Source organism: Tabrizicola flagellatus, assembly GCF_008271465.1.
Lineage (GTDB): Bacteria > Pseudomonadota > Alphaproteobacteria > Rhodobacterales > Rhodobacteraceae > Tabrizicola > Tabrizicola flagellata.
In genome coordinates, this window is record NZ_VMDU01000010.1 from 55,580 (window position 1) to 100,562 (window position 44,983).

The following is a 44,983-nucleotide window of genomic DNA, read 5'->3' on the forward strand; positions in this document are numbered from 1 at the left end:
AGCCCTCGATCCAGCGGCGGCAGAACGAGGTGTCCTCGCCGTGCATGACCGCCCCGCCGCGCCCGCGCAGGTGGCTGAAGAAATCGTGGAAATCGGCGCCCGGATAGCCCGGGCCGTTGAAGCCGGGCACGGGCAGGGCCACCCCGGCCGCGACCATCCGTTCCGGCACGGCGCGGCGGATCAGCATGAACCCGGTGCCCGCGCCCGGCACCTTGCGGAAGCCGCCCCGGACCTCGAAGGGCCAGGGCTCGCCCGTCTCGAACACATCGGCGACGTTGTAGCGCAGCGTCTCGGCCAGAAGGTCGGCGGTCGAGGCGCGCTCGGCCACGGGCTTTGCGGCCTCGCGTTCGATGGCGGCGCGGAACTGCTGCCAGCGCATCTGGCGCTGGGGGTAGGCCGCGACGGTGAAATCGGCGTCGAAGGCGAGGAGGTCGAAGAACAGCTGCGGCTGATAGCTCATGTCGCTGTCCAGAAGCAGCGCATGGGTGAACTGCTTGTCGGCCAGGAAGCAGGAGACGAGGTAATTGCGCGAGATCACCAGGTCGGACCATTCGTAGGTCTTGAGCGCGAAGGGGATGCCGCGACGTTGCAGCGCCTGGGTCAGGCCCAGCAGGCTGTGGACGGCGGGGGTGTCGATCTGCCCGCCGGTGGGCATCAGGATCATCAGGGTGGTCATGCGTCGGGCGCTCGCCTTCGGGTGGCCAAGGGTTCGCGGCACGGCCGGGACTTGTCAAGGCGGGCCATGGGCGAGCGATGGGGGGCGCGATGGGGGAGGGAACCCGAAGCCGGCGGCGCCGTTGACCCGGTGACGGGCACCGATGGGGTGCCCCTGACCCATGGAGGCCAAGATGATTGATGGTGCCATCGTGCCGTTCCTGTCGCTGTTCACCCTGCTGGCGGTGGCCGTGCTGGCGCTGATCTCGAAGGAGCGGACCAGGGAGAGGATGCGCGACCCGCATGCGCCGGTCTCGACCCTGGCGAAGGACGGGAAGTATGGCGGCGTGGCGTTCCTCCTGCCGCTGGAGGTGCGCGTGCGGCGGGTGGAGATGCTGCGGCGCCGGGGCGTGCCGCTGGTCTAGCGCAGCGCCTGCCAGCCGTCGCTGCAGCCGAGGCGGGTGAACCGCTGGGTGCAGGTGACGAGGCCGCCGTCGGGCAGGGCGAAGACGAGGCTGAAGCCGAACATCGTGCCCTGTCCGGCGAGCCCGCGCGCTTCGCCCGGCAGCGGCGCGCGGCCGCTGGGCTGGACGGGGATGGTCGCGCCGTCGCGGGCAAGGCCGGTGATCGGGCGGCTGGCGAGGTCGTTCAGGGCCATCGAGGCCCCGACATTGGTCAGGACGAACCACAGGATCGCCAGGGCGATCAGGGCTAAGGGGATCCATCTGCGCATCTTCGGCCTACCGTCTCTCTGCTCCGGTAAAGCCCGGCGCGCGGCCGGGGGCAACGAAAAAGGGCGCCCGCGGGGCGCCCTTTTCCTTGCCGTGAGGACGCGATCAGTTCCGCGCCTTGTCCACCAGCTTGCCCTTGCCGATCCAGGGCATCATGGCGCGGAGCTTTTCGCCCACCTTCTCGATCTGGTGTTCGTCGTTCAGCCGGCGGGTCGCCTTGAAGAAGGGCTGGCCCACGGCGTTTTCCTGCATGAAGTCGCGCACGAACTTGCCGGTCTGGATGTCGTGCAGGACTTCCTTCATCCGCCGTTTGGTTTCCTCACGCGGGAGGATGCGCGGACCCGAGACATATTCGCCGTATTCGGCGGTGTTCGAGATCGAGTAGTTCATGTTCGCGATGCCGCCTTCGTAGATCAGGTCCACGATCAGCTTCACCTCGTGCAGGCATTCGAAATAGGCCATCTCGGGCTCGTAGCCGGCCTCGACCAGGGTTTCGAAGCCCATGCGGATCAGCTCCACGAGGCCGCCGCAGAGCACGGCCTGCTCGCCGAAGAGGTCGGTTTCGCATTCCTGGCGGAAGTTGGTCTCGATGATGCCCGAGCGGCCGCCGCCGATGGCCGAGCAGTAGCTAAGGCCGATTTCCATCGCCTTGCCGGTCGCGTCCTGGTGGACGGCCACGAGGCAGGGCACGCCGCCGCCCTTGACATATTCGCCGCGCACGGTGTGACCGGGGCCCTTCGGCGCCATCATGATGACATCGATACCCTTCTTCGGCTCGATCAGGCCGAAGTGGACATTGAGGCCGTGGGCGAAGGCGATGGCGGCCCCTTCGCGCAGGTTGTCGTGGACATACTGCTTGTAGGTCGCGGCCTGGAGTTCATCCGGCATGGTGAACATGATCAGGTCGCACCACTTGGCGGCCTCGGCGATGCCCATGACCTTCAGGCCCTCGGCCTCGGCCTTCTTTGCGCTGGGCGAGCCTTCGCGCAGGGCGACGACGACGTTCTTCGCGCCGCTGTCGCGCAGGTTCAGCGCATGGGCATGGCCCTGGGACCCATAGCCGAGAATGGCGACCTTCTTGTCCTTGATCAGGTTCACATCGCAGTCGCGGTCGTAGTAAACGCGCATCGGGCGTCCTCCTTGGTGTCGATGGCGCGACAATAGGGATTTCCGTCGCGTGACCCGTGCAATCTTTGACGATTACCGGCAGATGTGCGAAGGATCATTCCTGTAAGCGCCGTTCAACGGAAAATTCATGCAGATAGACGACACCGACCGCCGCATCCTGCGCCACTGGCTTGCCGAGCCGGGGCTGGAGCGTGCAGTGCTGGCCGAGCGTGCGGGCGTGACGCCGGCGACGCTGTGGCGCAGGCTCGACCGGCTGCGGGCGGGCGGGGTGATACGGTCGGAGGGCGCGCGGATCGACTGGCGAGCCCTGGGCTATGCGGTCGAGGTCAGCTTGCGCTTCACGCTGGACAAGACCAACCCGCGCGCCTTCGACGAGTTCATCGCGGCGGCGCGCGAGGTGCCCGAGGTGATCGGGATCGAGACCTTCCTCGGCCGGGTGGACGTGCGGCTGAACGTGATCGCCCGCGACATGGGCCACTGGACCGGCATCTACCGCGACCGGATCCTGACCCTGCCGCATATCGCCGAGGTCGAGGCGCTGATGCTGGTGGCGACGATCAAGGAGACGGGGGGGCTTCCGTTGTGATCGATCTCGACGACACCGACCGGGCGATCCTGCGGGCTCTGGCGGCGGACGGCACGCTGTCGGCCGGCGAGCTGGGGCGGCGGCTCGGCCTGTCGCAGCCGGCGGCCTGGCGGCGGGTGCGGCGGCTTGAGGAGGCGGGGGTCTTGCAGGGGCTGGCGGTCGAGGTGGACCGCGAGGCGCTGGGCTTCGGGGTCACGGTATTCCTCGGTGTGAAGCTGGCCACGAAAGGCCGGGTGAGCCTTGAGGATTTCGAGCGCGCGGTGCAGGCCATTCCCGAGGTGCAGGTGGTGCAGCATGTGCTGGGCCTGTTCGACTATCGCCTGCGGGTCGTGGCCCGCGACATCGCGGATTTCGAGCGCGTGCTGCGGCGGCGGATCATGACGCTGCCGGGGGTGGGCAACGTCGAGGCCAACGTGCTTCTGACCGAGGAACGTCGCCCCGGACCCCTGGGCGTGGCGGAAACGGTCGGGAAAGCGTGATCTTTGGCGGCTAGGGTCGGGGCCGCTCCTCGTCGCATTTCATGCGCTCGTCGCTGGCGAGGAGAAGCCGAAGGCGCACGACGAGCGGAACCCGGGAGAGGCCATGAAGATCGCGAAGCTGGAAACCTTCGATACGCAATACGTCTGCTTCGTGAAGGTCACGGCGGATACCGGCGATGTGGGCTGGGGCCAGTGTTCGACCTATCAGGCCGACATCACTGCGGAAATCTTCCACCGGCAGGTCGCGCCTTATGCTCTCGGCACGGCGGTCGAGGACCTGGAGGACACGCTGCGCCGCATCTTCGAGCGCGAGCACAAGTTCCCGGGCAGCTACCTGCGCCGCGCACAGGCGGGGCTGGACACCGCGGTCTGGGACCTGCGCGGCAAGGCCCTGGGCAAGCCGGTGGTGGAGCTTCTGGGCGGCACGCCCGGCCGGGTGCGGGCCTATGCGTCGTCGATGAAGCGCGACATCACGCCCGAGGCCGAGGCGGAGCGTTTCCTGCGCCTGCGCGAGGCGCATGGCTTCACCGCCTTCAAGTGGCGTGTGGGCGCGGAAGTGGGGCGCGACCAGGACGAATGGCCGGGACGCACCGAGGCGATAATTCCAATTGTTTCCAGGGCACTAGGCGATGATGTTGAGAAACTTGTTGATGGCAATTCCTGCTATTCCCCGGCCCGCGCCATCGAGGTCGGCCGGATGCTGGAAGACCACGGCATCGGCCATTTCGAGGAACCCTGTCCCTATTGGGAGGTGGACCAGACCGCCGAAGTCCGCGCCGCGCTGACCCTCGACGTGGCGGGCGGCGAGCAGGATTGCGAGTTTACCGCCTGGCAGCTGGCGATCGAACACAAGGCGGTGGACATCCTGCAGCCCGACATCATGTATCTGGGCGGGATCTATCGCACGCTGGAGGTCTGCCGGATGGGTCAGGCGGCCGGCCTGCCGATCACCCCCCATGCGGCGAACCTGGGCCTGGTGACGCTTTGCACGATGCACCTTTTGCGCGCGATCCCGAACCCCGGCAAATACCTTGAGTTTTCCATCGAGGGGCTAGACTACTATCCGTGGCAGCAGGGCCTGTTCCTGAACGATCCCTACCGGATCGAGGACGGCCATGCCACGGTGACGGAGGCCCCCGGCTGGGGGGTGGAGATCAACCCCGACTGGCTGGCCCGCGCCCGCCACAAGGTTTCGGAAAGGACCTGAGATGCCCGGATTGCACGCGCACATCGACCCCGAGGGACTGGAGGAGTTTTCGGTCGTCTTCACCGACCGCTCGCTCAATCACATGTCGGCCCGGTTCCAGGGGGTGATGCGCGATGTCTCGGGCCTTCTGAAGGAGGTCTACAAGGGCTCCGCCGTGGCTTTGGTGCCGGGGGGCGGGACCTATGCGATGGAGGCCGTGGCGCGGCAGTTCGGCAAGGGCCGGGTGCTGATCGTCCGCAACGGCTGGTTCAGCTATCGCTGGACACAGATCTTCGAGGCGGGCGGGTTCGCGGCCGAGACGACGGTGGTCATGGCCCGGCAGACCGGCAACGACGCCCGCGCGCCTTACGCCCCGCCGCCGATCGAGGAGGTGGTGGCGAAGATCCACGAGGTCCGCCCCGAGGCGGTCTTCGCCCCGCATGTCGAGACTTCGGCGGGGATCATCCTGCCCGACGACTATATCGCCAAGATGGCGGCGGCGGCGCATGAAGTGGGCGCGCTGATGGTGCTGGACTGCATCGCCTCGGGCTGCGTCTGGGTGGACATGGCCGCGACCGGGGTCGATGTGCTGATCTCGGCGCCGCAGAAGGGGTGGTCGGCCTCTCCCAGCGCGGGCGTGGTGGTGCTGTCGCCGGCGGGAGAGGCGCGGCTGGCAGAGACCACGTCGAACTCCTTCGCGCTGGACCTGAGGAAGTGGCGCGCGATCATGGAGGCCTACGAGAAGGGCGGCCACGCCTATCATGCAACGATGCCGACGGATGCGATTGTCGGCTTCCGCGATGCGATGGTCGAGACGAAGGCGATGGGGTTCGAGGCCGCCAAGGCCGCGCAATGGGCGCTGGGTCGGGCGGTCCGGGCCATGCTGGCCGAGAAGGGGGTTCCGTCCGTGGCCGCCGAAGGCTTCCAGGCTCCGGGGGTGGTGGTGAGCTATACCTCCGACCCGGATATTCAGAACGGCGCGAAGTTCCGGGCCGAAGGCTTGCAGATCGCGGCCGGGGTGCCCTTGCAGGTCGGCGAGGGGCCGGAGTTCAGGACGTTCCGGCTGGGTCTCTTCGGGCTGGACAAGCTGAAGGATGTGGACGCGACGGTCGCGCGGTTGAAGCGGGCGGTCGACGCGGTGCTTTGACGACACACAGGCCGGAAGGGAGCATCCGGCCTGTGCGTTTCAGCAGTCACGCTGACGATCACTGGGCGTTGGACAGGATCGCCTTGACGGCGCCGGCCGGGTTGTCGCCCGCGCCGAGGTTGTCCGAGCTGGCGAACAGCGAGACGATCTGGGCATATTGCGAATTGCTCAGGTTCGACAGGTCGGCATCGGGGATCCAGGCCAGGATCTGTGACTGGATGGCCGAGGAGAGCTGCACCGGAGCCTGCTGGGCAAAGGCGCCCGTGGCGGTCGCGGCAACGAGAGCAGTGACGAGTGCAAAGCTTTTCATTTTGGATTCCTTCCGGTTTTTCGGATCCCGCCCTTCGTCTGGCGGTGAGCGATATGTGGGGTGGCGGGGCCGGAAAGTGAAATCACGGAGCGGTCGCGGCACCTCGCCCATCTGTGATGCGCCGTGCATCTTGCAGGCGCGATGCGCGGAAATCCTGAAGGATCAGCGCCTCGTCAGTGCCTTTTCGCTCACATGTTACCGAAGTTTCATGCGGTTTGACAAAGGTGCGTCTGCTATGTGCAAGAGCGCACAGACGGTCAGAGCGGCTTTGCCGTAGGGGCCTGGTGGCCAACCCCAAGGCCCGCACGCATCAGCATCTGCCGCACGGGGCGTACGGAATACAGCGCATCCAGCGCCTTTGCGCGCAGGTCGCGCAAGGCTGGCGCCCCGACCATCGAGGCGCGGTTCAGAAGGTCGATCCCGGTCACGCGGGCGCGCACCTCGAGGTGGCGCTGGCGGTGGTAGGCCTCGGTGACGGCAGGCTGTCCCGGATCGTCGCGGTGCGACTCGGCCAGAGCCAGCAGCGCGGCCAGGTCGGCGAGGCTCATGTTCAGGCCCTGTGCGCCGATCGGCGGGACGACATGCGCGGCCTCGGCGATGAGCGCGGCGCGGGGGCCGGAGAGCCGGTCGGCGATCTGGCTGATGATCGGCCAGACGGACCGGCGCGAGATCAGGGTCAACGGCCCGAGGACATGGGCAGATCGGGAGGTCATCTCGGCCTCGAACGCCGGGACGGGAAGCGTGGCCAGGCGGGCGATCTCGGGGCCTCTGTCCATCCAGACGACGGCCGAGGCCGGGCGGCCGTCGCGGTCGGGCAGGGGGACGAGCGTGAAGGGGCCGCCGGTGCGGTGCACCTCGGTCGAGACGTTCTGGTGCGGCAGATCATGGGCCACGGCGAAGGCCAGCGCCTTCTGGCCGTAGCGGATGGTTTGCGCTGCGATCCCGAGGGCTTCGCGCACCGGAGACGTTCTGCCGTCTGCGCCGACCACCAGCCGGGCCGAGACCTGCGTGCCATCGGTCAGGGTGACCAGGGCTTCCGCCTCGCGCGGCAGCATGCGGGCGAAACCGACACCGGGGCGGAAGCTGACGTTCGGCAATTCGGCAAGGCGCGCCACCATCTCGCGCCGGAGAAGCCAGTTCGGCAGGTTCCAGCCGAAGGGCGCGTCCGAGATGTCGGCGGCGTCGAAGTCGCGCGTCAGGCGCGCCTCGGGCTCGGGTCCGCCGGCGTCGATGATGCGCATGACTTGCAGCGGCGCGGCATGGGGATCGAGGCGCGACCAGAGCCCGGCGGCCTGCAGCACCGGGATCGAGGGTTGCAGGAAGGCCGTGGTGCGCAGGTCGGCGCCGTCGTCGTCGGCGGCGGTCACCGGGGGGGCGGGATCGACGCAGATCACGCGGAACCCGGCCGAGCCGAAGGCGCAGGCGGCCGTCAGCCCGGCCACGCCGCCGCCGGAAATCAGGATGTCGGTGGTTTCGCGCATCATGGCCCCCTTCGCGTCACCAGCATAGGTCAGCACGCTGCGGGGGGCCAGTGGACAGGTCGTCTCAGGGCCGCGCGAGGATCACGAGGATGACGAACATCACCGGCACGAAGCCGACCGCCGTCAGCACCAGCGCGGGCAGGCCCCAGGTCTTGATCGCCAGGACAAGGGCGGTCAGGGCGATCACGAACAGGTAGAAGAGGCTGTCGGCCTCGCGTTCGATGTCGCGGATCACGCGACCGATGACGGGAAGGCTGCGGGCGATGCGGCCGGGCAGGGATGGGCGGCGGGCGAGGTCGGTGGTGGCAAGGGTCATCGGGCGTCCTGTGCTGTTGTATCCGGCTGCTATTTAGGGCAGCCGCGCGGCGAGGGGATGTGACCGGTTGTCACTCCGCAAGTCGGGCCAGGAAGGCGGCGAGGTCGTCGGTGTGGTGGTGGATGTGGTCCGCGGGCTCGGGTGCCGGCGCGACATGGACGGTCCGCATCCCGAGGCCATGCGGGACGGCGAGGTTGCGGCTGTCGTCCTCGAACATCGCGCCGCGCGCGGGGTCGAGGCCGTCGCGGGCAAAGACGGTGGCGAAGGCCTGCGCATCCGGCTTGGGGTGGAAATCGGCATGCTCGACGCCGTAGATCGCGTCGAACAGGCCGGCGAGGCCACGGGCGGCCAGGACCTTCTCGGCATAGGGCGCGCAGGCGTTGGTATAGATGATCCGGCGGCCGGGAAGGCCGGCAATGGCGCGCGCCAGCCGCGGATCGGGCGCCAGGACCGAGAAGTCGATGTCGTGCACCTCGGTCAGATAGGGGCCGGGGTCCACGTCGTGTTCGCGCATCAGCCCCGCAAGCGTGGTGCCGTAGGTCTGCCAGTAATAGGCGCGCAGGTGGTCGGCCCGCGCGCGATCGACCTTCAGCGCCCGCATCACCCAGTCGGTCATGCGGACCTCGATCTGGTCGAAAAGCCGCATCTCGGGTGGATAGAGGGTGTTGTCGAGGTCGAAGACCCAGGTGGTGACGTGGGCGAAATCCTGTTTCGGCATGGGTCGGGATGTAGTCCGGGGCTGCGGTATTGGGAAGGGTTGATCGCAGGGGCGCGCGGGGCTTATGGTCCGGGCCGCGCAAGGGGGGACGGAACTGGTGCAGAAAGACGCGTACACGCTGATCATGGAAGCGATCGAGGCCGGGGTCTACAAGCCCGGCGACCGGCTGGTCGAAAGCGAGCTGGCCGAGCGGCTGGGGGTCAGCCGCACGCCGGTGCGCGAGGCGCTGCAGCGGCTGGAGACCCAGGCGATGCTGACGCGCGACGGGCGGAGCCTGATCGTGGCGAGCCTCGACCACAACCAGCTGGCGGAGCTCTACGCGGTCCGCACCGAGCTGGAAGGTCTGGCCGCGCGGCTGGCGGCGCGCCATGCCACGCCCGAGGAGGTGCGGGTGCTGAAGAGCATGGTCGCCGAGGACCGCGCGCTGCTGGGCGGGGACCCCAAGGCGCTGAGCCGGGCCAACAAGCGGTTTCACAAGCAGATCCATCTGGCCAGCCACAACCGCTTTCTGGTGCAGCAGCTGGACCTCGTGCATCGCTCGATGGCGCTGATGGCGAACACCTCCTTTGCCGCCGAGGGCCGCGACGAGGTCGCGCTGGCCGAACATGCGGAAATCGTCGCCGCGATCGAGGCGGGCGACGGCGAGGCGGCCTACCAGGCGCTGAAGTCGCATATCAGCCAGGCCTTCGAGACCCGGCTGAGGGTGGACGCAGGCGAACTGCGCATGCGCTGAGGCAGGGGACGGCTGGTCGGGCAACCGGGTTGCTGCCGCGGACCGGGTCAGTCCTTGTCGCCCGTGGCATGATCGAAGAGGCCGTGCGTGGTCTTGTCCCAGTAGAACGGGCGGGTGGCCAGTTCCAGAAGGCCCTTGTAGGCGGCAAGCGAGGCCAGCGGGTAATAGACCTTCAGGGTCAGGACCCAGAGCAGGCTGAGGCCATGCCTTGTCCGGCTGAGCCCGAGCGCGCCGACGAAGATGTTGGTCGCCTCGGACAGGAAGAAGTTCCCGGCGATGGCCCAGATCGCTGCCGTGGGCAGGACAGCCGACAGCGGGTGTGGAACGCCGAAGGACAGGAGCAGGAAGGACCACAGGAGCGGTGCCAGCAGGAACTGCGCGATGGTGCCGAGAAACAGCACCTGGAAGCCGAGGAAACCCCGTGGCCCAAGCTGCCGCCAGAGCTGCCGGGGCGCCCGCATGTGCACGACCCAGGTCATCATGTAGCCCTTGATCCAGCGCGAGCGCTGCTTGATCCAGGGCAGGGGGCGGCAGTTCGCCTCCTCGAAGGTGACGGTGTCGATCAGTTCGGTCCGGTAGCCATGGCGCGCAAGGCGGATGCCGAGATCGGCATCCTCGGTCACGTTGTGGGCATCCCAGGCCCCCAGACTGTCCAGCACGTCGCGGCGGAAGAATAATGTGGTGCCGCCGAGCGGCACGACGAGCCCCAGCCGTGCCAGCCCCGGCAGCACCAGGCGGAACCAGCCGGCATATTCGATGGTGAAGCAGCGCGACAGCCAGTTGGTGCGGGGATTGTAGTAGTCGAGCACGCCTTGCAGGCAGGCGACCTCGGGCCCCGACCGCTGGAACCGGGCGACGACCTTGCGCAGCTGGTCGGGCTCGGGCGCGTCCTCGGCGTCATAGACCCCGATGATGGCCCCGCGCGCATGGTCGAGCGCATGGTTGAGCGCGCGCGGCTTGGTCTTGACCTGGCCGTCCGGCACCACGACCACCCGCATCCAGGGCGGCAGCTCGGCCTGCGCCAGCGCGTCGAGGGTCACGGTATCCTCGGCCTCGACCGCGAGGATGACATCCAGCAGCTCGGCCGGGTAGTCGAGCCGGGCGAGGCGGCGGACGAGGCGCGGCGCGATGTCGCCTTCGCGGTAGAGCGCCACGATGATCGACACGACGGGCGGGATCGCATCGCTGGCGGGATCGGGTGCCGCACCGGCGGGGCGCAGCGCGGCCAGGGTGGCGGCAATCTTCAGGGCGGTCAGGCAGGCCAGCGACACGACCGCGAAGGTCAGGGCGGAAAGGCCGGTGGCGAGGGGCGCGAAGACCAGCCCGGCGAGGATCAGACCCAGGCAGGCCATTGCCAGCGGTGCCTGGTGCAGCCGTGGCCAGGAGCGGCAGCTTTCGGCCTCGGCGACCCGGTTTTCCGCGGCCCGCGCCAGCCGGTCCCCGCGCCGGGCATGGATCGCGTCGAGGATCGACCTGCCCGACGCCATGCCGGCGGCGACAGGGCCGAGCCGCGCCTCGAGCATCGGGCGGAGGCGGTCGAACTCGGCCGGCCGCGAGGTGGCGACGATGGTCACGTCGCCGACCCGCTGCCAGGGAACAAGCCCGTGGCGCAGGCAGTCCTGCACGCCGACCGCGTCGATCAGGCGGGGATCGGGCAGCGCGCTGTCCAGATCGACGAGCCGGATGCCGTGATTGCGGGCATCGACGCCGAGAAGATCGCGTTCGACCACCAGCCCGCGCGCGCGCAGCACGTCGGGCAAGCGCCCGGCCTCGCGCCCCTGATGCGACAGGACGGACAGCATGTCATCGGGTGCGACCACGCCTTCGCGCAAGAGCGATGCACCGACGGCAAACCGACGCGGTCCCCGGACCGGGGCGCAGGAACGATCTTCGATTTTACGTCGGGCACGCCATACCGGGTTCCCAGCTTGTGGAGCCCAGTCTGCGTGCGTCTGGTTAACGGGCCGTTAATCCTGCCGGTTCCGTCTCAGGCGGCGCGGCGGGACTGCATGGCGGCGGCAAAGCGTTCGAACAGGTAGAAGCTGTCCTGGGGCCCGGGTGAGGCTTCGGGATGGTACTGCACCGAGTAGACAGGCTTGCCAACCACCGCGATGCCGCAGTTCGTGCCGTCGAAGAGCGAGACGTGGGTTTCGGACACGCCCTTCGGCAGGGTGTCTGCGTCGACGGTGAAGCCGTGGTTCATCGAGGTGATCTCGACCTTGCCGGTGGTCAGGTCCTTGACCGGATGGTTCGCGCCGTGGTGGCCGTGGTTCATCTTGCGCGTCCTGGCCCCGAGCGCCAGCGCCAGCATCTGGTGGCCGAGGCAGATGCCGAAGAGCGGCAGGTCGCGCGCGAGGACGCCCTGGATCATCGGCACGGCATAGGCACCGGTCGCGGCCGGATCGCCGGGGCCGTTCGAGAGGAACACGCCCTCGGGGTTCAGCGCCAGCACCTCCTCGGCGGTGGCGGTGGCGGGCAGGACGGTGACGTCGCAGCCGACCGAGGCCAGGCAGCGCAGGATGTTGCGCTTGGCGCCGTAGTCGATGGCGACAACCTTGAAGCCCGGGCCTTCGCGGCGGGTATAGCCCTCGGGCCAGGCCCAGCGTTTCTCATCCCAGCGATAGCTTTGCGCGCAGGTCACGTCCTTCGCGAGGTCGAGCCCGACGAGGCCCTTCCACGCGCGGGCCCTGGCGACCAGCTTCTCGATGTCGAACTTGCCTTCGGGGTCATGCGCCAGCGTCACATGCGGCGCGCCCTGCTGCCGGATCGCCCGCGTCAACCGTCGCGTGTCCACCCCGCCGATGCCGATGCGGCCGATCTTAGTGAGCCACTGGGTCAAATCCCCGGTCGCGCGCCAGTTCGACGGCTCGGTCGGGTCCCATTTCACCACCATGCCGGCGGCGGCGGGGGTTCCGGTCTCATCATCTTCGGGCGTGACGCCGACATTGCCGACATGGGGGAAGGTGAAGGTCACGACCTGACCGGCATAGGAGGGGTCGGTCATGATCTCCTGATAGCCGGTCATGGCGGTGTTGAACACGAGTTCCGCGACCGTCTCGCCGGTGGCGCCGAAGCCCTTGCCGTAGAAGATCGTCCCATCGGCCAGGGCGAGGCAGGCGGTAGCATCGCGCGGGGCGGGCATGGGCGACTCTCCTGTGGGCGAAATTGCGCGGAAACTAAGGGGTAGGCGGGGCAGGGTCAAGGGCGGATACGAAAAGGATTGTTAAGTAATATCAATAGTTTGGCAAATAAGGCCGAGGTTGCGATCGGGGCTGCTTCGAGGTATTGTCGGCAACTTGGGGAAACTATCGGAAAGAGCTGCCATGCTGTTGCGCGACCGTCTGCAGACGGCCCTCAAGGAGGCCATGAAGGCCAAGGATGCCGACCGCCTCTCGACGCTGCGCCTGATCAACGCCGCAATAAAGGACCGCGAGATCGCCCTGCGGGGCGAAGGCGACGCGGGCGAGGTGGGCGAGGCCGAGATCCTGCAGATCATGGGCAAGATGGTGAAGCAGCGTCAGGAATCGGCCCGGGCCTACGAGGAAGGCGGGCGGCTGGAGCTGGCCGAGAAGGAACTGGCGGAAATCGCGGTGATCCAGGAATTCCTGCCGCGCCAGATGGACGAGGCCGAGATCGCCGCGGCGGTGGATGCGGCGGTGGCCGAGACGGGCGCCGCGAGCATCCGCGACGTGGGCAAGGTGATGGCGGCGCTGAAAGCCCGTTACACCGGACAAATGGATTTCGGCGCGGTGGGCGCGCTGGTCAAGGCGCGGCTGGGGTAGGAGACCTGCGTCGGGCTTGAACCGACTCGGCCGCTCTGGCTGACTTTCGGGCGTGGCGATGGTGCCACGCCCTTTTCATTCCGGATCGCATTTACAGGAGAACTTCGATGACCACGGCGCTTTTCTATGTCTCGCTCGCGCTGAGCGTTCTGGCCTTTCTGGTCTTTGCAAGGATCGTCTGGACCACCCCCCGTCTGGCTGAGCCGGGGCAGGGACCCCGGATCGAGGGCGCACAACTGCCCGACCCCGGTGCCGCCGCCGAGGCCTTTGCCAAGGCGGGTCCCGCGGCCACGGCGGCGGCCCTGTCGATCTTCTTCATGTTCGTGGCCCTTCTGGTCAGCGGGGTCGTCGAGCTTTCGGTCGATACGAAGCCCGAGGCCGCGACCGAAGCCGCCGGTTAGCCCCTCATCCCCGCGCGTCCGGGGCAGAGCGCAGGCGGTGCAGGCGCGTGTCAAGTTCGTCCTTCAGCGCGATGCGTTCCTCCTCGGAGAGGAAGGGGCCGAGTTCCACCTCGCGCCCCTCGCCCTTGAGCGTCAGGTAGTTCGGCACCGGGCCGCCGGTCTTGTGCAGCGTCACCCGCAGCCAGTAGGGGTTGGCCTCCCAGTCCTGGCGGCGGCCCCTTGGTCCGTGGCGGGTCAGCGTGACCTGGCCGGGGGCGAGGACCAGGTCCTCGACGATGTCGCGGTCGCGGCCGTTCTTTCGCAGCGCGAACCAGATCGCCCAGATCGCTGCCAGCAGAAATGGCAGCAGCGCCCAGAGCACCGGGCTGCCGATGATGCCGATCAGCGGCACGGCGATCAGGGCGGAGGTCGCGCCCATGAACCAGACGAAGCCGCGCTGGGTCAGGGATCGGTGCGGCCATAGGTGCAGGCGCTGTTCCGGGCCATCGGCGGGGAGCCATTCGTAGGGCATGGGCGGATCGAGGGACGTCAGGGAGTGATGCGTTTCAGGAAGTCGGTGAATGCGGCGCGGTAGGCGGCCGGATCCCCGGCATATGAGCCGAGGTGGCCGGACTCTGTCCAGAGGCTGACGGTCGGGGCCGACCGCGCGGCGGCGAGTGCCTGGCTCGGTCCGACCGGCACGATGCGGTCGCCCGTCCCATGGGCGATGAACATCGGGCCGGCAAACGCCTGGAAGGTCGCGCCGACCTCGGCCTGGGCTAGGGGCAGGTGGGACTGAAAGGGCAGGATCTGCCGGGCCGTCCAGGCGATGACGCTGCGCAGGGGCTTGTCCCCCTGTGCCGCGAGATGGTCGACAACCGCCGCGAAACTGAGCGCCGGGCTGTCCAGCGCCACGGCGCGCACCCGTCCGGCCAGCGGGCTTTGCCCGAGGAACTGCCCCAGGATCGCGCCCCCCATGGAGTCGGCGACGACCAACAGGCCGGGCGAGCTCTCGTCGGGGGCCATCTGCGCCACTGCGGCCTGAAGGTCGGGCCATTCGCTGAGCCCGAACCCGTAGCTTCCGTCGGGCGAGGCCGGTGCGTCGATGTCATTGCGGTAGGTCATCAGAAGCACCGACCAGCCCGCCTCGTGCAGAAGGGAGAGGATGCGATAGCCGTCCTCGCGCGCGCCGGCGATGCCGTGGACATAGATTGCGCGGCCGGTCTCGGGACCGGCGGCGGGGACAAGCCAGGCCTCGGCGGTGCCGAGGGGCGTCTCGAGGTCCACGGTGCTGAAGGGCAGGGACAGCGCCTGCATCGGGTCGCCACGGTATCCCAGCGCCTGCGGGTCGCCGGGAGGCTCCGCCGTGGCCAGGACGGCCGCGACGGGGCCGACCTTCAGCAGGCCCGCGGCGGCATGGGCCAGGAAGTAGCCGGTGATGCCCACATAGCCGAGAAGCGCCACAAGCCCGAGCACCACCAGAAAGACGACGATTCGCATCGGAAGGCCCCTTCAGGAAAGGAAAGGGCCCCGGGTGCGCCTGCAGCCCGGGGCCCCCTGATCAGGTCAGGCGCCTAGTGCGCGTGGCTCTTGTCCCAGTCGGACTGCTTGGGCAGCTGCTCGAAGGTGTGTTCGGGCGGCGGCGAGGGCAGGGTCCATTCCAGGGTGTCGGCGTATTCGTTCCAGTAGTTCTTCTCGGTCACGCGCTGGCCGAAGCGCAGCGTGTAGAACACGACACCGATGAAGAACACGAAGGAGGCGAAGGAGATGAAGGCACCGACCGAAGAGAACCAGTTCCAGTAGGCGAAGGCTTCCGGATAGTCGATGTAGCGGCGCGGCATGCCCTGGCGGCCCAGGAAGTGCTGCGGGAAGAAGGTCAGGTTCGAGCCGATGAACATCATCCAGAAGTGCAGCTTGCCCGCCCATTCCGGATACTGCCGGCCCGACATCTTGCCGATCCAGTAGTAGATGCCGGCGAAGATGCCGAACACCGCACCCAGCGACATCACATAGTGGAAATGCGCGACCACATAGTAGGTGTCGTGGTAGGCGCGGTCCACGGGGGCCTGGGACAGGACAATCCCGGTCACGCCACCGACGGTGAACAGGAACAGGAAGCCGAAAGCCCAGAGCATCGGGGTCTTGAACTCCACCGACCCGCCCCAGATCGTCGCGATCCAGGAGAAGATCTTCACCCCTGTCGGAACCGCGATGACCATGGTCGCCAGCATGAAGTAGGACTGCTGGGTCAGCGACATGCCTGCGGTGTACATGTGGTGCGCCCAGACGACGAAGCCGAGGACGCCGATCGCCACCATCGCGTAGACCATAGGAAGGTAGCCGAAGATCGGCTTGCGGGCGAAGGTCGCGATGACCTGGGAGATGATCCCGAAGGCGGGAATGATGATGATGTAGACTTCCGGGTGGCCGAAGAACCACAGGATGTGCTGGTAGAGCACCGGGTCACCGCCGCCCGAGGGCGTGAAGAAGGTGGTGCCGAAGTTGCGGTCCGTGAGCAGCATGGTGATGGCCCCGGCCAGCACGGGCAGGGACAGGAGGATCAGCCACGAGGTCACGAAGATCGACCAGCCGAAGAGCGGCACCTTGTGCAGGGTCATGCCCGGCGCGCGCATGTTCAGGAAGGTGGTGATCATGTTGATCGCGCCCAAGATCGACGAGGCGCCCGACAGGTGGACGGCGAAGATCGCCAGGTCCATCGCATAGCCGCCTTCGGCCGTCGTCGTCAGCGGCGGGTAGAGCACCCAGCCCACGCCCGAGCCGGGCCCGAGGTCGCCGCCACCGCCCGGCGAGAGCATCGAGGCCACGCCCAGCGAGGTCCCGGCGACGTAGAGCCAGAACGACAGGTTGTTCATCCGCGGGAAGGCCATGTCCGGCGCGCCGATCTGCAACGGCATGAAATAGTTGCCGAAGCCGCCGAACAGCGCGGGAATCACGACGAAGAACATCATCAGGACGCCGTGATAGGTGATCATCACGTTCCACAGATGTCCGTTCGGGGTGCAGGTGGCCGCGGAATCGGCGACGAAGCGCGCGCCTTCCTGGCACATGTACTGCACGCCGGGCTCCATCAGCTCCATCCGCATGTAGACGGTGAAGATGACCGAGATCAGGCCGACCAGACCCGACGTGAAGAGATACAGGATCCCGATGTCCTTGTGGTTGGTCGACATGAACCAGCGGGTGAAGAACCCGGGTCTGTGGTGTTCGTGGCCATGGATGGCTGCGTCTGCCATTGGCGTCCTCCGCTTGCGTCGTTCCGTTTTCCCGTTGGCGACCCGCACGCAGGTAGCCCGGTTCCCTTATGCTTCAGTCTTTAGCGGTGCGCGGGACAGGTCGCAATGCACGACTTTGCCGCAGGCGGCAGAAATTGCGAGGGAAATGCAAAGGGCGCGGCCCGTGACCGGTGCCGCGCCCGAATGGGCTGCCGAAGGGCTGCGGAATTACTGGGCGACCGAGGCGAGGTAGGCCGCCACGTCCTCGCCGCCCGCGGCCAGCTTGAACGACATCTTGGATTTCGCCGCAGGATCGCCAAGCGCGGTCTTCAGGTATTCGGCGGGATTCGCGGTGTAGGCCGCGAGGCTTGCCTCGTCCCAAACGGCGCCGGTCGCGCCGAGCGCGGCGAGCGACTCGCCATACTTGAAGTCCGGGTCCGAGGCGATGCCCCGGCCGATGACGCCATAGAGATTCGGCCCCGTGCGGCCGCCCTTCTGGATCTCGGTCCCATCCGGCGCGACGATCGAATGGCAGGCCTTGCACTTCTTGAATTCCGCCTCGCCTGCGGCAGGGTCGCCAGCGAAGGCAGGTGCCGCAAGCGAAGCGACGGTCAAGCCAAGCAGGATGAATTTCTTCATGGTGTCCTCATGTGTCCCGGAGCGCCCTTGCCTGGCGCCTCCACGGCCGGAACATGGGGCCTGCTGCGCGTGATATGCAATAGCATCTTGGTGCTATGCGACATCCTGTGCGGCGCAACGGCCCTGAAAACGGCGTGGAAAGGTGGCCATAAGAGCTGCGTCGAGATCGGCCATCGTCACGGGAAGGCCCAGGTCCACAAGGCTGGTCACGCCATGGTCGCGGATGCCGCAGGGGACGATGCCGTCGAAATGCGACAGGTCGGGTTCCACGTTTACCGAGATGCCGTGAAAGCTGACCCAGCGGCGCAGCTTGATCCCGATGGCGGCGATCTTGTCCTCGCGCGGGCTGCCGTCCGGGTTCGGCGCCTTGTCGGGCCGGGTGACCCAGACCCCGACGCGACCGGGGCGGATTTCGCCCTTCACGTTGAACTCGGCCAGGGTGTCGATGACCCAGCGTTCCAGCTCGCGCACGAAGCAGCGCACGTCCTGCCCGCGCGCCTTCACGTCGAGCATGGTGTAGATCACGCGCTGGCCCGGGCCGTGGTAGGTATATTGCCCGCCGCGACCAACGGGATAGACCGGGAAGCGGTCCGGTGCGATCAGGTCGGCCGGCCTGGCCGAGGTGCCGGCGGTGTATAGCGGCGGATGCTCGAGCAGCCAGATCGCCTCGCCGGCGGTCCCGGCGTTCATCGCGGCGACATGGGCCTCCATCGCGGCGAGGGTCTCGGGGTAGGGGGCCAGGCCGGGGATGTGGGTCCAGTCGACCATCTGAGGCCTCCGTTCGCTCGATCGTGGAAGAAATCCCGACTTCTCATATGCCGAACCCGTGGTCGGCTGATAGTCGGAATGTATTTCATTTGAGGTGATGTGATGAAGGCCCGGACGTTCGCAACCGCCGCACTCGTGACCTCGGTTGCCCTTTCCCCGATCTCGCCCGTATCGACCCCCGCCCGTGCCGATGGCAAGGATTTCATTGCCGGCGCCATCATCGGCGGCCTGATCGGCGGGGCGGTCGCCAACGAGAACAACAAGAAGAAGCGGGTGGCGACCACCACGCGGACCAAGACGAAGTCCACGAAGTCCTCGATCAGCGCCGCCCGGCGCGAGGAGAACCGCGAGGTGCAGACCGCGCTGAACCATTTCGGCTACAACGTCGGCACGCCGGATGGCGCGATCGGGCCGAAGTCGCGCGCGGCGATCAGCAGTTAGCAGGCCTTTCTCGGATACGCGCCGACCGGCCAGCTGACCGAGCATGAGCGCACCATCCTTGTCACCTCCTATCACCGCGCAGTCGCGGGCGGGCCGATGATCGCCTCGACCGTGGCGGGCAGCCCCTATGGCCTGAAGGCGGTTCTGGTCGCCCAGCGCGACGAGATGGCCGGCATCGCGCCAACGGGCGGCATGGCCGCGAACGGGGTGCCCGCGCCGGGGTCGGTGGCCGCGGCCGCGGCGGCGGCTCTGCCCACGCTTGCCCCTGTCGAGCCGGTGGCCCTGGCCCCGGTCGTGGAACCGGAGGTCGAGGAAGCCGCCGCCGAGCCGGGTCTGCCCTCGTTCATGAGCGAGGCCGGGGCCAAGGGCCCGCTGGCGTCGGAGTGCAACCGGATCGGCCTGACGACCACGGCCAATGGCGGGATGGTCACCGCCGAGACGATGCAGGACGCCAGCTTTGCGCTTGGTGAGCAGTTCTGCCTGGCGCGCAGCTTCGTCATCTCGAAAAGCGACGAGCTGACCGCGCAGATCGCCGGGTACACGCCCGACCAGATCGCCGGGCAATGCGCCGCCTTCGGGCCGGCGCTCAAGGACCACGTCGCGGCGCTGTCGCTGAAACCGGCGGCGGCCGTCCTGGAGGGGGTGGAGGGCTTTGTCCTGAAATCGGGCATGTCTCCGGCGCAGTTGTCGGGGACGGCGAAAGTCTGCCTCGGGGTCGGCTATGCGCGGGATGACCTGGGCGTCGCCATCGGTTCGGCCCTTCTGCTGGCTGCGATGGGCGAGCGGGGCTATGCCGAGTTCCTGGGCCACCACCTGAGCCAGGGCTTCGGTGCCACCGAGCGGCCTGACCTGGCGATGGACTGGTACCAGATGTCGCTGGATGCGATGGAGCAGGGCCAGATGGTCGTGGCCCCAGGCATGGCCGGGCGCGACGCGGTGATCCGCAAGGCCTCGTACACGATCAACGGCCGGGCCCACGAGCTGGAGTCCGAGCCGGTGATCCAGGAGGCCGCCCTGCCGGTCTTCGATCTGGTGCCCGAGGCGGCCGCGCCCGGGGACGCTGCGGCCCCGACGGATGTCGCGGGTGTCGCGCCGGTCGCCCCGGTCGAGGAGGCTGCCGCCGCCCAGCTGGTTGCCGTGCCTGCCGCGCCGCAGGGTTCGATCATGAACACTGGGGCGCAGGCGGCGATCATGGCGGCGCGGCTGCCGTTCATGCTGTTTTCCAGCAACTGATCCGTAGCCGGACTGCGGGATGAAAATGCCCCTTTTCATCCCGCGCGCCAGTCGCTAGATAGCGGGCGTCCGGAACGGGCCCACATGCGGATGTGGCGGAATTGGTAGACGCGCAGCGTTGAGGTCGCTGTTCCTTAACCGGAGTGAAAGTTCGAGTCTTTTCATCCGCACCAGGGTCCGCCGGACGAAGCCAGGGGCGTGGGGGATAACCCCGCGCCCTTTGCCTTTCCGGCCTTGTCGATCCACAGGCGGGCCGACTTTTCTTGCATGGCTCGCAGGCAAATTGACTGCTCGAGCGCCAGAATCTGAGCGTTCTTCCTTCTGCGGCGCAAACGGGCCCGATCACGTCGCCAAAGTGCCTTTCGGCGTCGAAAATGTGCGTTGCATTGGGGAAAAGCTTTCGCTTAAGTCGAATCCACTCAGAGGGCGGAAAGCCCCGGAACCATCAGGGAGACACGGGTGACGCAAGAGCCCCGCACCGACGCTTTCGTCGCTTTCGAGCACGTTCAGAAGAGCTATGACGGCGTCACGCTGGTCGTGAAGGACCTGAACCTGACGATCGGCAAGGGCGAGTTCCTGACCATGCTGGGGCCGTCGGGGTCGGGCAAGACGACCTGCCTGATGATGCTGGCCGGGTTCGAGACGGCGACACATGGCGAGATCCGGCTGGACGGGCGCCCGATCAACCAGGTCCCGCCGCACAAGCGCGGGATCGGGATGGTGTTCCAGAACTATGCGCTGTTCCCGCACATGACGGTGGCCGAAAACCTGGCCTTTCCGCTGGAAGTCCGGGGCATGGGCAAGGACGAGCGCGAGGTGAAGATCAAGCGCGCACTGGACATGGTGCAGATGGGCGCGTTTGCCAATCGCCGCCCCGCGCAGCTGTCGGGCGGCCAGCAGCAGCGGATCGCGCTGGCGCGGGCGCTGGTCTTCGACCCCAAGCTCGTGCTGATGGACGAACCCCTGGGCGCGCTGGACAAGCAGCTGCGCGAACACATGCAGTTCGAGATCAAGCACCTGCATGAGAACCTCGGGATCACGGTGGTCTACGTCACCCATGACCAGGGCGAGGCGCTGACCATGTCGGACCGCGTGGCCGTGTTCAACGACGGCCGGATCCAGCAGCTTGCCCCGCCCGCCGACCTCTACGAGCGCCCGGAAAACAGCTTCGTGGCCCAGTTCATCGGCGAGAACAACAAGCTGCCCGGCACGATCGAGGAGCTGTCGGGCGACAAGGCGCTGGTGCGGCTGGCGACCGGAGAACTGATCGACGCGACCCCGGTCAACGTGCGCGAGAAGGGGCAGAAGACCCTGGTCTCGATCCGGCCCGAGCGGGTGGAGTTCAAGCCCGAGATGATGCCGCCCGGCGCCCATACGCTGGATGCCGAGGTGGTCGAGGTGATCTACATGGGCGACATCCTGCGCGTCGTGCTGAAGGTCGCGGGGTCGGACGACTTCGTGATGAAGATGCGCAACACGCTGGGGCAGACCAGGCTGACCTCCGGCCAGAAGATCAAGGTGGGCTGGCATCCCCAGGATGCCCGCGCGCTGGACCCTTGATGAAGACGGCCGGCGACCCCGGCCCGTGACCAGTAAACCAGAACAGGGAGCAAGACATGAAGAAGACCCTCATCCTTTCGACCGCGCTGATCAGCCTGGGCTTTGCCGCCCATGCTGACGTGACGGTCATGTCCTGGGGCGGCGCCTATGGCGCGGCCCAGACCGAAGCCCATGTGAAGCCGTGGTCGGCCAAGACGGGCAACGCCGCCGTCATGGTGGACAGCGACAACCCCGCGCCGGCGATCAAGGCCATGGTGGAAGCCGGCAACGTCACCGTCGATGTCGCCTCGGTCGAATACGCTGATGCGATCCGCCTGTGCGACGAAGGCATCCTCGAGCCGATCGACGCCTCGAAGCTGCCGGCGGGCGCGGACGGAACCCCGGCCACCGATGACTTCCTGCCCGGCGCCATTACCGAGTGCGGCGTCTCGACCGACATCTGGTCGAACGTCTTCGCCTACGACACGACCAAGTTCCCCGAAGGCCCGAAGACCGCTGCCGACTTCTTCGATCTGGAGAAGTTCCCCGGCAAGCGCGGCCTGCGCAAGGGCGCCAAGGCGGTGCTGGAATTCGCGCTGATTGCCGATGGCGTGCCGGTCTCCGAGGTCTACAGCGTGCTCTCCACCCCGGAGGGCGTGGACCGCGCCTTCGCCAAGCTCGACACGATCAAGAGCCAGGTCGTCTGGTGGGAGGCCGGCGCACAGCCGCCGCAGCTTCTGGCCGACGGTGAGGTCGCCATGACCACCGCCTACAACGGCCGGATCTTCAACGCGGTGATCGAGGAAGGCAAACCCTTCCAGATCGTCTGGGACGGCCAGATCTACGAGAACGAGATGTATGTCGTTCCGAAGGGCGCGCCGAACAAGGATCTGGCGATGGACTTCATCGCCTATGCGACCTCGACCGAGGGCCTGCGCGCCCAGGCGCAGAACATCTCCTACGGTCCGGCCCGCAAGTCGGCGATGAAGGAAGAGCTGATCTTCAAGGACGGCAAAACGGTCATGGCGCCCCATCTGCCCACCGCGCCCGAGAACATGACCAATGCGCTGGAAACCTCGTCCGAGTTCTGGGTCGATCATGATGCCGAACTGAACGAGCGCTTCCAGGCCTGGCTGAGCCAGTAATGACGACCTGGCCGGGCGCAGGGACTGCGCCCGGCCTATCCGGCGAGGCAGGTATGGCCGAAGCGATCCCCGAACAACTCACGACCGCCGACGGACGGCCCCTGAAGGCTGCGCTCCAGGCCGCGCAGGCGCGCGCAAAGCGCCGTGCCCTGCTTCTGGTGCTGCCGCTTCTCCTGTTCGTTCTGCTCACCTTCCTGGTACCGATCGCCTACATGCTGAAACGGTCCTTCGAACATGACGGCTTCGCCTCGGCGGCTCCGGCACTGGTCGAATGGTTCCGGGCCAACCCCGGTTTCGACCCGGCCAACCCGCCGGAGGAAGCCTATGCCGCGCTGGTGAAGGACCTGGCGCGGATGCAGACGGAAAAGACCACTGGCATGGCCGGAACCCGGATCAACTATTCGGTGCCCGGCACGATCAGCCTGTTCAAGAAGGGCGCGCGCGAGGCTGCGACCCTGACCCCGCCCTACAAGGAGGCGCTGATCGCGGTGGATGCCGACTGGGCCAAGCCGGCCCTCTGGCGCGGCATGGAGTCCGCAAGCCATGTCTACACGACCGAATTCTACAAGGTCGCCTCCGACATGAAGCTGACCGACGACGGCTGGAGCCGCGCGCCCGAGCGCGACCGGATCTATCTCTACCTCTTCGGCAAGACCTTCCTGATCTCGGCGATCATCACCGTCCTGTGCCTGCTGCTGGCCTTTCCGGTCGCCCATCTTCTGGCGACCCTGCCGATGGCGAAGTCATCGCTCCTGATGATCCTTGTCCTGTTGCCGTTCTGGACCTCGCTGCTGGTGCGGACAACCTCCTGGATCGTGCTGTTGCAGGAGCAGGGGGTGGTCAACAGTCTCCTGGTCGGCAGCGGGCTGATCGATACCGACGGCCGGTTGCAGATGATGTACAACATGACCGGCACCATCGTCGCGATGACGCATGTGCTCTTGCCGTTCATGATCCTGCCGCTCTATTCCGTGATGCGGGTGATCCCGCCGAGCTATGCCCGTGCGGCGCGGTCGCTCGGGGCGACGAGCTGGACCACCTTCCGCCGCATCTATCTGCCGCAGACCCTGCCCGGGATCGCGGCCGGGTCGCTGCTGGTCTTCATCCTTGCGGTCGGCTACTACATCACCCCGGCGCTGGTCGGCGGCGCGGACGGGCAGCTGATCTCGAACCTGATCAGCTTCCACATGAGCAAGTCGAACTGGTCGCTGGCCGCCGCCATCGCCGCGATGCTCCTGGCGTCGATCCTGTTGCTCTACTGGCTCTACGACCGGCTGATCGGCATCGACCGCCTGAAGTTCGGCTGAGGACACCGCCATGGCCCTTCCCACCTATGCCACGCCGCTGGAACGCATCTGGTACTACGCCTTCCGGGTGATCTGCGCGCTGATCTTCCTCTTCCTGATCGCGCCGATCCTGGTGGTGATTCCGCTCTCGTTCAACGTCGAGCCCTATTTCACCTTCACCGAGAAGATGCTGACGCTGGACCCCGAAGGCTACAGCCTGCGCTGGTACGACGCGCTCTTGACCTTCGGCCATCCCAATGCCGAGGCGCCGCGCGACGCGCAGTGGTGGTCCACCGTCTGGGAACGCGCGACCTGGGTGCAGGCGGCGAAGAATTCCTTCTGGGTCGGGATCTGGGCCACGATCCTCGCGACGACGCTGGGCACGATCGCGGCGCTGGGGCTGTCGCGGCCCGAGATGCCCTACCGGCGGCTGATCATGGCGCTGCTCATCAGCCCGATGATCGTGCCGATCATCATCATCGCGGTGGGGATGAGCTTCTTCTTCGCCAAGGCCTGCGTGGCGCCGGACAGCGCCATGGGGCTGCTGTTCGGCTGGGCCCTGTCCGAGAAGGGGTGCCTGGCGAACTCGCATCTCGGGGTGATCATGGCCCATGCGGTGCTGGGGATCCCTTTCGTCATCATCACGGTGACGGCGACGCTGTCGGGCTTCGACCAGTCGCTGATCCGGGCGGCACAGTCGCTGGGGGCGAATCCGCGCACGACCTTCTTCAAGGTCATCATGCCGCTGATCCTGCCGGGCGTGATCTCGGGGGCGCTGTTCGCCTTCGTCACCTCGTTCGACGAGGTGGTGGCGGTTCTGTTCATCGCGGGGCCCGATCAGCAGACGATTCCGCGGCAGATGTTCAACGGGATCCGCGAGGCGATCTCGCCGGCGATCCTGGCGGTGGCGACGATCCTGGTGGTGATCTCGGTGGCACTTCTGACCACGGTCGAACTGTTGCGGCGGCGGTCGGACCGGCTGCGCGGGGTGACGGGGCGCTGAGGGGGGTTCGTCGTGCGCCTGCGGCTTCTCCTCGCGGGTGGTCAGCGAGGAGTGACGCAGTCATCGACGAGCGGTCAGGGCAGGAGGTGCAGCCAGCCCCAGGCGGTCAGGATCGAGGCGGCGGTTGCCACCAGCACGCTTGAGGCGTTGACCCTTTTGCCCACCCCATACATGTGGGCGAACATGTAGGCGTTGACCCCGGGGGCCATGGCGGCGGTCACCACGGCCGAGCGGAGCGCGTCGGTCCCGAGGTGGAAGACCTGCGTGCCAAGCGCCCAGGTCACTGCCGGGTGCAGGATCAGCGAGGCGAGCGTCACCATGAGGACCGGGCCGATGTCGCCCTCGATCCGGTAGCGCACGAGGACGCCGCCGAGGCCGAAGAGTGCCACCGGGATGGCCGAGCGCGCGATCATGTCGATGCCGGACCAGAATACCTCGGGCAGGGGGTTGCCGGCCAGGTTGACCGCAAAGCCGAGCAGGATGCCGATCACCAGCGACTGCGACAGGATTGCCCGGCCGATCTGGCGCAGCAGGGCCGCGCCCGAGAGCCCGCGCCCCCGCGTCCGCGCCCATTCCATCAGCGCGATGCCGAAGCCGTAGAGCATGGGGGCGTGCAGCGAGATGATCGCGTAGTTGCCTTCAAGTGCCGCCGTGCCGTAGGCGCGTTCGGTGATGGCAAGGCCGAGGAGCAGGGAATTGGAGAACAGGCCGGCGAAGCCGATGGACACGGCATCGGGCATGGCGCGGTGGAAGATCAGCATGGCGCCGGCGAAGCAGGCGAAGAAGCCGGCGAAGGCCCCGGCGTAGAAGCTGACCATCAGGCCGGGGTCGTAGGCGGCGGAGAGGTCGAGATGGGCGATCGAGCGGAAGAGGAGGCAGGGCACGGCGAAGTTCTGCGCAAAGCGCATCAGCCCGTCGATGGCAGTTTCCGCGAGCAAGCCGGCGCGGACCGCGGCATAGCCGAAGCCGATCACCAGGAAGACGGGGAGGATGACATCGAGGAGTGCGCTCATGGCCGCTGTCGGACCGGGGGTTTCACACCCCCGGACCCCCGTGGAGTATTTGGGTAAAGGGCAAGCCCCAGGGTCAGGGCTGGTTGTCGTAGGTGAGGGTCATCCCGTCGAAGGCGGGGGCGATGTGGGGGGGAAGCTCGGCCCGAAGCGTGTCGTAGTCGAGGTCAATGTGCATGTTGGTGATCACGGCGCGGGCGGGGCGGGCGCGGGCGATCCAGGAGAGCGTCAGATCGAGATGTGCGTGCGTCGGGTGCGGCTTGCGGCGCAGCGCATCGACGATCCAGCAGTCGAGGCCGTCGAGGATGGGCCAGCTGTCCTCGGGGATGGCGACGGCGTCGGGGAGGTAGGCGAGGGGGCCGATGCGGAAGCCGAGCGCGTCCATGCTGCCGTGGTCGGCGCGGAAGGGGATCAGGGTGACGGGGCCCCCGGCGCCCGGCACGCTGACGGGGCCGGCGATCGTGTGGAGGTCGAGGATCGGCGGATAGGGCGAGCCCTCGGGCTGGACGAAGGCATAGCCGAAGCGCGAGAGCAGCGCCTCTTGCGTCGGGCCGTCGGCCCAGACCGGCAGGCGCTGGCGCTGGTTGAACACGACCTGGCGCAGGTCGTCGATGCCGTGCATGTGGTCGGCGTGGGAATGGGTATAGACCACCCCGTCCAGCGCGCCCACGCCGGCATCCAGAAGCTGGTCGCGCATGTCGGGCGAGGTGTCGATCAGCACGCGCGTCGCGCCTTCGCCCGTTTCGCGGGTGACGAGGAGCGAGCAGCGGCGGCGGCGGTTCTTCGGGTTCGAGGGATCGCAGTCGCCCCAGATGCCGCCGAGGCGGGGCACGCCGCCCGAGGAGCCGCAGCCGAGCACGGTGAAGGTGAGTTTCGCCATCACGCCGCCCTTGCGCTGCGGGCCGCGCGGGGGAAGAGCCGGTCGAAGTTCGCCGTGGTGATCGCCGCGAATTCGGCAAGGCCGAGGCCGAAGACTGGTGCCAGGGCGCGGGCGGTATGGGCGACATAGGCCGGCTCGTTCCGCTTGCCGCGGAAGGGGGGCGGGGCGAGATAGGGGCTGTCGGTTTCGAGGATCAGCCGGTCGAGCGGCGCGCGGGCGAAGATGTCGCGCAGCTCCTGGCTTTTCGGGAAGGCGGCGATGCCGGAGATCGAGAGGGTGAAGCCCATCTCGAGCGCGGCCTCGGCCAGGCGCGGGCCGGAAGAGAAACAGTGCATCACGCAAGCATAGGGTTTGCGCGCCATGCCTTCGGCGAGGATCCGTTCCATGTCCTCGTCCGCGTCGCGGGCGTGGATGATGAGCGGCAGGCCGGTTTCCTGCGCGGCCTCGATGTGCAGGCGCAGGCTGACCTGCTGAATCGCCTTCGTCTCGGCCGTGTAGTGGTAGTCGAGCCCGGTTTCGCCGATCCCGACGAAGCGGGGATGGCGGGCGAGGGCGACCAGCGCCTCGACCGTGGCCAGGGGTTCCTCATGCGCGCTCATCGGGTGGGTGCCGGCGGCGTAGAAGACGCCGGGATGCGCCTCCGCCAGGGCACGAACGGTGGGTTCGTTCCTGAGCCGCGTGCAGATCGTCACCACCCGGTTCACCCCGGCAGCGCGGGCGCGGGCGAGGATGGCCTCGGTTTCGCCGATCAGGTCGGGGAAATCCAGGTGGCAGTGGCTGTCCACCAGATCGGGCAGGTCGGTCTCGGTTGGGGGCATCCGGCTTACCTCTGGGCGAGGCTTCCCGCCGTCTCGTCGAGCTTGAGAAGCATATCCATCAGAAGCGCGGCAGGGTCAAGATTGACCGCCTTGCCGCGCCGGGCACGGGCGGCAAGGCTTTGCGCAAGATCCGCCCAGGCGCGGGCCGAGAGCGGATCGGGGGCGAGGCGGGCGAGAAGCTGTGCCTCGCCGGGTGCGGCCTCGGGCGGGGTGAGGCCGGTCACGCCACGGCGGGCGAGACGGGCGAGGAAGAGGTCGATCAGGGTGACGAGAAGGTCGAAGGTTTCCGTCGCCCCCCGCGCCGCGGCAAGGTCGGCGAGCGCCAGAGCCTGCGGGCGGTCGAGACGGGGCAGGGTGGAGAAAAGGCGGACCAGCGCGGCGTAGAGCTTCAGCCCGTCGAGGTTGGTGAGCCGGAACGCCTCGCCCACCGAGCCGCCGGAGAGCTCCGCGAGCGCGGTGCGGTCCTCGGGCGCGATCTCGCCGCCGGCCTGGGTGAGGGCGTCGGCGAGGTCGGACGGTGCGAGGGGTGCGAGACGCAATTCGCGGCAGCGCGAGCGGATCGTCGGCAGAAGACGGGCGGGCTGGTGCGCGACGAGGAGGAAGGTGACGTTGGCGGGGGGTTCCTCGAGCAGCTTCAGCAGCGCGTTGGCGGCGGAGGGGTTCATCTCGTCGAGGCTGTCGATGATCGCGGTGCGCTGCCCGCCATCGGCGGCGGAGAGGGCGAAAAAGCTTTTCATCTTGCGCACCTCCTCGACCGAGATGACCTGGGAGAGGGCGGTTTCCTTCTCGTTCGGGCCGCGGCGCAGGAGGAAATGCCGCGGCTCGGCGCCTTGCAGGAGGCGGCGGGCGACGGGGTGATCGGCGGGGATGTCCAGCGTCTCGGGCGGGGGCGGGGCGAACATGCCGCCATCGTCGGGCGGGGTGGCGAGAAGGAAGCGGGCCAGACGCCAGGCGAGCGTCGCCTTGCCCACGCCCTTCGGTCCGGTCAGCATCCAGGCATGGTGCAGCCGGCCCGAGCGCCAGGCGCGCAGGAATTCGGCCTCGGCGGCGGACTGGCCACGCAGCACCGGCGTCTCGCGCGGGTGGGGGGCGCCTTCCAGGCGGTCGGGTTCGGGAAGCGGGTCTTTCGGATCGGCCATGGCCGGCAGATTGCACGGGGCGGGGGGCGGGGGGAAGGGCCTCAGTTGCAGGTTATGAGGCGGGTGAAGCCCTGGGCGAGGTCGGCCAGATCCTCGGGCGGCAGCGCGGCCGCGTCGGTGGCTTCCACGGGTTCGACGCCGTTCTGGTAGAGGAAGAGCTTGGCGATCTCGCCCCTGATGGCGAAGTTGATGTTCTGCGGGATGTCGCCCGTGGCTTCGGCCACCATCTGCGCGTCGAGCTTGGCGACGACGACGCCCACCACCTGGCCCGCGGCGTTGACGACGGGCCCGCCGGAGTTGCCCGGCTGGACCGGGGCCGAGATCTGCATGCGCACCCCGTCGCCGGCGATGCCCTTGAGGCTCGTGACCGAGCCGCGCGTGACGTTCACCCCGCCGAGAAGGTCGGGCAGCGGGTAGCCGACCACCGTCACGTCGGAATTGAGCCGCGCGGGCCTGGCGGCGAATTGCGCGGGTGCGTCCCCGGGCGGTGAACTGGTGCGCAGGAGGGCGAGGTCGAAGCCTTCGTCGGTTGCGGTCACCGTGGCCGGCTGGCCGCCGACCGTCAGTGTCCGGCAGCCCCGGACGACATGGTTGTTGGTCAGATAGTCGCCCCGGTCCGAAACGAGGAAGCCGGTCCCGAAGCCCTGCGCCCCGCCGGTCGAGGGTGTGCCGTCGGACACCGCCGGAGCCGGAACCGCAGGGGCGGCGGGCGAAGGCGCGGGGGCCTCGTCCTCGGCCATGGCGGCCAGGGTCTCGATGCCTTGGGACAGGACGCCGGGGGAAATGCCGATCTGCGGCGCATAGCCGGGCTCGATGCTGCCGGTCACGGCGGCCAGAAGCCCCGCGTCGCGGTCGGCGGCCGAGAGCATGATCGTGGACCAGGCGCCGCGGCGGTAGTCCGAGCGGGTGTAGAGCGTGACCCCGGCCTGGGTCCGGCCCGAGGTGATCCACAGGTTCGGGCGGCGGACCTGATAGACGTTCATCACCGATTCCTCGGCGGTATAGCGGTGCAGCCGTTCGGTCTGGGCGCCGGCGCCGATGGTCAGGGAATAGCCCAGGCTGGTGCCGTCAAGCTCAAGGTTGACGAAACTGTCGGAGGGCGCACCGTCCCGGAAGCCTATGGTCGGCACCAGGAAGGACATGTCGAGCCCGGAATTGTACTGGCGCACCCAGCCGTGGCGTTCGATGGTCTCGTAGGTTTCCAGCGCCAGGAACAGCACGTCGGCATTGGTGACAAAGGCGGTCCGGCCGTTGCGGATTTCGTAGGCCTCCAGCGCGCGCTGGCTGCCGGCGCCCCAGGCTCCGTCGATCAACCCGTTGTAGGCATTGGCGAAGGCAAGGCCTGCCTGGAGGAACCGCTTCTCGTCGGCGGTAAGCACGCGGGCATCGAATTCAAGCTGCATCTCGTCGGCACGGAAGGCCCTCGCCTCGGGGGCGGCGAAAAGAAGCAGGGTGGCAAAGGCCAGTGAAAAGCGCAGCACGACAGACCCCGGGATCAATCGGCCCCATGAGACGGGGGCGGCGCGATTCCGTCAAGCGGGTTGCCGGGCGGCTCGCCCCCGTCTCAGCCGCCGAGCGCCTTGCCCCAGATCGCCGCCAGCCGCGCCTGCGCCGCGCGGTAGTCGGCGAAGTCCTTCGCATGCGCCTTGATGCCGAACTTCGCGGCCATCAGCGTGGCCGCGATCTCCTCGGGCGAGGCATCGAGACCCGCAAGGCTCAGCCGCCCGGCCGCGACCCCCCGGGCGATCCAGTCGGCGACATGGCCGATGATCCGGGCATGGGCCTCCTGCACTTCGGGTTGGGCGAAGGGCTGGTCGGCCGAAAGGATCTCGTCGGCGTGAGGCGAGTTCAGCATCGCCTCGACCGCCGTGCCATCCACCGCCTGCATCGCGGCCAGCAACCGTTCGGCCGGGGGGCCGTCCTCGGCCAGAACGCGGGCGACTGCCTGTTCCGAACGGCGGAAATGCATGCGGATCAGCTGGTTGAAGATGTCTTCCTTGTTGGCGTAGTGCAGGTAAAGCGCCGGCCGCGACATGCCCGCGCCCTCGGCGATGTCGGCCATCGAGGTGCGCCGAAGACCATAGCGTGCAAAGGCGACGAAGGCCGATTGCAGGATGGCGGCCTCTTTCGGGTCGATGCTGGGATCGTCGCAGAACTGCATGCCTCCGGTATCGCAGAGCGCTGTCCCGGCGTCAAATCACGGATTGACACACTGACAAAATGAGTCAAACATGTCAGAAATCGGAGGCCGGACATGAGCATTACCCTGCAGATCAACGGAAAGCCACATGAGGTGGACCTGCCCGGCGAGGTGCCCCTGCTCTGGGCGCTGCGCGACGGGCTGGGGATGACGGGAACCAAGTTCGGCTGCGGCGTCGCGGCCTGCGGGGCCTGCACGGTGCTGGTCGATGGCGAGGCGGTCAGGTCCTGCCAGCTGCCGATCGGCGAGGTGACGGGGGCGATCACCACGATCGAGGGGCTGGGCCAGCCGGGCAACCTGGCGCCGATCCAGGCGGCCTGGGTCAGGCACCAGGTCGCGCAATGCGGCTATTGCCAGTCGGGCCAGATCATGCAGGCGGCGGCTTTGCTGGCGGCGAACCCCGAGCCGACGGATCAGGACATCGACGCGGCGATGCAGGGCAACCTTTGCCGCTGCGGCACCTATCCCCGGATCCGGGCCGCGATCCATGAGGCCGCAGCGATGATGAAGGCGGGCTGACCATGGCGAGCTGGAAGACGATCACCCGCCGGTCCTTCCTTGTCCTCGGGGCCGCCGTGGCCGGGGGGGCTGCCTTCGGCGCCTGGAAGATCGCCGAGGTTCCGGCCAATCCCCTGGTGCCCGGCCCGGATTCGGTGCCGCTGAACCCCTGGGTCATCATCAACGCCGATGGCGTGACGGTGATCGCGCCCCGGGCCGAGATGGGGCAGGGGATCTCGACCACCCTTGCCGCGCTGGTGGCCGAGGAGCTGGACGTGGACTGGCAGCAGGTCCGGGTGTTGCACGGCCCGCCGGCGCAGGCCTATTTCAATGCGGGCTTCGTGGACCGGATGTCGAACGAGCCGGATTTCATCGTCTCGCAGCGCCCGAAGTCGCACAATGCGATCCTTGCGGCGGTGCCGAAGATCCTGTCGCTGCAGATGACCGGCGGCTCGACCGGCGCGATCGGCGGTTTCGTGCAGATGCGGCTGGCCGGGGCCGGCGCGCGCGAGGCGCTGAAGGCGGCGGCGGCGAAGCGGCTGGGGGTGGCACCCGACACGTTGAAGACCGAAGGCGGCAAGGTGATCGGGGAAAAGACCTTCACCTATGCCGAGCTTGCCGCAGAGGCGGCGGACCTGGTGCCGGGCGATGTCACGCTGCGTGACCCCTCGACCTGGCGTTATGTCGGCAAGGCGATGCCGCGGCTTGACATGGTGGCCAAGTCCACCGGGACCGAGGTTTTCGGCATCGACACCTGGCTGCCGGGAATGAAGTTCGCCACGGTGCGGATGAACCCGCGGCGGGGCGGGGCGATGAAGGGCTTCGATCCGGCTCCGGCGCTGGCGATGCCGGGGGTGGCGCAGGTGATCGGGCTGGGTAGCGGCATTGCGGTCGTTGCCGACAATACCTGGACCGCGATGCAGGCTGCCGAGGCGGTCAAGATCGACTGGGCCGAGGCCGATTATCCGGCCGACACCGAGGCGATGATGACGCGGATCGAGGCGGCCTTCGCCACCAGGCCGGATTCGCGGATGCGCGACGACGGCGATGTCGAGGCGGAACTGGCGAAGGGCCCCGTGTCTGGTGCTGTGATCGAGGCCGAATACCGCGTCCCCTTCCTGGCCCATGCGGCGATGGAGCCCCTGAACGCCACCGCCTGGCTGAAGGAGGACGGCTCGCTGGAGGTCTGGTGCGGCTGCCAGGCCCCGATCATGACGCGCGACGCCTGCGCGGCGGCGCTGCGGATCGACGCGGAAAAGGTCACGCTGCACGTCCCGGTCATGGGAGGCGGCTTCGGCGGGCGGACAGACCCTGTGCCGGCGGTGCTGGCCGCGCGCGTGGCCGCCGCGATGCCCGGCACCCCGGTGAAGGTGACCTGGAGCCGGGAAGAGGACCTGACGCAGGATTACTACCGTCCCGCCGCCATCGCCCGCCTGTCGGGCCGGATCGAGGGCGGCAAGGCGACGGCCCTTTGGGGACGCACCGCCACGCCCTCGGTCACGCGCAACGCGCTGGCGCGGCTGGTGGGCTTCGCGCCTCCGGGTCCCGATCGCGGCTCGGTCGAAGGCGGGTTCGACCAGCCCTACGGCCTGCCGAACTACCGCTATGACGGCCATGTCGCCGATCTGACGGTGCAGCTGGGCTTCTGGCGGTCGGTCGGCAATTCGATGAACGCCTTCTTCCTGGAAAGCTTCATCGACGAGATGGCCCATGCCGCCGGAGCCGATCCGCTGGCCTTCCGGCTGGACCTGATGCGGGACACCCATGCCCCTTCGGCGCAACTTCTGGAGAATGTGCGCGAGATGTCCGGCTGGGACGGGCTGAAGCGGCCCGGCTACGGGCGCGGGGTGGCCTTCTGCTATTCCTTCGGCACGCCCGTCGCCGAGGTGCTCGAGGTGCAACAGACCGATGCCGGGATCCGCCTGACGCGCGCCTGGATCGCCTGCGATCCGGGGCTTGCCATGGATCCCGGCATCGTCGAGGCGCAGATGACCGGGGCGATGGTCTATGGACTGTCGGCGGCCGTGCACGGGGCGATCACCTTTGCCGACCAGCAGGTGGTCGAACGCAACTTCCCCGATTACGACGCGCTGCGCATGCCGACGACCCCGGCCTTCGAGGTGGCGATCCTGCAGAACAACGGCAGCTTCGGCCATATCGGCGGGGTGGGGGAACCGGGGACGCCCCCTGCCGCCCCGGCCCTTGCCAATGCCCTGTATGACCTGACCGGCATCCGCGCCCGCGAATTGCCGTTGAACCGGCAGTTCAGCTTCGCGGGCTGAGGCGCGGGCGCCTCAGAACTCCAGCGTCGAGATGTCGAGGCCGCGCTTCCGGGCGCTTTCGATCACCACGGCGCGGAGTTTCTGGTTGCGGTTCAGAAGCCGGCGGAAGCGGATTTCGTCCAGCACCAGAAGCGTGGTGTGGCTGATCGCCGTCGCCTGGGTGCGGCGGGTCTGGCGGCTGAGCAGGGACAGCTGGCCGAACATCTCGCCCCGGCCGAGGCGGAACTTCTGGCCCGCCGTCTCGAATTCCACCGCGCCCGAGGCGATGAAATAGACCTCGCGCGGGGTGTCGCCCTTGCGCAGCAGCACCTCGCCCGGCTGGACGTAGCGGGTGCGCAGCGCCTTGGCGAGTTGCCGGCGGTTGCTTTCGTTCATCGTGTCGAACAGCGGGAACTGGCGGACGAGCTCGGTCTTCTGCACCGCGAGGTCGAGCGGCGGCCGCACGTCGAAGGCGCGCCGCTTGGCGGCAAGCTCCTGCTTCAGGGTGATGTGCAGCTCGCTGCCGATGAGGCCGTCGGCATAAAGCGCGTCGTATTCGCGTTCCTCCAGACGCAGCGAGGTGCGGCGCAGGAAGCGGCGCTCGGTCTCCTCGGCGTAGCCCGGGTATTGCAGGCGCAGCCCTTCCAGCGCGGTTGCCGTCTCATCCTCGCGCCGCCGGACCAGTTCGTGCAGCAGGTCCGCGACCCGCTTGCCATGGATACGGCGGATCTTGCTGTCGATATAGCCATGCAGGTCGCGCAGGATCAGGCGCAGGTTCAGCAGGATCTCGAACCGGTCGGCGGTCAGCCGGGCCAGCAACCCCGACAGGCGCAGCCGGTTGTGCAACAGGATGGCCAGGCGGTAGCCCCGGCCCCGGGCCAGGCTGAGACGGCCCGAGGCGCGGTATTCCTCGCGCCCTCCCGCCCGGGTGCGTTCGATCAGCCGGTCGGCGTCCGACAGCATCTGTTCGGCCAGCCGGGCCGAGATCAGCTGTTCGCGGAAGGACTCCAGGATCATGTCGCGCTCGCGTCCGGCCAGCGCCACGAGACCCAGCGTGATCCGGTCGCGGTCGGGAATGTCGTCTGCCGCCTCGGCGCGCCGGATCGCCTCGTCGAGCCTTTCCGCAAATCGCTTCGCCTCGGATCGGACGATGTCATGCGACAGGTTGTGGCTGCGGGCCGTCTCGGCAACTTCCTCGCGCACGGTCTGCAACGCCACGGCGATCACCTGACTGGACAGCGCCCGATCGAGCGGCGCCAGCTTGTCCAGGCCAAGGAGCGAGATCACCCAGCGCAGGGTCGTTCCCTGCACCAGAAGCGTGAAGAGCGTGAAGCCGGTGGCGAGGATGCCCACCTCGCGCTTGACGTCGGCGGGGACGCGGAAATTCTCGGACACCGCCAGCGCCAGCGCCAGCGTCACCGCCCCGCGCAGGCCTCCCCAGAGGATTGCCACGCGGTAGGGCCGGTTGATCCTGGGCGACAGGCGCAATGCAGTCAGGGCCGGCAGGATGACGTAAAGGACGAACAACCGCGACAGGATCGCGGCCGCGATGACGATACCGATCAGCAAGAGATCGTAGAGCCGGAAATCGGCAAGGAGACGCGGCACCAGAAGTGCTGCGAGAAGGAAGATCAGCGCCCCCGCCCAATGGGCCAGCACGTCCCAGACCTCGCGCAGGTTGGTCCAGTTGGTCGGCGACATCCGGCCGGGGCCGAGGTAGTTCAGCGTCATGCCCGCCATCACCACCGCGATCACGCCCGACACCCCGAGAAGCTGGTCGGCCACCAGATAGGCGAAATAGGGCAGGGCCACGCTGAGCGAGACCTGCGCAAGCGGAAAGCGCGCGAGCCAGGTCAGGATGCCAAGGCAGAGCCGGGCCAGCAGCCAGCCGATGCCGAGACCGCCCAGGATCAGCGTCGGAAAGCCGATCAGCGCATCGCGCAGCGTCGGGTTCGGCACGCCCAGCATGACGAAGGTCAGGAAGAAGCCGAACAGCGCGATGGCGGCGGCGTCGTTGAGGAGACTCTCGCCCTCGACGATGCGGGTCAGCCGCTGCGGCGCGGCGATGTTGCGGAAGATCGAGACCACGGCCGAGGGGTCGGTCGTGGCCACGATCGAGCCCAAAAGCAGGCAGGCCACCAGGGGCAAGGCGGTGAAGGGTTGCAGCGCAAGTCCGATGGCGAAGGTTGCCACGATCACGGCCACCACGGCCATGACGAGGATCGGCACCCAGTCCTCGGCCATGCGCCGGAGGTTCAGCCCCAGCGAGACCTGGAACAGCAGCGTCGGCAGGAGGACGTAGAGAAACACGTTCGCCCGGATACTGAACTCCAGACCATCAACCGCCGGCACCAGATCGGCGACGGCGGGTTCGTGCCGCATCAGATAGGCCGCGCCGAGGCCGATCAGGACGCCGATGATGGCCAGGACCACCGTGTAGGGCAGGCGCGACCAGTCGGCCAGCGGCTCGCTGAGGCTGATGACGATGAAGAGTGCGGCAACGATGCCGACAAGGCTGATGACGTCCATGCGATCGGTCTAGCGCAGTCCGCAGGCGGGATCAGCCGTTTCCGTGCACTATCAGAAAATTATCTGCGAAAGCTCGCACAGGCCCGGGTGCATCCGGGACGGGCGCCGCACCGGTCATGTGCGACGCCCTGACGGCCCGTAGGCCTAGCGGTAGGGATAGCCGGCCTTCTCCATGGTCTCGGCGTATTTCTTGAAAGCCTCCACCACCTTGGCCGAGCGCGGCGAGGAGGCGGCCACCTCGTCCCAGAAGCCTTCGGCATCCTTGACGACCTGGGCCCATTCCTCGGCCGGAAGCGAGGTCAGTTCCATCTTCTCGCCCTCGACGCGCAGCTTGGCCTCGCCGCCCCAGTACCAGACCGCCCGGTAGTAATGCGACTGGTCGATGGTGATCTTGAACAGTTCCTGCAGATGCGGCGGAACCTTCTGCCAACTGGCGGTATTGGCGAAGTAGCTGCCGAACCAGGCGCCGGTGACCGAGTTCGTCAGCGCATACTTGCACACGTCCGCCCAGCCGACCTCGTAGGCCTCGGTGAAGCCGCACCAGGCCACCCCGTCGATCTCGCCGGTCTGCATCGCGACTTCCACGTTGTCCCAGGGGATCGTCACCGGGATCAGGCCGTATTTGGCAAGGAACCGCCCGGCGGTCGGCACACCGAACACGCGCAGCCCGTTCATGTCGGCCAGCGACCGGATCGGCTTGTTCACGGTGAAGATGTGCAGCGGATCCCAGGCGCCGCAGGACAGCCAGGTCACGCCTTCGACTTCCGAATAGGCCTCTTCCCAGATTTCCTTCAGTCCATAATAGCGGAACAGGGCGGGCACATCGAGGCTGTAACGGGTGGCGAAGGGGAAGTAGCCGCCGAAGACCGAGATGTCGACCGGCGAGGCCATGGTCGCCTCGTCCGACTGGACGGCATCGAGCGTTCCGTTCTGCAGCGCGCGGAACAGGTCGGCGGTCGGGACGAGCTGGTCGGCGTAGTAGAGTTCGATCTCCATCTCGCCATTGGCGGCGGCGTTGAACGCATCGATCTGCGGCTTGATCACATGCGCGCCAAGGGGGGCGCCGGAGTAGGTCTGCAGGCGCCACTTGATCGGCCCGGTCTGGGCGATCACGGCAGGGGCGGCCAGCGTCGCCCCGGCAGCAGCCCCCGCCCCCAGAACGGACTGGCGCAGGAAATTCCGGCGCGAGGCGAGGATCGCCTCGGACGGGCTTTGCGGTTTCTTCTCGGTCATCGTCGTCTCCTTGTTGTCTTGGGCTCTTCTGGCCCGGTTGGTCATTCAGCCCCGCACGTTGATCTGCTCGGGTAGCCAGAGCGCGATCTGCGGGAAAATCATCAACAGCACGATGGTCAGCGCCATCATCGCCGCGAAGGGCCAGATGGAGCGGTAGATGTCCGGGAGCGTGATCTCGCGGGGCGCCAGCGAGCGCATCAGGAACAGGTTGTAGCCGAAGGGCGGCGTGATGTAGGCGATCTGGCAGGTGATGGTGTAGAGGACGCCGTACCAGATCAGCTGGTTGTCGAAGCCGAGGTCCAGGCTCGCCACCAGAGGGATGTAAAGCGGCGCCACGATCACCAGCATCGCGGTGTCGTCGAGGAACATGCCCAGGAGCAGGAAGCTCAGCTGCATCATGATGATGATGGCCCAGGGCCCGAGGTGCCACTGGCCGATGAACAGGTTCTCGATCGCCTTGACCGCGCCGAGGCCGTCGAAGACCGCGCCGAAGGCCAGCGCGGCGAGGATCAGCCAGAGGAACATGCAGGAGACCGCCAGCGTCTTCATCGAGGTCTCGCGGATCAGCCGCCAGGTAAAGCGGCCCTTGACCAGCGCGGCCAGCGTGGCTGCGGTTGCGCCCACGGCCGAGCTTTCGACCAGGCTCGTGTAGCCGCTGACGAAGAGGCCGGTCATGAAGAAGAAGATCAGGAAGGGGATGATCCCGGCCCGCGCCAACGCGAGCTTCTGGCCGAAGGACATGTTCAGGTCCTCGGCCGGGACCGGGGGCGCGAGCTTCGGGTTCAGCTTGGCGCGGATCATGATGTAGGCGATGAACATCCCGGCCATGAGAAGGCCCGGCAACAGGCCTGCGAACCACAGCTTCGACACCGGCTGGCGTGCGATCATGCCATAAAGGACCAGCACGACCGAGGGCGGGATCAGGATGCCAAGGGAGGAGCCGCCCTGCACCACGCCCGAGATCAGCACCTTGTCGTAGCCCCGCCGGAGCATTTCCGGCAGGGCGATGGTGGCGCCGATGGCCATGCCGGCGACCGACAGCCCGTTCATCGCCGAGATGATGACCATCACCAGGATCGTGCCGACGGCCAGGCCCCCGGGCAGGCGGCCGAACCAGACATGCATCATCTTGTAGAGGTCTTCGGCGATCCCGCTCTCGGCCAGGATGTAGCCCATGTAGATGAACATGGGCAGCGTCAGCATGGCGTACCAGTTGAACAGCTTGAACACCTGGTTGTAGGGCAGTTCGATGGCGCCGTTGCCGTAGAGGAGCAGCGAGGCGCCGGCCGCGACGAAACCGATGGCGGCAAAGACCCGCTGGCCCGTGACCAGCAGCAGCGCCATGGTGGCGAACATCAGAAGGGCGATCAGTTCGTAGGACATGTCAGACCGGCTTTCCGCGCAGCGTGGCGATGTGCTTGAACACCAGCGCGAAGGCCTGGAGCAGCATGAGGACGAGGCAGACGGTCAGAAGCGCCTTGATCGGGATGACCGAGGGGTTCCACATCGAGAACCGCCGTTCGTTGGTCTGGATGGCGTATTGCAGCGACGAGATCGAACCGACCAGCATCACGCCCAGGTAGAAGATCATGCACCAGACGGTGATCAGGTCCAGCTTCGCCTTCCCCCGGTCCGACAGGTTTGCGTACCACAGGTCCATCCGCACATGTTCGTTGTTCTTCAGCGTGATCGGCCCGCCCATGAAATAGTAGGCCGCCAGCGTGAACTGGGTCAGCTCGATCGCCCAGTGGACGGGGATGTTCAGCACGTTGCGCGTGACCGCGTCCAGAAGCAGCGTCGCCCCCATGAAGAAGATCAGCGATGCGGCCAGGTAGCCGACATAGTCCGAGACCTTGTCGACGATCCGCACATAGGCCCGGATCAGATGCGGCATGTCGCACCCACCATTTCGATCAGATCCACACTTCCACTCCCTTGTCCTGCAGCGCCTCTCTGTGCGCCTTGTCCAACCGACCGTCGCTGATCACGAGATCGACCTCTTCCATGCCGCAGACGGCAAAGGCCGCGTGGCGGCCGAATTTCGTGGCATCGGCAAGCAGCGTGACCGTCCGGGCGTGGCGGATCATGGCCCGGGCGACCTGGGATTCGTCAAGACTTGCATCCATCGCCCCCACCGCAGGATCGACCGCCGCCACCGTCAGCACAGCCCGGTCGGCGCGGAACTGGGCGATCTGCTCGATCGTCGTGCCGCCGATGGTCTGGGCGTTGTCGGCCCCGTAGCGGCCGCCCAGCAGATGGATCGCCGCATCCGACCCCGCCTGCGCCAGTCGCTCGGCCAGGCGACAGGAATTGGTGATCACCGTCAGCCCCGGCACCGCCGCCAGCGCCGGCGCAGCCGCCAGCGTGGTCGAGCCGGTGTCGATGAACAGCGTCTCGCCGGGCGCAACCGCATCCGCGAGCCTGCGGCCGATCAGCGCCTTCTCGGCCGCCGAGGCGATCTCGCGCTCGCCATGGCTGGGCTCGACCACCAGCATCGGCCGTCGCGCCCCGCCATGCACCTTCCGAATCCGGCCGCGCTCGGCCAGAAGGCCCAGGTCGCGCCGGATCGTTTCGGCCGAAACGTCGAAGCGAGCTGCCAGCATCTCGACCGAGACTTCCCCTTCGCGCCGGATGATCGCCTCGATCTGAGGCTGTCGTTCGTTCGGCTTCATGACCTTCCCCAAAAGCCAGCCGACCAAGCCCGACCGCTCAGGTCAACAGGTTTCTTGACCGGACGGTGAAAAATCTGCACTGCCGTCTGGGGCAGCTTGACAGGAATGACCGAACAGTCAATTCCTGTTGAAATGCACAGCCGACTTCTGGGGAACTCCGTGAGCGCCTCCCATCCCGGATACGATGTGGCGGTGATCGGCGCCGGGGTGGTCGGCTGTGCGCTTGCCCGCGCCTTCACGCTGGCGGGTGCCCGGGTCGTGGTGCTGGAGAAGGCAGTCGAGGTCCTGGACGGCGCCTCGAAGGGCAACAGCGCGATCCTGCATACGGGCTTCGACGCGCCCGAGGGCAGCCTGGAACTGGCCTGCATCCGCGAGGGTTATGCGCTTTACCACGAGATCCGCGAAAGGTTGGGCCTGCCCTTGGTGCGGGCGGGCGCAATGGTGCTGGCCTGGACCGAGGAAGAGGTCGCGGGCCTGCCGGCGCTGATGGATCAGGCGCTGGCGAATGGGGTGACGGACATCCACCCGGTCACGGCGGCCGAGGCGCGGGCGCTGGAGCCGGCGCTGTCGGACCGGGTGCTTGCCGGTTTCCGCGTGCCGGGCGAACATCTGATCGACCCCTGGTCGGCGGCGCATGGCTATCTTTTGCAAGCCCTGGCCAATGGCGCGGTGCTGATGCGGCAGGCGGAGGTGCTGACCGGCCGCCGGTCGGGCGATGTCTGGCATCTGGCGACCACGGCGGGGCAGGTGACGGCGGGGCTGGTCATCAACGCCGCCGGGCTTTTCGGCGACGAGGTGGACCGTCGCGTCACCGGGGAAAGCTGGTTCACCATCAAGCCGCGCAAGGGCCAGTTCGTCGTCTACGACAAGACCGCCGCCGCGCTGGCCGGGCACATCCTATTGCCGGTGCCGACGAAGATCACCAAGGGCATCGTCGTCTGCCGCACCGCCTTTGGCAACCTCCTCGTCGGCCCGACCGCCGAAGAGCAGGACGACCGCGAGCATGCCAGCCTCGACCGCGAGACGCTGAAGGCGCTGATGCGGCGGGGCGAAGAGATCCTGCCGGCGCTGGCCGGGCACGAGGTGACGGCGGTCTACGCCGGGCTGCGCCCGGCGACCGAGGAAAAGCACTACCGCATTCGCGACGACCTGGCGCCGGGCTATATCTGCGTGGGGGGCATCCGCTCCACCGGCCTGTCGGCGGCGCTGGGGATCGCCGCGCATGTCGTGCGGCTGGCCGCGCGGGATTTCCCGCCGCTGGCCGATCCGGTCTGGCCGGCGATGCCCAACATCTCGGTCGCGGCTCCGCGCGACTGGGAATGTCCCGGCCACGGCGGCGTGGTCTGCCATTGCGAACTGGTGACGCGGCGCGAGATCGAGGCGGCGCTGACCGGCCCCCTGGCGGCGGCGAGCCTCGCGGGGCTGAAACGGCGGACGCGGGTGACGATGGGGCGCTGCCAGGGCTTCTACTGCACCGCCGAACTCGCCCGGCTGACCGAGGGGCGGCTCGTGCAACCGATGCTGGGGACGGACCATGGCTGAGGCCGAGATCCTGGTCGTCGGCGGCGGGCCGGCGGGTCTGGCGGCGGCGATCGAGCTTGCCCGCGCCGGTCGCCGGGTCATGGTCCTGGAGCGCGCGGCCGAGGCGGGCGGCATCCCGCGCCATTGCGGCCACTATCCCTTCGGCATGCGCGAGTTCCACCGCCTGCTGCGCGGCCCGGACTATGCCGCGCGACTGCGGGCCACGGCGCTGTCGGCCGGGGTGACGATCCGCGAGCGCACCACGGTCACGGCGCTGCGGCCGGGCGGGACGGTCGAGATCACCGACGACACCGGCCCCGCCACCCTGTCGGCCCGCGCCGTCCTGCTGGCGACCGGCGTCCGCGAGACCAGCCGCGCCGCCCGGCTGATCGGCGGCGACAAGCCGGGCGGGGTGATCCCGACCGGGGCCTTGCAGGGGCTGGTCCATCTGAACCGCCAGCGCCCCTTCCGCCGCCCGGTGATCCTGGGGACGGAACTGGTGGCCATCTCGGCGCTGCTGACCTGCCGCCATGCGGGGATCCGGCCGCTGGCCATTATCGAACCCGGCGACCGCCCCACGGTCCGCGCCCCGGCGCATTGGCTGGCGCGGCTGATGGGGGTGCCGATCCTGTTGCGCAGCGACATCGCCGCGATCCATGGCCGTGCCCGGGTCGAGGGCGTGACGCTTGCCACCCCGATGGGCCCGCGCGACCTTGACGCCGACGGGGTCATCGTGACCGGGGGCTTCCGGCCCGACGCCGCGCTGTTGCGCGGCAGTCATCTCGAGGTCGATCCGGCCTCGGGCGGGCCGGTCATCGACCGCTGGGGCCGGCTGTCGGACCCCGCCTGGTTCGCCGCCGGGAACCTCCTGCGCGGGGTGGAGACGGCCGGCTGGTGCTGGTCCGAGGGTCGGCGGACGGCGCAGGCGATCCTTGCCGCGCTGGAGGGCCGGCTTCCGCCACCCGCCGGCGCGCGGATCGCGCTGGACCATCCCGCATTGCGCCTTGCGGTGCCGCAGGTGATCGGGGCAGGGGGCGAGGCCGCCGCGCACGACCGCTTGCAGATCCGGCTGGCCACGCCGGCGAAGGGACGGCTCTGCCTGCGGCGCGACGGGGCGACGCTGGCCTCGGCCCGGCTCGACAGCCTGCCCGAGCGCCGCCTGTCGCTGCCCTTGCCCGCCGATCCGGGACCGGGCAGCCTGACGCTGACCATCGAGGAGCGGACATGAGGATCGCCGCCATCGACCAGGGCACGACCAGCACCCGGGTTCTGGCCCTGGACTCGGACGGCGCGCTGCGCCCGGTCCTGTCGCTCCCGCATGGGCAAGGCTACCCGGCCCCCGGCCATGTCGAACAGGATGCCGAGGAGCTTCTGGCCAACATCTGCCGCTGCCTCGATGCGGCGGCGCCCGAGGTGGTGGGGCTGGCCAACCAGGGCGAAAGCTGCCTGGCCTGGGACGCCCGCGACGGCCGACCGGTCAGCCCGGTGATCTCGTGGCAGGACGACCGCACCGCCCCTGTGACGGCGGGGCTGGAGCGGGACGGGGCGGGCCCCCTCGTCATGGCGCGGGCGGGGCTGCCGCTCGATCCCTATTTCTCCGCTTCAAAGCTGGGCTGGATCCTGCGCCATGTGCCGGCGGCAGCCGACCTGGCGCGGCAGGGCCACCTGCGGCTGGGCACCACCGACGCCTTCTTCCGCGACCGGCTGACGGGGCGGTTCCAGACCGACATCGCCACCGCCTCGCGGACCTCGCTGATGAACCTCGAAACCGGGGCCTGGGATGCCGACCTCTGCGCGCTTTTCGGGGTTCCGATGGACTGTCTGCCCGAGATCGGCCCGACCTCGGGCGATCTGGGGACGCTTCCCGGCGGGGCGCGGCTGGCGGCTTCCATCGTGGACCAGCAGGCCGCGCTTTACGGCCACGGCTGCCGCAGTCCCGGCGCGGCCAAGGTGACCTTCGGCACCGGGGCCTTCGTGCAATGCCTGACCGGGACACTGGTCCGCCCCGAACGCCCCGGCCCCCTGCCCACCGTCGCCTGGCAGCGGGCGGGACAGCCCGTCGCCTATGCGCTGGACGGCGGGGTCTATGCCGCGGCCTCGGCAGTGAACTGGGCGCGCGAGCTGGGGCTTTTCGACGACTATGCCGGGATTTCCGCCTTCGCCGCTCCGCCGGCCATCGACCGCGGCTTGGTCTTCGTCCCGGCACTGGCCGGGCTGGGCTGCCCGCACTGGCAACGCGCCACGCGGGGGGCCTGGCTGGGACTTGGGCTTGGACATGGCAAGGCCGATCTGATGCAGGCGCTCCTCGAAGGCGTGGCGCTGCGCACCGCCGAGGTGCTGGACGCGATGCGCGCGCTGCATCCGCTGGCCGGTCCCGTCTCGGTCGATGGCGGGCTGTCGCGGAACGACTATTTCGTGGCCTTCCTGTCCGAGGTCGCCGGCCAGGACCTGATCCTGCCCGACGAGACCGAGCAGACCGCCGCGGGTCTGGCGCGGATGGCGGCCGAGGCCTGCGGGGTGGCGGTCGCGCCGGCACCGCCCGGCCGTCTGGTCCGGGCGCGGCCCGATGGGCGGACGGAGCGGCTGGCGCGCTTTGCCAGGGTGCGGCAGGGGCTGACGGACCTGTCCGGCGTCATGGGCCAGGGGGGCGCTTGCGACCCGGCCTGAGGGAAAGGCCGCCTGCGCCGGCCCTGGCGGCCCGGCCTCTGCACGGCGGGATCCGCCGCCCCGCCCGAGAACTGCTGCTGCCCGGTGATCAGGTTGCCGTTGCGCAGCACGAAGGGCTTGAACATCGCGCTCAGCACGAAGTTGGTGTCGGCAATCTTCCGCGCCTCTTCCGCGATCCGGAGAGGCTGGATCTTCTGGCCGACCCTGGCATCGGCAACGGCCGCTTCCGAGTTGGCAAAGCCGGTCCAGGTCTTGCCCTTGACCAGGAGGTCGTCGTTCGACAGCCGCGTCTTCAGGAGGATGCATGTGCCGTGGCAGACGATTGCCACCACCCTGCCGGCCTCATAGTCGCGGGCGACGCAGCATGCGGCGCCGCATCGTCGATCATCGTCGCCATGGGCGACTTTGCGCCCGCCATAAAGATCACGTCATGGGCCGTTGGGTCCATTTCGGCGAGGGGCCTGGTGCCCTTCGGCACGCCGCGTGCGTCGCCGAGGTCTTTAGGGTCAGGATTCATTAATCGGCTTGCGGCTGGTATGTCTGCGTGATTCAAGCTCCCGAACTGACGGGGGGTGAAGATGAGCATTCGTCGCGCAGGCTGCCGTTGAAGCTTTCGATGTAGCCGTTCTGCTGGGGC

Annotated in this window: 44 protein-coding genes, 1 tRNA gene and 1 pseudogene (1 of these 46 only partly in view); 20 read left to right on the top strand and 26 right to left on the bottom strand. The window is 68.1% G+C overall.

Annotation, left to right across the window (positions count from 1 at the left end):
* Window positions 1–676, bottom strand: the 5' portion of a protein-coding gene (locus FL625_RS13195; RefSeq protein WP_149589148.1) for a hypothetical protein. 110 nt of this gene lie to the left of the window's left edge; only the first 676 of its 786 coding nucleotides appear in the window; it begins with the start codon at window positions 674–676; its stop codon lies off the left edge, out of view.
* A 172-nt stretch (window positions 677–848) separates the two neighbouring features.
* On the opposite strand from FL625_RS13195, the gene FL625_RS13200 reads away from it, so the two are divergent.
* The gene (locus tag FL625_RS13200; protein WP_149589149.1) at window positions 849–1,079 is read left to right on the top strand and encodes a hypothetical protein; all 231 of its coding nucleotides are present in this window, start codon (window positions 849–851) and stop codon (window positions 1,077–1,079) included.
* On the opposite strand, the gene FL625_RS13205 is transcribed toward FL625_RS13200, so the two are convergent.
* A complete protein-coding gene (locus tag FL625_RS13205; protein WP_149589150.1) occupies window positions 1,076–1,387 on the bottom strand; it encodes a hypothetical protein in 312 nt (103 codons plus the stop codon). The two genes, FL625_RS13200 and FL625_RS13205, sit on opposite strands and share 4 nt — an antisense overlap.
* A 103-nt stretch (window positions 1,388–1,490) precedes the next feature.
* Window positions 1,491–2,513, bottom strand: coding sequence for a ketol-acid reductoisomerase (ilvC, locus tag FL625_RS13210; protein ID WP_149589151.1), 1,023 nt, complete (start codon window positions 2,511–2,513; stop codon window positions 1,491–1,493).
* A gap of 127 nt (window positions 2,514–2,640) precedes the next feature.
* On the opposite strand from ilvC, the gene FL625_RS13215 reads away from it, so the two are divergent.
* The 4 genes from FL625_RS13215 (at window position 2,641) to FL625_RS13230 (ending at window position 5,911) form a co-directional block, all read left to right on the top strand.
* Window positions 2,641–3,099 (top strand): Lrp/AsnC family transcriptional regulator, encoded by a 459-nt coding sequence (locus FL625_RS13215; protein ID WP_149589152.1) that lies wholly within the window; start codon window positions 2,641–2,643, stop codon window positions 3,097–3,099.
* Window positions 3,096–3,578 (top strand): Lrp/AsnC family transcriptional regulator, encoded by a 483-nt coding sequence (locus tag FL625_RS13220; RefSeq protein WP_149589153.1) that lies wholly within the window; start codon window positions 3,096–3,098, stop codon window positions 3,576–3,578. The genes FL625_RS13215 and FL625_RS13220 overlap by 4 nt, the downstream gene beginning before the upstream one ends.
* Before the next feature lie 103 nt (window positions 3,579–3,681).
* Window positions 3,682–4,785, top strand: coding sequence for a mandelate racemase/muconate lactonizing enzyme family protein (locus FL625_RS13225; protein ID WP_149589154.1), 1,104 nt, complete (start codon window positions 3,682–3,684; stop codon window positions 4,783–4,785).
* Window position 4,786: 1 nt separating this feature from the next.
* A complete protein-coding gene (locus FL625_RS13230; protein WP_149589155.1) occupies window positions 4,787–5,911 on the top strand; it encodes an aminotransferase class V-fold PLP-dependent enzyme in 1,125 nt (374 codons plus the stop codon).
* 58 nt (window positions 5,912–5,969) lie between these two features.
* Here the strand turns inward: FL625_RS13230 and FL625_RS13235 are convergent, their stop codons facing one another.
* The 4 genes from FL625_RS13235 to FL625_RS13250 all read right to left on the bottom strand — a co-directional run bounded on the left by FL625_RS13235 (window position 5,970) and on the right by FL625_RS13250 (window position 8,736).
* The gene (locus FL625_RS13235; protein ID WP_149589156.1) at window positions 5,970–6,221 is read right to left on the bottom strand and encodes a hypothetical protein; all 252 of its coding nucleotides are present in this window, start codon (window positions 6,219–6,221) and stop codon (window positions 5,970–5,972) included.
* A 257-nt stretch (window positions 6,222–6,478) separates the two neighbouring features.
* Complete coding sequence (locus tag FL625_RS13240) at window positions 6,479–7,705, bottom strand: UbiH/UbiF family hydroxylase (RefSeq protein WP_149589157.1); 1,227 nt, start codon at window positions 7,703–7,705, stop codon at window positions 6,479–6,481.
* Between the two features lie 61 nt (window positions 7,706–7,766).
* Window positions 7,767–8,018, bottom strand: a complete 252-nt coding sequence (locus tag FL625_RS13245) for a hypothetical protein (protein WP_149589158.1) — start codon at window positions 8,016–8,018, stop codon at window positions 7,767–7,769.
* Window positions 8,019–8,088: 70 nt separating this feature from the next.
* Window positions 8,089–8,736: a pyrimidine 5'-nucleotidase gene (locus FL625_RS13250; RefSeq protein WP_149589159.1), complete on the bottom strand. Its 648-nt coding sequence runs from the start codon at window positions 8,734–8,736 to the stop codon at window positions 8,089–8,091.
* 97 nt (window positions 8,737–8,833) lie between these two features.
* Between FL625_RS13250 and FL625_RS13255 the strand changes: the two genes are divergently transcribed.
* Complete coding sequence (locus FL625_RS13255) at window positions 8,834–9,469, top strand: GntR family transcriptional regulator (RefSeq protein ID WP_149589160.1); 636 nt, start codon at window positions 8,834–8,836, stop codon at window positions 9,467–9,469.
* Window positions 9,470–9,516: 47 nt separating this feature from the next.
* Here the strand turns inward: FL625_RS13255 and FL625_RS13260 are convergent, their stop codons facing one another.
* Window positions 9,517–11,289 (bottom strand): glycosyltransferase, encoded by a 1,773-nt coding sequence (locus FL625_RS13260; protein WP_235019413.1) that lies wholly within the window; start codon window positions 11,287–11,289, stop codon window positions 9,517–9,519.
* Window positions 11,290–11,456: 167 nt separating this feature from the next.
* A complete protein-coding gene (gene carA / locus FL625_RS13265) occupies window positions 11,457–12,611 on the bottom strand; it encodes a glutamine-hydrolyzing carbamoyl-phosphate synthase small subunit (RefSeq protein WP_149589161.1) in 1,155 nt (384 codons plus the stop codon).
* 181 nt (window positions 12,612–12,792) lie between these two features.
* Here carA and FL625_RS13270 point away from each other — a divergent pair, with 181 nt between their 5' ends.
* Both FL625_RS13270 and FL625_RS13275 read left to right on the top strand, forming a co-directional pair.
* A complete protein-coding gene (locus FL625_RS13270; protein WP_149589162.1) occupies window positions 12,793–13,251 on the top strand; it encodes a GatB/YqeY domain-containing protein in 459 nt (152 codons plus the stop codon).
* Window positions 13,252–13,358: 107 nt separating this feature from the next.
* Window positions 13,359–13,652: a hypothetical protein gene (locus FL625_RS13275; protein WP_149589163.1), complete on the top strand. Its 294-nt coding sequence runs from the start codon at window positions 13,359–13,361 to the stop codon at window positions 13,650–13,652.
* Between the two features lie 4 nt (window positions 13,653–13,656).
* On the opposite strand, the gene FL625_RS13280 is transcribed toward FL625_RS13275, so the two are convergent.
* The 5 genes from FL625_RS13280 to lipB all read right to left on the bottom strand — a co-directional run bounded on the left by FL625_RS13280 (window position 13,657) and on the right by lipB (window position 18,271).
* A complete protein-coding gene (locus tag FL625_RS13280) occupies window positions 13,657–14,163 on the bottom strand; it encodes a DUF2244 domain-containing protein (RefSeq protein ID WP_149589164.1) in 507 nt (168 codons plus the stop codon).
* 17 nt (window positions 14,164–14,180) lie between these two features.
* Window positions 14,181–15,131, bottom strand: a complete 951-nt coding sequence (locus FL625_RS13285) for an alpha/beta hydrolase (protein ID WP_149589165.1) — start codon at window positions 15,129–15,131, stop codon at window positions 14,181–14,183.
* A 74-nt stretch (window positions 15,132–15,205) separates the two neighbouring features.
* Window positions 15,206–16,885 carry a cytochrome c oxidase subunit I gene (gene ctaD / locus FL625_RS13290; protein WP_149589166.1) on the bottom strand — a complete coding sequence of 560 codons (1,680 nt, stop codon included), beginning with the start codon at window positions 16,883–16,885 and terminating at the stop codon, window positions 15,206–15,208.
* Window positions 16,886–17,092: 207 nt separating this feature from the next.
* Window positions 17,093–17,503 (bottom strand): c-type cytochrome, encoded by a 411-nt coding sequence (locus tag FL625_RS13295; protein WP_149589167.1) that lies wholly within the window; start codon window positions 17,501–17,503, stop codon window positions 17,093–17,095.
* 93 nt (window positions 17,504–17,596) lie between these two features.
* A complete protein-coding gene (gene lipB / locus FL625_RS13300) occupies window positions 17,597–18,271 on the bottom strand; it encodes a lipoyl(octanoyl) transferase LipB (RefSeq protein WP_149589168.1) in 675 nt (224 codons plus the stop codon).
* A gap of 102 nt (window positions 18,272–18,373) precedes the next feature.
* Between lipB and FL625_RS18400 the strand changes: the two genes are divergently transcribed.
* The 7 genes from FL625_RS18400 (at window position 18,374) to FL625_RS13330 (ending at window position 24,918) form a co-directional block, all read left to right on the top strand.
* Window positions 18,374–18,712 (top strand): peptidoglycan-binding domain-containing protein, encoded by a 339-nt coding sequence (locus tag FL625_RS18400; RefSeq protein WP_235019414.1) that lies wholly within the window; start codon window positions 18,374–18,376, stop codon window positions 18,710–18,712.
* A 96-nt stretch (window positions 18,713–18,808) separates the two neighbouring features.
* A complete protein-coding gene (locus tag FL625_RS13305) occupies window positions 18,809–19,945 on the top strand; it encodes a peptidoglycan-binding protein (RefSeq protein WP_235019415.1) in 1,137 nt (378 codons plus the stop codon).
* An 86-nt stretch (window positions 19,946–20,031) separates the two neighbouring features.
* A tRNA-Leu gene (locus tag FL625_RS13310) sits at window positions 20,032–20,118 on the top strand.
* A 286-nt stretch (window positions 20,119–20,404) separates the two neighbouring features.
* On the top strand, window positions 20,405–21,505 hold the full coding sequence (locus FL625_RS13315; protein WP_149589169.1) for an ABC transporter ATP-binding protein: 1,101 nt from the start codon (window positions 20,405–20,407) through the stop codon (window positions 21,503–21,505).
* A gap of 56 nt (window positions 21,506–21,561) precedes the next feature.
* On the top strand, window positions 21,562–22,629 hold the full coding sequence (locus FL625_RS13320; RefSeq protein ID WP_149589170.1) for an ABC transporter substrate-binding protein: 1,068 nt from the start codon (window positions 21,562–21,564) through the stop codon (window positions 22,627–22,629).
* 53 nt (window positions 22,630–22,682) lie between these two features.
* Complete coding sequence (locus FL625_RS13325; protein WP_149589171.1) at window positions 22,683–23,936, top strand: ABC transporter permease; 1,254 nt, start codon at window positions 22,683–22,685, stop codon at window positions 23,934–23,936.
* 10 nt (window positions 23,937–23,946) lie between these two features.
* Entirely contained in the window at window positions 23,947–24,918 is a 972-nt protein-coding gene (locus tag FL625_RS13330; RefSeq protein WP_149589172.1) for an ABC transporter permease, read from the top strand.
* A gap of 74 nt (window positions 24,919–24,992) precedes the next feature.
* On the opposite strand, the gene FL625_RS13335 is transcribed toward FL625_RS13330, so the two are convergent.
* The 6 genes from FL625_RS13335 to FL625_RS13360 form a co-directional block, all read right to left on the bottom strand.
* Window positions 24,993–25,931 (bottom strand): AEC family transporter, encoded by a 939-nt coding sequence (locus FL625_RS13335; protein ID WP_149589173.1) that lies wholly within the window; start codon window positions 25,929–25,931, stop codon window positions 24,993–24,995.
* A gap of 73 nt (window positions 25,932–26,004) precedes the next feature.
* Window positions 26,005–26,808 (bottom strand): MBL fold metallo-hydrolase, encoded by an 804-nt coding sequence (locus FL625_RS13340; RefSeq protein WP_149589174.1) that lies wholly within the window; start codon window positions 26,806–26,808, stop codon window positions 26,005–26,007.
* The gene (locus FL625_RS13345) at window positions 26,808–27,626 is read right to left on the bottom strand and encodes a TatD family hydrolase (RefSeq protein WP_149589175.1); all 819 of its coding nucleotides are present in this window, start codon (window positions 27,624–27,626) and stop codon (window positions 26,808–26,810) included. The genes FL625_RS13340 and FL625_RS13345 overlap by 1 nt, the downstream gene beginning before the upstream one ends.
* A gap of 5 nt (window positions 27,627–27,631) precedes the next feature.
* Window positions 27,632–28,765, bottom strand: coding sequence for a DNA polymerase III subunit delta' (locus FL625_RS13350; RefSeq protein WP_149589176.1), 1,134 nt, complete (start codon window positions 28,763–28,765; stop codon window positions 27,632–27,634).
* A gap of 41 nt (window positions 28,766–28,806) precedes the next feature.
* Window positions 28,807–30,246: a S1 family peptidase gene (locus FL625_RS13355; protein ID WP_149589177.1), complete on the bottom strand. Its 1,440-nt coding sequence runs from the start codon at window positions 30,244–30,246 to the stop codon at window positions 28,807–28,809.
* 83 nt (window positions 30,247–30,329) lie between these two features.
* Window positions 30,330–30,926, bottom strand: a complete 597-nt coding sequence (locus FL625_RS13360) for a TetR family transcriptional regulator (protein ID WP_149589178.1) — start codon at window positions 30,924–30,926, stop codon at window positions 30,330–30,332.
* A gap of 93 nt (window positions 30,927–31,019) precedes the next feature.
* Here FL625_RS13360 and FL625_RS13365 point away from each other — a divergent pair, with 93 nt between their 5' ends.
* Both FL625_RS13365 and FL625_RS13370 read left to right on the top strand, forming a co-directional pair.
* Window positions 31,020–31,484: a (2Fe-2S)-binding protein gene (locus FL625_RS13365; protein WP_149589179.1), complete on the top strand. Its 465-nt coding sequence runs from the start codon at window positions 31,020–31,022 to the stop codon at window positions 31,482–31,484.
* A 2-nt stretch (window positions 31,485–31,486) separates the two neighbouring features.
* Window positions 31,487–33,745 carry a xanthine dehydrogenase family protein molybdopterin-binding subunit gene (locus FL625_RS13370; protein WP_149589180.1) on the top strand — a complete coding sequence of 753 codons (2,259 nt, stop codon included), beginning with the start codon at window positions 31,487–31,489 and terminating at the stop codon, window positions 33,743–33,745.
* A 12-nt stretch (window positions 33,746–33,757) separates the two neighbouring features.
* Here the strand turns inward: FL625_RS13370 and FL625_RS13375 are convergent, their stop codons facing one another.
* The 5 genes from FL625_RS13375 to FL625_RS13395 form a co-directional block, all read right to left on the bottom strand.
* On the bottom strand, window positions 33,758–36,253 hold the full coding sequence (locus tag FL625_RS13375; RefSeq protein ID WP_149589181.1) for a cation:proton antiporter: 2,496 nt from the start codon (window positions 36,251–36,253) through the stop codon (window positions 33,758–33,760).
* 144 nt (window positions 36,254–36,397) lie between these two features.
* Complete coding sequence (dctP, locus tag FL625_RS13380; protein WP_149589182.1) at window positions 36,398–37,486, bottom strand: TRAP transporter substrate-binding protein DctP; 1,089 nt, start codon at window positions 37,484–37,486, stop codon at window positions 36,398–36,400.
* Window positions 37,487–37,531: 45 nt separating this feature from the next.
* A complete protein-coding gene (locus FL625_RS13385; protein WP_149589183.1) occupies window positions 37,532–38,869 on the bottom strand; it encodes a TRAP transporter large permease in 1,338 nt (445 codons plus the stop codon).
* A 1-nt stretch (window position 38,870) separates the two neighbouring features.
* Window positions 38,871–39,380 (bottom strand): TRAP transporter small permease subunit, encoded by a 510-nt coding sequence (locus FL625_RS13390; RefSeq protein WP_149589184.1) that lies wholly within the window; start codon window positions 39,378–39,380, stop codon window positions 38,871–38,873.
* 19 nt (window positions 39,381–39,399) lie between these two features.
* Window positions 39,400–40,158, bottom strand: a complete 759-nt coding sequence (locus FL625_RS13395) for a DeoR/GlpR family DNA-binding transcription regulator (RefSeq protein ID WP_149589185.1) — start codon at window positions 40,156–40,158, stop codon at window positions 39,400–39,402.
* A 159-nt stretch (window positions 40,159–40,317) separates the two neighbouring features.
* Between FL625_RS13395 and FL625_RS13400 the strand changes: the two genes are divergently transcribed.
* Genes FL625_RS13400 through FL625_RS13410 form a run of 3 tightly spaced genes read left to right on the top strand, consistent with a single transcriptional unit; the run spans window position 40,318 to window position 44,346 of the window.
* Entirely contained in the window at window positions 40,318–41,700 is a 1,383-nt protein-coding gene (locus tag FL625_RS13400) for an NAD(P)/FAD-dependent oxidoreductase (protein WP_235019416.1), read from the top strand.
* A complete protein-coding gene (locus FL625_RS13405) occupies window positions 41,693–42,907 on the top strand; it encodes an NAD(P)/FAD-dependent oxidoreductase (RefSeq protein WP_149589187.1) in 1,215 nt (404 codons plus the stop codon). Before FL625_RS13400 ends, FL625_RS13405 begins: the two co-directional genes overlap by 8 nt.
* Window positions 42,904–44,346, top strand: a complete 1,443-nt coding sequence (locus FL625_RS13410) for an FGGY family carbohydrate kinase (RefSeq protein WP_149589188.1) — start codon at window positions 42,904–42,906, stop codon at window positions 44,344–44,346. The genes FL625_RS13405 and FL625_RS13410 overlap by 4 nt, the downstream gene beginning before the upstream one ends.
* Window positions 44,347–44,887: 541 nt before the next feature.
* Here the strand turns inward: FL625_RS13410 and FL625_RS18595 are convergent.
* Window positions 44,888–44,983 (bottom strand): annotated as a pseudogene (locus FL625_RS18595) (integrase core domain-containing protein); the annotation flags it as partial.

Bases quoted from the DNA above. Each gene is read 5' to 3' on its own strand.
- FL625_RS13360 (WP_149589178.1), bottom strand. From the start codon at position 30,926: ATGCAGTTCTGCGACGATCCCAGCATCGACCCGAAAGAGGCCGCCATC.
- FL625_RS13410 (WP_149589188.1), top strand. From the start codon at position 42,904: ATGAGGATCGCCGCCATCGACCAGGGCACGACCAGCACCCGGGTTCTG.
- FL625_RS13325 (WP_149589171.1), top strand. From the start codon at position 22,683: ATGGCCGAAGCGATCCCCGAACAACTCACGACCGCCGACGGACGGCCC.
- ilvC (WP_149589151.1), bottom strand. From the start codon at position 2,513: ATGCGCGTTTACTACGACCGCGACTGCGATGTGAACCTGATCAAGGAC.
- FL625_RS13395 (WP_149589185.1), bottom strand. From the start codon at position 40,158: ATGAAGCCGAACGAACGACAGCCTCAGATCGAGGCGATCATCCGGCGC.
- FL625_RS13345 (WP_149589175.1), bottom strand. From the start codon at position 27,626: ATGCCCCCAACCGAGACCGACCTGCCCGATCTGGTGGACAGCCACTGC.
- FL625_RS13295 (WP_149589167.1), bottom strand. From the start codon at position 17,503: ATGAAGAAATTCATCCTGCTTGGCTTGACCGTCGCTTCGCTTGCGGCA.
- FL625_RS13385 (WP_149589183.1), bottom strand. From the start codon at position 38,869: ATGTCCTACGAACTGATCGCCCTTCTGATGTTCGCCACCATGGCGCTG.
- ctaD (WP_149589166.1), bottom strand. From the start codon at position 16,885: ATGGCAGACGCAGCCATCCATGGCCACGAACACCACAGACCCGGGTTC.
- FL625_RS13230 (WP_149589155.1), top strand. From the start codon at position 4,787: ATGCCCGGATTGCACGCGCACATCGACCCCGAGGGACTGGAGGAGTTT.
- FL625_RS13390 (WP_149589184.1), bottom strand. From the start codon at position 39,380: ATGCCGCATCTGATCCGGGCCTATGTGCGGATCGTCGACAAGGTCTCG.
- FL625_RS13250 (WP_149589159.1), bottom strand. From the start codon at position 8,736: ATGCCGAAACAGGATTTCGCCCACGTCACCACCTGGGTCTTCGACCTC.
- FL625_RS13375 (WP_149589181.1), bottom strand. From the start codon at position 36,253: ATGGACGTCATCAGCCTTGTCGGCATCGTTGCCGCACTCTTCATCGTC.
- FL625_RS13365 (WP_149589179.1), top strand. From the start codon at position 31,020: ATGAGCATTACCCTGCAGATCAACGGAAAGCCACATGAGGTGGACCTG.
- FL625_RS18400 (WP_235019414.1), top strand. From the start codon at position 18,374: ATGAAGGCCCGGACGTTCGCAACCGCCGCACTCGTGACCTCGGTTGCC.
- FL625_RS13285 (WP_149589165.1), bottom strand. From the start codon at position 15,131: ATGCGAATCGTCGTCTTTCTGGTGGTGCTCGGGCTTGTGGCGCTTCTC.
- FL625_RS13225 (WP_149589154.1), top strand. From the start codon at position 3,682: ATGAAGATCGCGAAGCTGGAAACCTTCGATACGCAATACGTCTGCTTC.
- FL625_RS13405 (WP_149589187.1), top strand. From the start codon at position 41,693: ATGGCTGAGGCCGAGATCCTGGTCGTCGGCGGCGGGCCGGCGGGTCTG.
- FL625_RS13235 (WP_149589156.1), bottom strand. From the start codon at position 6,221: ATGAAAAGCTTTGCACTCGTCACTGCTCTCGTTGCCGCGACCGCCACG.
- FL625_RS13240 (WP_149589157.1), bottom strand. From the start codon at position 7,705: ATGATGCGCGAAACCACCGACATCCTGATTTCCGGCGGCGGCGTGGCC.
- lipB (WP_149589168.1), bottom strand. From the start codon at position 18,271: ATGGTCGACTGGACCCACATCCCCGGCCTGGCCCCCTACCCCGAGACC.
- FL625_RS13200 (WP_149589149.1), top strand. From the start codon at position 849: ATGATTGATGGTGCCATCGTGCCGTTCCTGTCGCTGTTCACCCTGCTG.
- FL625_RS13245 (WP_149589158.1), bottom strand. From the start codon at position 8,018: ATGACCCTTGCCACCACCGACCTCGCCCGCCGCCCATCCCTGCCCGGC.
- FL625_RS13330 (WP_149589172.1), top strand. From the start codon at position 23,947: ATGGCCCTTCCCACCTATGCCACGCCGCTGGAACGCATCTGGTACTAC.
- FL625_RS13350 (WP_149589176.1), bottom strand. From the start codon at position 28,765: ATGGCCGATCCGAAAGACCCGCTTCCCGAACCCGACCGCCTGGAAGGC.
- FL625_RS13280 (WP_149589164.1), bottom strand. From the start codon at position 14,163: ATGCCCTACGAATGGCTCCCCGCCGATGGCCCGGAACAGCGCCTGCAC.
- FL625_RS13370 (WP_149589180.1), top strand. From the start codon at position 31,487: ATGGCGAGCTGGAAGACGATCACCCGCCGGTCCTTCCTTGTCCTCGGG.
- dctP (WP_149589182.1), bottom strand. From the start codon at position 37,486: ATGACCGAGAAGAAACCGCAAAGCCCGTCCGAGGCGATCCTCGCCTCG.
- FL625_RS13270 (WP_149589162.1), top strand. From the start codon at position 12,793: ATGCTGTTGCGCGACCGTCTGCAGACGGCCCTCAAGGAGGCCATGAAG.
- FL625_RS13320 (WP_149589170.1), top strand. From the start codon at position 21,562: ATGAAGAAGACCCTCATCCTTTCGACCGCGCTGATCAGCCTGGGCTTT.
- FL625_RS13305 (WP_235019415.1), top strand. From the start codon at position 18,809: ATGATCGCCTCGACCGTGGCGGGCAGCCCCTATGGCCTGAAGGCGGTT.
- FL625_RS13335 (WP_149589173.1), bottom strand. From the start codon at position 25,931: ATGAGCGCACTCCTCGATGTCATCCTCCCCGTCTTCCTGGTGATCGGC.
- FL625_RS13215 (WP_149589152.1), top strand. From the start codon at position 2,641: ATGCAGATAGACGACACCGACCGCCGCATCCTGCGCCACTGGCTTGCC.
- carA (WP_149589161.1), bottom strand. From the start codon at position 12,611: ATGCCCGCCCCGCGCGATGCTACCGCCTGCCTCGCCCTGGCCGATGGG.
- FL625_RS13340 (WP_149589174.1), bottom strand. From the start codon at position 26,808: ATGGCGAAACTCACCTTCACCGTGCTCGGCTGCGGCTCCTCGGGCGGC.
- FL625_RS13275 (WP_149589163.1), top strand. From the start codon at position 13,359: ATGACCACGGCGCTTTTCTATGTCTCGCTCGCGCTGAGCGTTCTGGCC.
- FL625_RS13205 (WP_149589150.1), bottom strand. From the start codon at position 1,387: ATGCGCAGATGGATCCCCTTAGCCCTGATCGCCCTGGCGATCCTGTGG.